The 57,017-nt window shown below is 62.5% G+C and carries 52 protein-coding genes (2 of these 52 only partly in view); 15 read left to right on the top strand and 37 right to left on the bottom strand.

Annotation, left to right across the window (positions count from 1 at the left end; all coding sequences use genetic code 11):
* From OKW20_RS22590 to OKW20_RS22525, 14 genes are all read right to left on the bottom strand, one after another.
* A protein-coding gene (locus OKW20_RS22590) for an MFS transporter (RefSeq protein WP_429175544.1) crosses the window boundary here: on the bottom strand, nucleotides 1-15 show its 5' end (the start). 1,182 nt of this gene lie to the left of the window's left edge; only the first 15 of its 1,197 coding nucleotides appear in the window; it begins with the start codon at nucleotides 13-15; the stop codon falls past the left edge of the window.
* Nucleotides 16-173: 158 nt separating this feature from the next.
* Nucleotides 174-743 (bottom strand): helix-turn-helix domain-containing protein, encoded by a 570-nt coding sequence (locus OKW20_RS22585; RefSeq protein WP_429175542.1) that lies wholly within the window; start codon nucleotides 741-743, stop codon nucleotides 174-176.
* A 288-nt stretch (nucleotides 744-1,031) separates the two neighbouring features.
* Complete coding sequence (locus tag OKW20_RS22580; RefSeq protein WP_192448553.1) at nucleotides 1,032-1,169, bottom strand: hypothetical protein; 138 nt, start codon at nucleotides 1,167-1,169, stop codon at nucleotides 1,032-1,034.
* Nucleotides 1,170-1,542: 373 nt separating this feature from the next.
* Nucleotides 1,543-2,886: an enoyl ACP reductase FabMG family protein gene (locus OKW20_RS22575; RefSeq protein WP_429115003.1), complete on the bottom strand. Its 1,344-nt coding sequence runs from the start codon at nucleotides 2,884-2,886 to the stop codon at nucleotides 1,543-1,545.
* A gap of 529 nt (nucleotides 2,887-3,415) precedes the next feature.
* Nucleotides 3,416-4,036 (bottom strand): pentapeptide repeat-containing protein, encoded by a 621-nt coding sequence (locus tag OKW20_RS22570; RefSeq protein WP_043619463.1) that lies wholly within the window; start codon nucleotides 4,034-4,036, stop codon nucleotides 3,416-3,418.
* A gap of 247 nt (nucleotides 4,037-4,283) precedes the next feature.
* Entirely contained in the window at nucleotides 4,284-5,594 is a 1,311-nt protein-coding gene (locus OKW20_RS22565) for an HlyD family type I secretion periplasmic adaptor subunit (protein ID WP_043619325.1), read from the bottom strand.
* Nucleotides 5,591-7,303: a type I secretion system permease/ATPase gene (locus OKW20_RS22560; RefSeq protein ID WP_245281658.1), complete on the bottom strand. Its 1,713-nt coding sequence runs from the start codon at nucleotides 7,301-7,303 to the stop codon at nucleotides 5,591-5,593. Before OKW20_RS22560 ends, OKW20_RS22565 begins: the two co-directional genes overlap by 4 nt.
* Nucleotides 7,304-7,469: 166 nt before the next feature.
* On the bottom strand, nucleotides 7,470-8,747 hold the full coding sequence (locus OKW20_RS22555; RefSeq protein ID WP_043619327.1) for a pilus assembly protein TadG-related protein: 1,278 nt from the start codon (nucleotides 8,745-8,747) through the stop codon (nucleotides 7,470-7,472).
* 850 nt (nucleotides 8,748-9,597) lie between these two features.
* Nucleotides 9,598-10,230, bottom strand: a complete 633-nt coding sequence (locus OKW20_RS22550; RefSeq protein ID WP_052201868.1) for a dual specificity protein phosphatase family protein — start codon at nucleotides 10,228-10,230, stop codon at nucleotides 9,598-9,600.
* 17 nt (nucleotides 10,231-10,247) lie between these two features.
* Nucleotides 10,248-11,090, bottom strand: coding sequence for an inositol monophosphatase family protein (locus tag OKW20_RS22545; protein WP_371258887.1), 843 nt, complete (start codon nucleotides 11,088-11,090; stop codon nucleotides 10,248-10,250).
* Nucleotides 11,091-11,210: 120 nt separating this feature from the next.
* The gene (locus OKW20_RS22540) at nucleotides 11,211-12,314 is read right to left on the bottom strand and encodes an ABC transporter substrate-binding protein (protein ID WP_429175823.1); all 1,104 of its coding nucleotides are present in this window, start codon (nucleotides 12,312-12,314) and stop codon (nucleotides 11,211-11,213) included.
* A 65-nt stretch (nucleotides 12,315-12,379) separates the two neighbouring features.
* A complete protein-coding gene (locus tag OKW20_RS22535; RefSeq protein ID WP_429175537.1) occupies nucleotides 12,380-13,516 on the bottom strand; it encodes an ABC transporter substrate-binding protein in 1,137 nt (378 codons plus the stop codon).
* Nucleotides 13,517-13,570: 54 nt separating this feature from the next.
* Entirely contained in the window at nucleotides 13,571-14,704 is a 1,134-nt protein-coding gene (locus OKW20_RS22530; protein WP_429114999.1) for an ABC transporter ATP-binding protein, read from the bottom strand.
* Complete coding sequence (locus OKW20_RS22525) at nucleotides 14,704-16,554, bottom strand: ABC transporter permease (RefSeq protein WP_429175535.1); 1,851 nt, start codon at nucleotides 16,552-16,554, stop codon at nucleotides 14,704-14,706. The genes OKW20_RS22530 and OKW20_RS22525 overlap by 1 nt, the downstream gene beginning before the upstream one ends.
* A 584-nt stretch (nucleotides 16,555-17,138) precedes the next feature.
* Between OKW20_RS22525 and OKW20_RS22520 the strand changes: the two genes are divergently transcribed.
* On the top strand, nucleotides 17,139-18,128 hold the full coding sequence (locus OKW20_RS22520; protein ID WP_429175533.1) for a LacI family DNA-binding transcriptional regulator: 990 nt from the start codon (nucleotides 17,139-17,141) through the stop codon (nucleotides 18,126-18,128).
* Between the two features lie 10 nt (nucleotides 18,129-18,138).
* On the opposite strand, the gene OKW20_RS22515 is transcribed toward OKW20_RS22520, so the two are convergent.
* From OKW20_RS22515 to OKW20_RS22495, 5 genes are read right to left on the bottom strand one after another with little or no spacing between them, the layout of a single operon-like run.
* Nucleotides 18,139-19,785, bottom strand: a complete 1,647-nt coding sequence (locus OKW20_RS22515) for a Na/Pi cotransporter family protein (RefSeq protein ID WP_429175530.1) — start codon at nucleotides 19,783-19,785, stop codon at nucleotides 18,139-18,141.
* 20 nt (nucleotides 19,786-19,805) lie between these two features.
* Nucleotides 19,806-20,096: a MurR/RpiR family transcriptional regulator gene (locus tag OKW20_RS22510; RefSeq protein ID WP_429175527.1), complete on the bottom strand. Its 291-nt coding sequence runs from the start codon at nucleotides 20,094-20,096 to the stop codon at nucleotides 19,806-19,808.
* Between the two features lie 2 nt (nucleotides 20,097-20,098).
* Nucleotides 20,099-21,799, bottom strand: coding sequence for a metallophosphoesterase family protein (locus OKW20_RS22505; RefSeq protein WP_429175525.1), 1,701 nt, complete (start codon nucleotides 21,797-21,799; stop codon nucleotides 20,099-20,101).
* Entirely contained in the window at nucleotides 21,792-22,412 is a 621-nt protein-coding gene (locus tag OKW20_RS22500; RefSeq protein WP_429175523.1) for a dual specificity protein phosphatase family protein, read from the bottom strand. The genes OKW20_RS22505 and OKW20_RS22500 overlap by 8 nt, the downstream gene beginning before the upstream one ends.
* Before the next feature lie 56 nt (nucleotides 22,413-22,468).
* Nucleotides 22,469-23,308, bottom strand: a complete 840-nt coding sequence (locus tag OKW20_RS22495; protein WP_429175521.1) for an inositol monophosphatase family protein — start codon at nucleotides 23,306-23,308, stop codon at nucleotides 22,469-22,471.
* Between the two features lie 202 nt (nucleotides 23,309-23,510).
* Here OKW20_RS22495 and OKW20_RS22490 point away from each other — a divergent pair, with 202 nt between their 5' ends.
* The 3 genes from OKW20_RS22490 (at nucleotide 23,511) to OKW20_RS22480 (ending at nucleotide 27,673) form a co-directional block, all read left to right on the top strand.
* On the top strand, nucleotides 23,511-24,824 hold the full coding sequence (locus tag OKW20_RS22490; protein ID WP_429175518.1) for an MFS transporter: 1,314 nt from the start codon (nucleotides 23,511-23,513) through the stop codon (nucleotides 24,822-24,824).
* 666 nt (nucleotides 24,825-25,490) lie between these two features.
* Complete coding sequence (locus OKW20_RS22485) at nucleotides 25,491-27,074, top strand: Na+/H+ antiporter (RefSeq protein ID WP_043619353.1); 1,584 nt, start codon at nucleotides 25,491-25,493, stop codon at nucleotides 27,072-27,074.
* Nucleotides 27,075-27,166: 92 nt separating this feature from the next.
* Entirely contained in the window at nucleotides 27,167-27,673 is a 507-nt protein-coding gene (locus OKW20_RS22480; RefSeq protein ID WP_429175516.1) for an NUDIX hydrolase, read from the top strand.
* Between the two features lie 18 nt (nucleotides 27,674-27,691).
* On the opposite strand, the gene OKW20_RS22475 is transcribed toward OKW20_RS22480, so the two are convergent.
* The 12 genes from OKW20_RS22475 to OKW20_RS22420 form a co-directional block, all read right to left on the bottom strand.
* Complete coding sequence (locus tag OKW20_RS22475; RefSeq protein ID WP_043619473.1) at nucleotides 27,692-27,940, bottom strand: WGR domain-containing protein; 249 nt, start codon at nucleotides 27,938-27,940, stop codon at nucleotides 27,692-27,694.
* A 201-nt stretch (nucleotides 27,941-28,141) separates the two neighbouring features.
* A complete protein-coding gene (locus tag OKW20_RS22470) occupies nucleotides 28,142-29,419 on the bottom strand; it encodes an L-fuconate dehydratase (protein WP_429175513.1) in 1,278 nt (425 codons plus the stop codon).
* A gap of 19 nt (nucleotides 29,420-29,438) precedes the next feature.
* Entirely contained in the window at nucleotides 29,439-30,284 is an 846-nt protein-coding gene (locus OKW20_RS22465; RefSeq protein ID WP_427345990.1) for a fumarylacetoacetate hydrolase family protein, read from the bottom strand.
* Nucleotides 30,285-30,311: 27 nt separating this feature from the next.
* Entirely contained in the window at nucleotides 30,312-31,046 is a 735-nt protein-coding gene (locus OKW20_RS22460; RefSeq protein ID WP_429175510.1) for an SDR family oxidoreductase, read from the bottom strand.
* A 10-nt stretch (nucleotides 31,047-31,056) separates the two neighbouring features.
* Complete coding sequence (locus OKW20_RS22455) at nucleotides 31,057-31,503, bottom strand: MaoC/PaaZ C-terminal domain-containing protein (protein ID WP_043619367.1); 447 nt, start codon at nucleotides 31,501-31,503, stop codon at nucleotides 31,057-31,059.
* Between the two features lies 1 nt (nucleotide 31,504).
* Complete coding sequence (locus tag OKW20_RS22450) at nucleotides 31,505-32,584, bottom strand: Gfo/Idh/MocA family protein (protein WP_429175507.1); 1,080 nt, start codon at nucleotides 32,582-32,584, stop codon at nucleotides 31,505-31,507.
* A complete protein-coding gene (locus OKW20_RS22445; RefSeq protein WP_043619371.1) occupies nucleotides 32,577-32,927 on the bottom strand; it encodes an L-rhamnose mutarotase in 351 nt (116 codons plus the stop codon). Before OKW20_RS22445 ends, OKW20_RS22450 begins: the two co-directional genes overlap by 8 nt.
* 12 nt (nucleotides 32,928-32,939) lie before the next feature.
* Entirely contained in the window at nucleotides 32,940-34,052 is a 1,113-nt protein-coding gene (locus tag OKW20_RS22440) for a mandelate racemase/muconate lactonizing enzyme family protein (RefSeq protein WP_429175504.1), read from the bottom strand.
* Between the two features lies 1 nt (nucleotide 34,053).
* Nucleotides 34,054-35,151 (bottom strand): ABC transporter ATP-binding protein, encoded by a 1,098-nt coding sequence (locus OKW20_RS22435; protein WP_429175501.1) that lies wholly within the window; start codon nucleotides 35,149-35,151, stop codon nucleotides 34,054-34,056.
* A 6-nt stretch (nucleotides 35,152-35,157) separates the two neighbouring features.
* The gene (locus OKW20_RS22430; protein ID WP_043619379.1) at nucleotides 35,158-36,024 is read right to left on the bottom strand and encodes a carbohydrate ABC transporter permease; all 867 of its coding nucleotides are present in this window, start codon (nucleotides 36,022-36,024) and stop codon (nucleotides 35,158-35,160) included.
* Complete coding sequence (locus OKW20_RS22425) at nucleotides 36,024-36,920, bottom strand: carbohydrate ABC transporter permease (protein WP_034796432.1); 897 nt, start codon at nucleotides 36,918-36,920, stop codon at nucleotides 36,024-36,026. Before OKW20_RS22425 ends, OKW20_RS22430 begins: the two co-directional genes overlap by 1 nt.
* 81 nt (nucleotides 36,921-37,001) lie before the next feature.
* On the bottom strand, nucleotides 37,002-38,321 hold the full coding sequence (locus OKW20_RS22420) for an ABC transporter substrate-binding protein (RefSeq protein WP_429175497.1): 1,320 nt from the start codon (nucleotides 38,319-38,321) through the stop codon (nucleotides 37,002-37,004).
* 164 nt (nucleotides 38,322-38,485) lie between these two features.
* Between OKW20_RS22420 and OKW20_RS22415 the strand changes: the two genes are divergently transcribed.
* Complete coding sequence (locus tag OKW20_RS22415; RefSeq protein WP_429114979.1) at nucleotides 38,486-39,274, top strand: IclR family transcriptional regulator; 789 nt, start codon at nucleotides 38,486-38,488, stop codon at nucleotides 39,272-39,274.
* 76 nt (nucleotides 39,275-39,350) lie between these two features.
* Nucleotides 39,351-40,187, top strand: coding sequence for an amidohydrolase family protein (locus OKW20_RS22410; RefSeq protein ID WP_429175492.1), 837 nt, complete (start codon nucleotides 39,351-39,353; stop codon nucleotides 40,185-40,187).
* Nucleotides 40,188-40,241: 54 nt separating this feature from the next.
* On the opposite strand, the gene OKW20_RS22405 is transcribed toward OKW20_RS22410, so the two are convergent.
* Genes OKW20_RS22405 through OKW20_RS22395 form a run of 3 tightly spaced genes read right to left on the bottom strand, consistent with a single transcriptional unit; the run spans nucleotide 40,242 to nucleotide 43,094 of the window.
* On the bottom strand, nucleotides 40,242-41,378 hold the full coding sequence (locus OKW20_RS22405) for an extracellular solute-binding protein (RefSeq protein WP_429175490.1): 1,137 nt from the start codon (nucleotides 41,376-41,378) through the stop codon (nucleotides 40,242-40,244).
* The gene (locus tag OKW20_RS22400; RefSeq protein WP_429175487.1) at nucleotides 41,375-42,535 is read right to left on the bottom strand and encodes a CaiB/BaiF CoA transferase family protein; all 1,161 of its coding nucleotides are present in this window, start codon (nucleotides 42,533-42,535) and stop codon (nucleotides 41,375-41,377) included. The genes OKW20_RS22405 and OKW20_RS22400 overlap by 4 nt, the downstream gene beginning before the upstream one ends.
* 7 nt (nucleotides 42,536-42,542) lie before the next feature.
* Nucleotides 42,543-43,094: a MaoC family dehydratase gene (locus OKW20_RS22395; RefSeq protein WP_043619395.1), complete on the bottom strand. Its 552-nt coding sequence runs from the start codon at nucleotides 43,092-43,094 to the stop codon at nucleotides 42,543-42,545.
* Nucleotides 43,095-43,392: 298 nt separating this feature from the next.
* Here OKW20_RS22395 and OKW20_RS22390 point away from each other — a divergent pair, with 298 nt between their 5' ends.
* The 3 genes from OKW20_RS22390 to OKW20_RS22380 all read left to right on the top strand — a co-directional run bounded on the left by OKW20_RS22390 (nucleotide 43,393) and on the right by OKW20_RS22380 (nucleotide 46,774).
* Nucleotides 43,393-44,373, top strand: coding sequence for a sugar-binding transcriptional regulator (locus OKW20_RS22390; RefSeq protein ID WP_429175483.1), 981 nt, complete (start codon nucleotides 43,393-43,395; stop codon nucleotides 44,371-44,373).
* 57 nt (nucleotides 44,374-44,430) lie between these two features.
* Nucleotides 44,431-46,485 (top strand): bifunctional aldolase/short-chain dehydrogenase, encoded by a 2,055-nt coding sequence (locus tag OKW20_RS22385; RefSeq protein ID WP_429175481.1) that lies wholly within the window; start codon nucleotides 44,431-44,433, stop codon nucleotides 46,483-46,485.
* Between the two features lie 70 nt (nucleotides 46,486-46,555).
* Nucleotides 46,556-46,774, top strand: coding sequence for a hypothetical protein (locus OKW20_RS22380; protein ID WP_429175478.1), 219 nt, complete (start codon nucleotides 46,556-46,558; stop codon nucleotides 46,772-46,774).
* A gap of 68 nt (nucleotides 46,775-46,842) precedes the next feature.
* Here OKW20_RS22380 and OKW20_RS22375 read toward each other — a convergent pair whose 3' ends face one another.
* The 3 genes from OKW20_RS22375 to OKW20_RS22365 are packed head-to-tail and all read right to left on the bottom strand — an operon-like array spanning nucleotide 46,843 to nucleotide 50,501.
* Nucleotides 46,843-47,886, bottom strand: a complete 1,044-nt coding sequence (locus OKW20_RS22375; RefSeq protein WP_429175475.1) for a substrate-binding domain-containing protein — start codon at nucleotides 47,884-47,886, stop codon at nucleotides 46,843-46,845.
* Between the two features lie 51 nt (nucleotides 47,887-47,937).
* A complete protein-coding gene (locus tag OKW20_RS22370) occupies nucleotides 47,938-48,987 on the bottom strand; it encodes an ABC transporter permease (protein WP_052201864.1) in 1,050 nt (349 codons plus the stop codon).
* The gene (locus OKW20_RS22365) at nucleotides 48,984-50,501 is read right to left on the bottom strand and encodes a sugar ABC transporter ATP-binding protein (protein WP_429175472.1); all 1,518 of its coding nucleotides are present in this window, start codon (nucleotides 50,499-50,501) and stop codon (nucleotides 48,984-48,986) included. The genes OKW20_RS22370 and OKW20_RS22365 overlap by 4 nt, the downstream gene beginning before the upstream one ends.
* Before the next feature lie 147 nt (nucleotides 50,502-50,648).
* On the opposite strand from OKW20_RS22365, the gene mtnK reads away from it, so the two are divergent.
* From mtnK to OKW20_RS22335, 6 genes are all read left to right on the top strand, one after another.
* Nucleotides 50,649-51,920 carry an S-methyl-5-thioribose kinase gene (gene mtnK / locus OKW20_RS22360; protein WP_429175469.1) on the top strand — a complete coding sequence of 424 codons (1,272 nt, stop codon included), beginning with the start codon at nucleotides 50,649-50,651 and terminating at the stop codon, nucleotides 51,918-51,920.
* Nucleotides 51,917-53,011, top strand: coding sequence for an S-methyl-5-thioribose-1-phosphate isomerase (gene mtnA / locus OKW20_RS22355; RefSeq protein WP_205239726.1), 1,095 nt, complete (start codon nucleotides 51,917-51,919; stop codon nucleotides 53,009-53,011). Before mtnK ends, mtnA begins: the two co-directional genes overlap by 4 nt.
* Before the next feature lie 4 nt (nucleotides 53,012-53,015).
* On the top strand, nucleotides 53,016-53,951 hold the full coding sequence (locus OKW20_RS22350; RefSeq protein ID WP_429175466.1) for a transketolase: 936 nt from the start codon (nucleotides 53,016-53,018) through the stop codon (nucleotides 53,949-53,951).
* Between the two features lie 2 nt (nucleotides 53,952-53,953).
* Entirely contained in the window at nucleotides 53,954-54,955 is a 1,002-nt protein-coding gene (locus OKW20_RS22345) for a transketolase family protein (protein WP_429175463.1), read from the top strand.
* Nucleotides 54,955-56,073, top strand: coding sequence for a RuBisCO large subunit C-terminal-like domain-containing protein (locus tag OKW20_RS22340; RefSeq protein ID WP_429175460.1), 1,119 nt, complete (start codon nucleotides 54,955-54,957; stop codon nucleotides 56,071-56,073). Before OKW20_RS22345 ends, OKW20_RS22340 begins: the two co-directional genes overlap by 1 nt.
* A gap of 693 nt (nucleotides 56,074-56,766) precedes the next feature.
* Nucleotides 56,767-57,017, top strand: partial view of a COG4705 family protein gene (locus OKW20_RS22335; RefSeq protein WP_429175458.1) — the beginning only. 550 nt of this gene lie beyond the right edge of the window; 251 of the gene's 801 nt are visible here — the first part of the coding sequence; the start codon lies at nucleotides 56,767-56,769; the stop codon falls past the right edge of the window.

Here is a 57,017-nt window from a genome sequence, read left to right as displayed (position 1 = left end):
ACGCGAATTTGTCATTGTCCGGGGTGCTCTTGGCCATCTGATCGTGACCGATGGGTGTGGAGTGCAGGTGCCCTGCCCGCCGGGTTTTGCGGGACGGTGATTCAGGGCAACTCGGTGTCACGTCAGGCTAACAAGGGCTGCACAGCTTGGACAACGAATGAAATATTCGCGTCTCAGACAGGGTCGACGCTGGTTACGAGGCGACCGACGCGTCCGTCGGAAATCCCTACTCGTTCCCATCGGATGATGCTTGGGGGGATCGGCATGTCGGGGTCGTCGCTGCCATCGGTCGTGAACTGGATGGCGCCCGACCAGACGTCTTCAAACCAGCCGAGTTCCTGCAGTTGAAGCTCTCTCTCGATGATTTCCGCCGTCGCGTATCGCCAGAGCGAGACGCCGAAGAAAGACGCGGCGGAGATGCGCCACTGCGCTTGTCTCGCCGGTGACGCGCTCAAAAGCGCGTGGGTGTCGTCGCAGACAAGATGGATCGGAAACGGCGCTGTTTCGATGAGCCGCCGCAAGGTCAGGTCTATCCCGACGCTCTCGTGCCGCTCCAGCAGCTTTTCGACCCGAGCCCGGGCCTTTGCCGAAGGCTCATGCCGGCCCGCTTCCCACCGCGACAGCAGACCCTGCGACACGCCAAGATCCGCCGCCAGAGTTTCCTGTTTGATCTGCCTCAGCCTGCGGAAGCGTCGAAGCCGGCATCCGAGCGGCAAGGCGCAAACCTTCAGATCGAGCTCCATATTTTCCTCGCGACGATGGTCCCCTCGCCTCTCGAATAGCAAGGACGCTTGGTCGGATGTCAACAGCGACCGGAGGCTCTGAAGGACGGAGCGCTGACTTAACGGAAAGGACGGCGTGCCAACGGGGTCTCCAGCGGGTGTTAAGCTGGATCTCGATCGATTTTCTTGGCGGCCCGGAGATGTTCGGCGCCACTACGGCTGAAGATCAGGCGATGCTTCATGCTAGGCAAATCGCCTGATCGGCCGTCATCTGCTGTCAAAGGTCAGACAGCTACCGTCAGCGCTGCTTCAGCGCGGTGCAACCGCGCCCGCATAAAAGCCGCCGTCGCCACCGTAGTAATCCTGTCTGACACTGCTCGCACCGCCGCCGGTCTGGGAGCATCCGGCAAGCGCGGAGAGTACGAGCAAGACTGTGGCGATACGCATTGGGTTTGATCCTTTCTTGGTTGTCACACACATAGTCACAGGCAAACGCCCGGACAACCCGGCGACGACACGACTTTCAACCAAACCCTGTATCCGAACGATCACGATACTGAGAAGAGGCGCACATTCTGGCTCTCGGCGCACCCTACTTCTTGACTAGCAACATTTACGAGAGAAGCGGCCGCAGCCGGCACGACGAAGACCGAAGTGCTCGCTAAATTGGATCGGCTGGCACGTAAGACGCTGGTTGCCCCGGACGCCGAGGGGCGCACCAAGGCGCTGGCCAAGCGGCTGCAATCGTCGCGCGCCGGATCAGACGCGCAACCGAATACGACTTAAGAAGACAGACAGTTGGCCGCCCGCTTCGTCGCGCTCAGGCCGCTTCGAGAGCGTCGTTAGCTGACCCTTTGTTCTGGATAAGCGTGCGCGCGACGATGTCGTGGTTGAGCCACAGAACAGGAGCCGATGGCGCCGAGCTCTCACCAAAGATGAGCTGCCCAACAGCTTCGACGACCAGACGGCTCAAGAGATCGGAGATCAGCGTCTTGCCATCCCTGTGCATCGCCGTGATCTCGCTCGACGTCCCGATCGTCAGGTCCGACTGACCCGGGTTGTTGGGCATCGGCCAGGACGAAAAGTCGTAGAACGGCCGCATCACGTCGCTCGTCTGCATATCGGAAATCTTCTGCAAGACGTCCTCGACGGTGAAGCCATCTGCCAGGAGATCCTGGCAGGCCTGCCATTGCTTGGCGACCCATTCGCCCCCGCCCTCTTTTTTCAGCGCGAGCAGAAGCGGAATGAGGGGCAGCTCGATCCCGGCAAACACGTCGGACGAATTGGTGCGGATTTCAGGGCAATTGTAGACCGTCGCCTTGATGCCGTTGTTCCAGGCTTCTTCTGCGATGCGCTCAAGGCGCATCTTGGCGTAGCCTTGGGTGTAGTTGGTATAGGTCTGCCAGCGATATTCGTTGGCGACCAGAATGCCCGTGCCGTGATAGCCAAAGGCCGAGTAGCGAACCTGGCCGCCGGAGGCCTCGATGCGTGCCCGGATAGCTGCACTCAGGTCGATCAGGTGTCGGAATGTGTTGGCCGAGACTTCGTCGAAATTCTGCAGGATGAGCTTGCCCAAATCGCTGTCGAGCAGCGTTTGCGACGACATGTGCCGCGCGCCACGTCCCTTGTAGACGCGATTCGCGATGACCATGAACACCTTGGCCTTCGGGATGCCGCCGGCCATGGTATGTGCGAAGAAGACATTCTTGCCATCAGCGATCATGCCGTCGAGGACACTCATGACCTCAGAAAGGGCGTTCTTGAAGCGCTCGACGCCGGCGTCACGGCATTTCTCGATGTGCGACCAGTCGAGCTTCTCGTCTTCCCAGGTCTCGAGCGTCATCTTCGCGAGAAGGTCGGTTGGAGTGGGCTCGCCTTCAGGCGCGTCAAGATCGAAGCCGGCCATGATCGGCACGTTGATGATCTTGCCGCCGAGCCGCGCTTCAGCCGCCGCAAGTTCCTCGGCGTTCAGGGGCCGCAGGACATTGGCTTCGTCTCGTCTGCCAACCGTGATGCCGACAATTTCCATGCCGGCCTTCTTGGCTTGGTCGACCAGATGCGTGGCATAGCCCCGATCGAACAGCTCACCAAACAGGACGAAAACATCGCCTGGACGGAAAATGTTCGTCCGCGGGAAGTGCGTCAGAGGGGTCGGTTTTTTCATATTGCCGGTTCTCACAAGGCTGGGTCGCGGAGCAACCAAACAAACTACGTGATGAACCACTGCACTGATTGGCGGCAAGTGGGAAGTGACATTAAGTGTCGTTACAATTCAAACCGTGAGCGGAGCGGAACGGCAGCGGCTTCCATTCCAGCCCCTGAGCAGCCTGGAACGGACGATCCGTCCGCTTGGCTTTTCAGCGTTTTGACGCGATTTCTGCAGGTTGTTGGAGCAGCTTTCTTGCCTCAAAAACGAGGCAAGCGGACCGGGTATTCCACCTCGCTTGGCCGAGGCGGCAGGGGCTCAGAGCCGCTAGCACCACAGATCGTTTTGCCGAACCCCGACCTTGCGGCCGGAGTGATTCTCATCGTGCCGACACCCTCGACCCGATCTTGCCCTTGCGCCACCGTGACCAGCTTGTTGTCGCCGTTGACAGTACGATGGCATTTACGTTCAAGCCGAGATGGAAGGCGGAAGGCCGCCGAAGCGAAGCCGCAACCGGTGAGCAGGTGGTCACACACAGGTGCGACTCTCACTTTCGCCTGACGTCGAGACCCAATGCTTCGGCGATGACGATCGTCTGGTCGATCGTGATGATGGCGTCCTTGAGGAGGACGTTTTCGGGATCGAAGGCGGTGAGGTCGCTGCCCCTGAGGTCACATGTGGTGAAATCGGCCCCATGCAGCCAGGCGCCGGAGAGATCGACGTCCCTGAGCGAGCCGCCTTTGCAGGAGGCGCCGGTCAGGTCCGCTTCCCGCAGGCGCGTTTCCTTGAAGGACGCCCGGCCGAGAGCAGCACCTGGCAGGCCTGTAAAGGACCAGTCGCCGCCCGTCACTTGCATATGGTCGAATTCGCAGGCGTCGAACATGCTGCCGACGAACTTGCACTCCTTAAAGCGGCTGTCGAAGAACTTGCAGGAGACGAACGTGCAATTCACGAAGGCGCTCGCCTGATGTGATGAGGCATTGAACCGGGCGCGCCGGAAGGTGCATTCGTGAAACACCACGCCGACGGTATTCGCCTCGGTCAGGTCGAGATCGACGAACAGCGTGTTGTCGTACCGCTCCCGCTCGATCTGGCGACCATACCAGTCGGCGCTCGCGATCGTGCTGTCGGTCTTGGGCGGCGCTTCGCCATATCGTCGTTCAGCCATATCCATCCATCTGCGGCCCTGCACGAAGCGAGCCGCCTTTCGTTGCGTCGCCGCGGAGCATTTCGATCTTCGCCATGTTTGGCAATGCGAAAGAAGCGGGGATGAGGAGCGATCAGAAATCTCACTGCTATCGTTTAAGTGCGATAGAAGCTGATTTGCTACTCGCCTAGATGGAGTTCTACAGAAGCCTGAGGAAGGCAGACGCTACCTTTGCGTTTAGCAGTGACATCGTCTTTTCGAAGCGTGTCTACTCCTCGCGCATCGCTCTGGTGATCTGGTCTGCCAGGGGCTTGATGAAGTAGGAGAGCGCTGTGCGCTCACCGGTTTGGATGAACGCCTCGACCGGCATGCCGGCGTGAAGGGCCAATCCTCCGAGCCGTTCGAACTCGGGTTTGGGGAACTTGATCCGTGCGCTGTACCAAGCTTCGCCGGTCTGTGGGTTGTTGCTGAGGCTTGCCGCGATCGTCGTGATGTTGCCGTTGATTTCCGGTGTCGTGCGTTGGTTGAACGCCGAAAAGCGCAAGACCACGCCCTGGCCGATATGCAACTGGTCGATATCCGCTGGCTGCACCTTGGCGTCGATAACAAGGCTTTCATGGATAGGAACAATCTGCATGATCGTCTCGCCGGGAGAGATCACGCCGCCGACAGTGTGCACGGCCAGTTCGTGAACAATTCCGTCCTGCGGCGCCAACAGTTCCACGCGCCTCAACTGGTCTTTCGCGGTTACCTGTTGTTCTGTGAGCCCGGTTAGTTTGTTTTCGACGTCGCGCAGTTCTGTCAAAACCTCGGAACGGCGGTCCTGGTCGAGCTGCAGGATCTGCAGTTCCGTTTCGGTGCGGCGTGTTGCAGCGCGAGCGATCTCGGCCGTAAGCTGTCCGCGTTCACCCGACAATTGTGCCTGTATGCGCTGGAGTTCGGCCAGACGCGAAAACGGCATCAATCCCTTTTCGTGGAGGACGGAGACGCCGGAGAGCTCCTGCTGAATCAAGCGCAATTCATCGTCCTTGGCCAACCGGCGCGCTGTCACCCCGTCGGCCTCCTGCTGCAACTGGCTGATGCGCTGCTGCAGTTGTGCCTTCTGACCTTGGATGGTTTCCCTTCGGGCGACAAACAGCGCGCGCTCCGACTGGACATAGTCGGCGATCTCAGGATGATCGAGACGCGCTTTAAGTTCTTCGGGAATGGTGACAAACGGGGCATTGTCGCGCTCGGCCGTCAATCGCATGGCTCGCGCTGTAAGCTGGTCGATCTGTTTGCTGACCATCGCGAGGTTGGCTCGGGTGAGCGTATCGTCGAGACGAAGCAGAAGCTCGCCCGCCTTCACCTGGCTGCCGTCACGAACCCGGATTTCTCCGACTATGCCACCTTCCCGGTGCTGAATGCGTTTGACATTCCCCTCGATGGCTACGGTTCCCATGCCGACGACGGCACCTGAAAGCTTGCTCGTCGCCGCCCAGCCACCGACGCCGACTAGAAGCGCCGCCGTCGATGCACCTGCGATCAGCATATAGCGGCGGATCGCACGCGAAGCCTTGCTGGTCGGACCGCTCATCATGCACTCTCCGGAACTGCTCGCACGGTTGTCTTGCGCAAGACTTCATCACGCGGTCCGAAGGCGACCATGCTGCCCTTCGCCATGACCAGAACCTGATCGACCGCAGCAAGCGCATTCGGGCGATGGGCAATGACGACTACGATCGATCCGGCTCGTCGAGCTGCGACAATCGCGTTGGTCAGCCCCACTTCGCCCTCGGCATCGAGACTGGCGTTTGGCTCATCTAGCACGATTAGAAACGGCTTGCCGTAAAGAGCGCGCGCAAGGCCGATGCGCTGGCGCTGTCCGGCCGAGAGGGCGGCTCCTGCCGCGCCGATGCGGGTGTCGTAGCCATCAGGCATCGAGAGCACGAGCTCATGCACGCCCGCCTGCGTGGCCGCCTCGATGATGGCCGCAGGATCGGCGTCGGCTCTCAAGCGGCCGATGTTCTCGGCAATCGTGCCATCGAACAGTTCGACGCCCTGCGGCAGGTAGCCGATGGAAGTGCCGAGAACCTCAGGGTCCCAATTGTCGAGTTCGGCACCATCAAGCCGAATTGCGCCGCGCGCAGCTGGCCAGATGCCGACCAAGGCGCGTGCAAGCGTCGACTTGCCCGATCCGCTCGGACCGATGACGCCTAGTCCCTGCCCCGCTGTAAGCGCAAAGTTGACTTCGCGCACGAGCGGCGTGGTTGTCCCGGGAGCAAGAACGGCGAGATCGGCAACGTTGATCGAGCGTTTCGGGCTTGGTAGCGGCATTGGTTTGCGGTCCGCGGCAAGCCCACCGAGTATGTTTTCGAGCCGGCGACGGGCCTGGCGCGCATTCACGAACCCACGCCATTGGCCAATGGCCTGCTCGATCGGTGCGAGGGCCCGTGAAGTGAGGATTGATGCGGCAATCATCGCCCCGGGCGAGGCCAACTGATAGATCGCCAACCAGGCGCCGAGCGCCAGCACCGCCGACTGCAAAGCCAAGCGGAAGATTTTAGACGTCGTCGCAAAGCTGTTCGTCGAATCGTTCGTGCGGCGCTGCTCCTCCACATAGTCGTTGTTGGCAGCGTGCCATTTGGCCGAATATGCCCCCGTCATGCCCATTGCGCGGAGCGCTTCTGCATTGCGGCGGCCAGCCTCGATAAGCTCAACGCGAGACGAGGTTAGCTGAGCAAGACGTTGCAACGGCGCGCGTAGGACAAACTCGCTGGCAAGTGTCAGCACGATCAAAGCGACGGCGCCGGCAACGGCTAGCCAGCCCAGATAGGAGTGGAACAGGAAAAGGATCGCGAGGTAGACCGGCAGCCACGGCATGTCACAAATGGCAATTGGGCCCTGCCCGCTCATGAACTGGCGGATCTGATCCAAATCGCGCAGAGGCTGAGAAACCAATTCCTTCCGTGACAAACGAAGCGGGAGTTTGAGCACGGCATCGAAGCTAGGAGCACCCAGCTGTTCTTCGAGCTTCTGGCCAATCTGCGTCAGGATCCGCGCGCGAAGCACCTCCAGCAATCCCAGGAAAAGGTAAAGGCCGACGGCGAGCACCGACAATGCCACCAGCGTCGGTACACTTCGGCTTACCAGAACCCGGTCATAGACCTGCATCATGAAAAGTGGGCCGGTTAGCATCAGCAGGTTCGTAACGGCGCTTAAGGCCGCCACGCCGACGAAGGTGCGTCGGGTAGAGCGCAAGGCGGCCGAAACAAGGGACTGCCGCCGATCAGCTGTAATGAGTGCCACGCGTCATACCTACGCCACGAGCTTAAAAACTAGGCACATTCGCGCCTTCATATCTGTCAAGGGCTGTTCATATCTCCTCACCACGGAGAGCGCAACGGACGTCGAAATTGCTTTCGTGTAAGTTGCAGTCGATCCTGATTTCCGTGGAGATCGGTCCTGGACAATATCATTCCACCAGCCGCACGCCGCCTCCTCTGCCGAAGCCGTTCGGAACGAAATCCTTGCCATCTTCCGCCGGCTTCTTGAAGAAGGCTGTTCCTGACACGTAGAGGTTCAGAACCCTGGTAATCAGTGCGGTGAATTTCGATTCCGAATTGAGGCTGCCGCTGACGTTCCAGTCGATCACCGCATGGGGCAAGTAGATCGCCCCGTTGTAGAAGCTTCCGGCAGACGTGTTGATGCGGAACTGGATGTTGCTGTCCTTCGCCTGCCGGCCCTGGAACATCAGGATGCCGGCATGCGTGCCGCTGGTCGGTGCCGATACTTGCAGGATCGCCGCGCCGTTCAGAAAGAACGGCGATTGCGCGTCTTCGAAGTAGAGAAGCACGTCCTTGCCGATGACCTTGGCCGATGTGTTCAAGGTCAGGGCGCCGCGGCGGAACGTGTAGATGCCGGGCTTCAGCGTTAACTCGTCCGTGGAGTTCACGGTCAACCCACCGCAATAGACGCCAGGTTCGAGCGACGACTTGCCCTGGCTGTTGATCGTCTTCAGGCTTTGGGAGGTACAGGGGGCGTTCGGCGACACCGGTTCGGGCATGCCGGCCAGGGGGTCCGGCACGACGGGAGATCCGTCGACAGGCGGCGGCGAAATCAACCGGCCGGAGAGTTTCGACTGGCCGGTGACGGCGATCAGCGGTGCTGCGAATTTACCCTGGTTTTCGGCGTAGAATGCACGTTGCGAATGGGACGAATTCACCTGGAAGCCGCACTCGCTGGTGACCGAGTTCGAATTGATGATCTTGAGCGCATCGGCCCTGCTCGGATCGAGGATCAGGATGCAGGCCGAGCTGCCGGACCCCCGGGCAGCTTTTGCGACGACCGAGATCGGAACGGTCCGGAAGCCGAACATATGCATGATGGCGGTTTCGTAGTCCTCATTGACGGCCACCGCCACCGTGTCACGCTCGACGGTGACCTGATGGTCCCAGCTGGCGGGCTCCTTCAGATCCTGCTTTTCGTTGCTGCTTAGATGGGCGCCGAGAAACCCTGCGGCGATCTCCTGTTCCGAACCGACGCTTGCTGCTGCTCCCGCCAATGCCGCGGCATCGGCAGCGCTTTGCATCGCGGCCCTGCGGTTAACTGCCGCTGCGAAATCGATCGCAACGCCAAGGGCGGCAATGAGGGGAATGGCGACAAGCGCTGCCAAGAGGCCGAAGTTCCCGGACCGACATTTCAGCAGGGCCGAGGCGCAACGCCTGATCAGTGGCAGGTTCAGTATGTTCATGGCAGTTTCTTTGCAATTAGATGGAGAGTACCTGCCTCATCGTGCAGGGAGCCTTGCCAATCCTTTAATTTCGAGCCGAGTTAACGGTATGCAGCCTCTCAGGCACTCGTCAGGGCGCTGATACAGGTACGAGGCGAGGGTTTTCGACGAGATTTTGCACTTTGCGCGTCGTGCGCCGGCAAAACCGGCCATCTGCCGCGATCGTCGGTTCAGAGCGACTTGCGTGGGATTGACGGGCAGCGCGCTCGCCATCTTCACTCACAGGTTGTCGATCTTTTGATATGGGCGCTCAGCACTAACCCCTTTTGCGCATCTGCCTAATCCTTGACTGGACCGTGCGCTGTGCGACGCTTGCGGCTTCATGGTTGTACTGCGTAAGGGGCGGACGATGAAATTCTCAAAAGCAAAGAGGAAACATCCCGGTAAAGCATTCAAAATGGGCGGGGCCGACAGAAGCGCTTATGACGGCTTCGTCGGGGCGGCGCGCGCAGCACCCGGCTTTTCGTATCGGGGACGATGGACCAGCGAAGGATGCCCCGGCACCTTCGAAACGTGGCTCGCAAACAAGGGTGTGATGCCCAAGCAATAGAGCCTTTCATTCCACGCAGTCACGATCTGCCGGCGTCGGCGATGGCGCCGGCTGCACGCGTCACGGCGCCCGATGACGCAGCTTTGGCTTCGCTTGGGCTTCGATCGCGTCAGCTCGCGCAAGAGTCGATTGGCCGCAACCAGGCACCGCCGAGAATGCAGCGGCGGCCGGTTTGCGTCGACAGGTTGACATCCTTGTCGGCTGTGAGCACCGGTTTCCGTTGGCCTATGTTGTGGATGGTCTCCGAACTGCCTTCCCGGCTCAGGCCTTCCCGCTGTCAATCACACGTGCCCATTCTGCGGCTCGCTCGGCCGAGGCCGCGAGGACCGGCTTCGGCGCCTTGTACCACTCGTCATTGGGGATCTCGCGTTTCTCGCGGACGAACACGATGGCGCGCTCCAATGTCGGGAACTGGTCAGGCAGCGTCAAATGCAGAAACAGCGACACAACGACGACGGAGCGCGAGCGGCCGCCGCGGCAGTTGACGAGCACACCGCCACGCTCGCGCCTGGGATAGGAGGGCTTTTCGGGCAGGATCTGCTCCAGGGCCGCTCGCAGGATGTAGTGCGCGGCCAGCATTTGCGTGTCCGGGTTCCCGTCGCCGTCGATCAGTCCGATCTTGTAGTAGCGGATTTCCCCCGGTCCGTGGATGCTGTTGCGGTGATCCGAGACGAGCTTCGGTTGGTCGACGAAATTGAAGTCCAGATTGACCGCGCAATTGACGACCGTCGTGATCCCACTCTTGCGCAGGAGATCGAGGTCGCTCGCACCTTCCTTCCCGGAAATGAAGATGTCGACACCATAGGTCGGATGCTTCGGATAGACGAGACTGAGCCTTGGCAACTCGCTGCTGGTCTGGCCGGTAGCGGGGGCGTCTGTGAGATTGTCGAGCATGGTTTCCTCGTGTGCTTTCATGGCGACGGCGCTTTCGCGCTGCGCCCGGCAGAGATCGCGGCGGCGACGCGGTTCAAGGTCGGATAATCGCCGCCGCGGCCATAGGCGACATAGCCCGGGCAAAGGTAGTCGGCGGATCCTTCCGGAACTTTGCCAAGCGACAGCGGCGCATAACGCCCGCCTGCGTTCTTCAGGATTAAGGTCGCTGCTGCCACATCCCAGGCGTTGACACCGAAACCGGCGGCGGCATCAACGAAACCGGCCGCCACATGGGCTATGCTCAAAGCGGCACTTCCGGGGCGACGCACGGTCGAGAAGGTCTCGACCAGATCGCCGAGGCGGGCAAGTGCCTCGTGGCGGCCATCGAGGCGAAAGTCGCGCGAAACCGGGTAGCCGGTGATCAGTGTTGCTCGGCTTTCGTCACCGATGGCTTTCGAGGCAATCACCTTTCCATTGAGATAGGCGCGCTCAAGGTCGCTCGAAAACAGCAGATCGGCCACCGGGTCGTAGACGACCCCAGCCACGACCGATGCGCCTTCGACCGCCGCGATCGATATGCACCAGAAGGCAAGTCCTCGGGCGAAGTTGGCGGTCCCGTCGATCGGATCGACATACCATTGGATCTCGCCCTCGCCGACCTGGCCGCCCTCTTCGCCAAGCATGGCCGAGTTCGGCTCTTGTGCGAAGATGTAGTCGCGGATGCATGCCTCGGCTTGCCTGTCGTAGATCGTCACGACGTCGTGGAGATCGCGCTTGTAGTCGACGGCTATTTCCGAGCGAAAGGCGGCAAGCAAGGGGCCGGCGGCCGAACGGGCCGCCCCTTCGGCGATCGTCATCAGTCGCCGCGAGTGCTTGCGCATGGCGTCTCTATCGGAATGGCTACGGCTCGTGGCGGGATTGGCGTCGGTCATGCTTTCTTCCTGTTCATAGCGAAACGGCCGGCGCGACCTGTCCCTCGTGAGGTCGCGCCGGCCGGGCTTTTACTTGCTGTAGTTCACACGCCAGAAATCCTGCCACTCCTCGCGCCGGTCGAAATCGTCAAGCCCGGTGGCGGCGTCATAGGGAAAGAGGCGGTCCGCTACCTCCATGATCCCCGACGGCTCGTCTTCAGGCATCTTGATGTCGACATTGGTCGGCAGCTTGCCGTCCTTCATCTGCGGTGCGATGCCCTCTTCCGTCAGCACGTAATGGATGAAGAGCTTCGCGGCATTCGGGCTCGCCGATTTCGAGGCGATCAGGCCGAGCTTGGTGTAGGTCCAGCCGACCCAAGGGGTAAGCTCCGTGCAGAGCCCGAGCTTGTAGCCCTTGCCTTCGTTGTCGCGGAACTTGGCGGAGCTCAGGAGCCCGAAGAAGGGCTCCTTCTGGCCGGCCGCGCCGACCGCTTCGGCAACCGGATCGTCGCCGTCCGTCACAAGCGGGCCGTTTTGCGCCAGGGCCTTGATCCAGGCGGCCGCCGCACTTTTTTCAGTGGTTTCGAGATCCTTGCCGAAGTGGACCTTGTAAGCCTCCTTCACCGCGCTGTCGGCATGCTTTTCCAGCTGGTTGAACCAGTCGGTGTAGGTGCTCTTGGTCAGGGGATCGACGAGCGCGATCTTGCCTTTCCACTTTGCGTCGGTCAGCTCCCAGATGTTGCGGACCGGGCATTTGTCATAGGCCTCGGTGTTGTAGGCCCAGACGTTGGCATTGGTCGAAATCGCCAGCGGGTTCTGGAAGGCCGCCGGTATCTTCTCTTTCATATCGCCGGGCAGATAGCTTTCGACGAAACCCTGCGGCAGAAGCTGGGCGAGTGCTGCCGGCGCGTCGGTGATCAGGGCGACATCGCCCTGGACGTTGCCTGCCTGGGCTTCGCGGATGATCATCTCCAGCTGGCTGTTGGCCGAGACTTTGACACCGGTCGCCTTCACGCCGTATTTGGCGGTGAAGGCCTCGGCCATCTCGACGATCTTGCCGGTGCTGTCATAGACATTGATCGGCTTTTCTTTCTTGGCCGCCTCCACCAGCGTATTGAGATCGAACGCCTCTTCGGCGCTGGCCTCGACCGTGAATGCGGCCGCAAGGGCGGCAAACGCCGCCCCCATGATCATAACCTTGTTCTTAACGTTGCTCATGGTTTCCCCTCCCAAGGAGACCGTTTCACATCTTCAGGCGATTACTTCTGGTAGCTCAGCCGCCAGAGGTCCTGCCAGGTCTCGCGTGCGTCCCAGTCGTCGAGGCTCGTTGCCATCTGGTAGGGCATGACCTGATCGAGAACGGCGCCGATGCCCGACGGCTCGTCGGCGGGCAGCGAAACGTCCTTGTTCGTCGACATTTTTCCGTCTTCTGCCTGCGGCGCGATGCCTTCGGCGGTCATCACATAGTGGATGAAGAGCTTCGAGGCGTTCGGGCTGTTGGTGCCCTTGGTGATCAGTCCGACGCCCGGATACATCCAGCCGAGCCAGGGTTTCAGGTCCTTGCAAAGACCGAGCTTCATACCTTTTTCGGCATTGTCGCGGAACTTCGCCGAACTCATCAATCCCATGAAGGGTTGCGACTGGCCCGGCGCGCCAACGGCATCGGCGGCTGCCGCATCGGCGTCCGTCAGCAAGGGAGCGTTGGCGGCGAGCGCCTTGACCCAGGCGGCCGTCGCGCTGCCGTCGTCGGTCTCAAGGTCCTTGCCGTAGAGCTCTTTGTAGGCGGCGGCTACCTGGGCGTCTCCGTGCTTGGCCATCTGGTTGAACCAGTCGACATAGGACGGCTTGCCAAGCGGATCCTGCATTGCGACCTTGCCCTTCCACTCAGGGCCCGTCAGCTGCCAGATGTTGTTGACGGGGCACTTGTCGAAGAGCTCGGTGTTGTAGGCCCACACGTTGGCGCTGGTAACGACGGTCAGCGGGTCCTGATACTCGGTGGGGATGTTGGCTGCGAGATCCGGTGGCAGCCAGCTTTCGGCAAAGCCCTGCGGGATCAGCTGCGCCATCGCGGCCGGCGCGTCGCTGATGATCGAGACATCGCCCTGGATGTTGTTGGCGCGGGCCTCGCGAATGATCATCTCGAGCTGGGCCGTCGCCTTGACCTTGGAGCCCTCGGCGCCGACGCCATATTTCTCCGCGAAGGCCTTGGCCATTTCGACGATCTTGCCGGTGCTGTCATAGACGGTGATCGGCGGTTCCTTGCGCGCAGCCTCGATCAGCGCGTTCAGGTCGAACGCATCTTGCGCCAGCGCCGGCCCAGCGAAAGCGACGATAGTCGTTGCCAGCAGCGCGCGCCTGATTGCCCGGTGCGTCCTTTCACTCCTTAGAAATTCCATCGTCTGTTCCTCCCTCAGATTATGTTTCGGTTTGTCGTGTCGCACTAAAGCGCCTCAGTTCAGCGTGTTCTTGCGCAGCAGCGCGTCCGCTTCGGCGATCCGCTGGCCGTCCTTGTTAAAGACGTGCAGCGCCTCAGGCGGCGCAAAGAACGAAACCCTCGCGCCGGTCTCGACGCGCGGCAGGGCGTTGGTCGTCAAGAACAGCGTGTCGCTCTCGTTCCTGAGCTCCAGGATCCAGCTGCCGCCGGTCGGCAGGACGCCTGTCACCGTCATTTCGCCGGAGAAGCTGCCGGCGGGCACGTCGCCCGCCTTGACCGAATAGCCGATCGCTTCCGGCCGGATGCCGATCGAGCCAATGGCGCGCAGCGACGGGTGGCGCGTGCCAAGATAGGCTTCGGCTGCGCGCGACAGGTCGGAGGCCGTGGCCGATCCGAAGGTCAGGATGTTGATCGGCGGGCTGCCGACGAATTCCGCGACGAAGCGATTGGCCGGGCGATCGTAGATATCGTTGGGCGTGCCCATCTGCTGCAGCGTGCCCTCGTTCATGACGGCGATCGTCGTTGCCAGCGTCATTGCTTCCCACTGGTCGTGGGTGACGAAGACGATGGTCGTCTTGAACTCATTGTGGATACGCTTGAGCTCTGCGCGCATTTCAAGCCGCAGCCGGGCGTCGAGGTTCGACAGTGGTTCGTCGAGCAGAAGCACGCCCGGATTGACCGCCAGCATGCGGGCGAGCGCCACGCGCTGCTGCTGGCCGCCCGAGAGCTGCGACGGGTAACGGTCGCGGTACTTGGCGATGTCGAGCGCCTGCATCACCTTCTCGACGCGCTTTTCGCGCTCTTCCTTCGGCAGTTTGCGCAGCCGGAGGCCGAAGTCGGTGTTGCGCTCGATCGTCAGGTGCGGCCAGAGCGCGTAGCTCTGGAACACCAGCCCCATCTCGCGCTTTTCCGGTGGGATGAACACGCCTGCCCTGACCGAGTCGACCACCCGCTCCCCGATCCGGATCTCGCCGTCCGAGAGGTTTTCGAGGCCGGCAATCATGCGCAGCGTGGTGGTCTTGCCGCAGCCGGAGGGTCCGAGAAGGCACATGAACTCGCCGTCGCGGATTTCGAGATCGAGGTTGGAGACGGCATTGGCGGAATTGACGCCGTAGTTCTTCTGGGCACCGCTGAGATTGATGGTGGGCATCAGCTTCCGAGTCCTTCTGCGAGATTGGTCTTGGTCAGCTTCTGGGCTGCCAGGGTTCCGAGATAGGCGATCGCCGCGATGATCAGCACGACCGCGTTTGCCGCCTGGGTGTAGTGGTAGTCGACGAGCCGAAGCGAATAGGTGGTCAGAACATCGGTGCTCGGCACGGCGAGGATGACAAAGAGGCTCAGGCCCTTGATGCCCGAGATGAAGGGCAGCAGCACGCCTGTCACCAGCGAACCCTTCTGGATCGGAATGACGATCAGCATCATCCGGCGGAACCAGCCGGCGCCGGCGATCTGGGCTGCCTCTTCCGGATCCTTGCCCAGCTGCGTCATGGCCGAGATGCCGGCGCGCGAGGCATAGGGCATCTGGTCGGCGATGAGCGCCAGTACGAGGATGGTGACGGTGCCATAGAGGGCCGGCATCGGTCCGCGCGGCACGGCGAAGAGCGACAGATAGGCGGCGGCAAAGGCGATACCCGGCACCAGATAGGGGAGGAAGGTGACCTGACGAAGATAGACCGACAGGGCCTTCACCGGCGTCCGGATAACCACATAGCCGACGAGCAGTCCGAGAATGCCCGAGGTCAAGGACGCAAGGCCGACGATCATCAAGGTGTTTTTCGCAGCCGCCCAGAGATCGGGGCTCAAAAGCACCCCGGTCTGCAGCGCCACCGTGTGGAGGTCACGGCCGATCCAGTAGTCGAGCGTGAAGTTGTCGAGCGTGAACTGCGCCGGCAGCTTCATGATGGTGGAGAGAAACAGGGTCAGCAGCGGCAGGCCGACGCTCAAGAGAAAGATGAGCGCTGCAAAACCCGTCGCCGGCAGACGGTACTTTCCGAGCCGGCTTAGGCGGTTCATCGAACCCTTGGAGCCGACGGTGACAAAGCGCCGGGCTTCGCGCACTAGCCGCGCATCGATCATCAGGGTGATGATACCGATCAGCATGATCGACGCCGCGACGACACCGGCTACGCCGGTCTGGCGCGACGCGATGCTGCGGAAGAGCGAGGTGGACAATACCTCGAATTTGACCGGCAGGCCGAGCACATAGGGTACGCCGAACTCGCCGAGGCACTTGGCGAAGATCAGCACCATCGAGGACAGAAGTGCAGGACGCATCAGCGGCAGGATGATCTGCATCGCCACCTGGTAGCGCTTGGCCCCAAGGATGCGGGCGGAGTCTTCGAGCTGACTGTCGAAGCGGCGGAGCGCCGAGCCGAACAGCAGGATGACGAAGGGCGTATAGTGCAACGCCAGGATGATGATGATCGGGAAACGCCCATAGGCGACCCAGTCGGGCGGCGTCAGCCCCATGGCCTCGAACCAGCCCGGCTGGCCGCCGACTGTGCGGTTCTTGAAGAGCGTCGTCCAGGCCAGTGCAAAGGTCCAGGCCGGTAGCATGTAGGGCACGATCAACGCCGTTGCGAACCAGCGCCGTCCGAACATGTCTGTCCGGCTGATCAACCAAGCGAGCACAGTGCCGATCACCAGCGACAGGCTGATTGCCCCGAGCGCGACCGATAGCGTGTTGAAGAGCGGCCGCCAGAAGAGGTCGACCGAGACCGGCGACAGGAATGCACGATCGAGGTAATAGAGCGTAAGCTCGCCGAAGTCCTTGCCGAGCCGCCGCTCGTGGCCGAATTGGACGCGCACGGAATCAAGCACGATCGAGATGATCGGCACGACGATGAGATAGGTAAAGAGAAGCGCCGTCAGGACGCCAATCAGCGTCGTCGGCTCCCGGGAGGCGACCTTCATCCGATAACGCCAGCGTTGCCATGCCGTGGGCGCCATCGCGCTGTCGGGCAATGTTGCCGCCTTGGTTGTTTCACTCAATAAGGCCATGCTCTTCCCCTTGGAACTAAACATGCGCTGCCTGCCCCGGCATCGATGCCGGCCGGACCTTTCAAACTGCCAACGGGGAACAGAAATCAGCCACCAGGGCATGGCGCTGACATACGCATGAAGCCGCTCGATGACGCGAAAGACAGCGGCTTTCGGGTACTCACTCCTCCCCGTTCGCAGGGCAGGCGCAGGCGCCTGCCAGACGTCAGCGCAAGCTCCTCAACCGCGCCGCCATCACCACGAACATAGACAGAACAAATATTCCAATTCGGCTCCGTCTATGGAATGTATGATCCAATGACGGAGCGCTGTTGTCAACAAAAAAATGCACACGTGAGCAATAGCATAACATGTTGTTTTTGATGTATATTTTGTGACGATAATGCACTATTTTGCGAACGCGTGATCATTGGGGTCGGGCGAATGGTTCCGGCAGGGCTAAAGAGCCGACATGTAGGAGCCAAAGCGCCCGTTCGCAGACCTCGTCGATTGGTTCACTGAGCGTGTAAGCTCGAACTTTTTCGTTGGAATGGGCCTGCTTTTGTGGCCCTGATGGAAAGCATCTGATTCTGCAGGAGAAAGGCATGGCAAGGGGCTTTGTGACGGCCGAAGAGGTTGCAAAACGCGCGGGCGTCTCACGCTCGGCGGTCTCGCGAACCTTTACGCCTGGAGCCAGCGTTTCCCAGGCTGTGCGCCGCAAGGTACTCAAGGCCGCCCGGGAACTCGGCTACCGGGTCAACCGGCTGGCACAGGGGCTGAACAACGATCGCTCCAATCTTATTGGCGTTGTCGGCGCCAACCTCAGTGCGCCCTTTCACGCAAAACAGCTCGATCTCTTGAGCATCGGCCTGTTGCGTCGCGGTCTGCAGTGCCTGTTGTTGAATGCCGCGGATGCGCGAAAGGATATCGCGCCGCTGATCGAGCTGCTGTTCGAGTTCCGGGCTCAGGCGATCATCGTCCTTTCCGGAGAGCCCCCGGAATCGATCGTCGACCAGTGCATTGCCAACGGCGTGCGCCTGATCCTGATCAACCAGAAAATTGATCGCACCGACACCAGCATGGTGTTGAGCGACGATTCCCGCGGTGCGGATCTTGCCGCGCTGCGCCTGATCGAGGCGCGCTGCAAGAAGGTCGCGGTGATTTCGAGTGGCAGCCAAACCCCGGCCCAGGTTCGTCGCACCACTGCCTTCCGAAAGAAGATGGCGACCGCCGGCGTCGAGGTGGTCGCCTGGTCGGGCGGTACGACGAGTTATGAAAGCGGCTACCAGGCTGGTTGCGAAGTGCTCGTCGACGAGGCGATCGACGGCGCGTTTTGCGTTACCGATCTCCTGGCTCTCGGCTTTCTCGACGCGGCCCGCACCGAAATGCACCGTCGCGTGCCGGCCGACCTTTCCGTCGTCGGCTTCGACGATATTCCGCAGGCCGGGTGGAAGAGTTACGAGCTCACCACGGTTGCGCAGTCCTTTTCCGCCCTGACGGAGCATGTTCTCGAAGCGCTGGAAGCAGACGAGTTGGAAACGCGACTTCAGGTCGTTCCCGTCACGATGGTGGAGCGCAAGACCGCCCGACGCTAGGCCGGAACGCTTAGGAGGCCGCCTGCCGGATGCGGCTGTCGATCAACAGCCCGCTCCGATCAAGAATCGGGTGCGCGACGGTTGCGATGTGCGCGTTGATACGCTTGAGGTCGCGCAGCATGTCGAGATGAAGCGAACTGGTTTCGATGCTTTCAGCGCGGCCATCGCGCAGGCGCTGCAGGTGCCGCTCAGCCGACTGCCGCTCCAACCTGCGGACATCTTCCTTGGCTTCCACCAGGCGCCGCGCCATCGCGTTGTCGCCTGTGGCAAACACGGCCTGGGCCATGCGCAGATTGTCAATCGTGACGGCGAAGAGGCGCGACAGCTCCTCGTGCCCATCGGAGGAGAACGTCAGGCCGCGGGCGATCTTCTTTGCAAGTTCGGCAAGAAGCCCCTTCTCGATGATGTCGCCGATATGCTCGAGGTTGATGGCATAGTCGACGATATCCATGGCGCGGCGGCGCTGTTCCTCGGCGATTTCGCACTGGCCGACACGCGAAACATAGACCTTGATCTCGTGTTGCACGCGATCCACGCGTCCTTCGAGCGTGCTGATCGCAGCAAGCCTGGAAGGGTCCGTCTGCTGCAGAGCGTCGTTCGCTTCGACCAGCATGCGCTCGACCAGGTCGCCGACGCCAAGTACTTCGCGGCTTGCGCCGGCAAGCGCTGCGACCGGCGTGCAGAGATCGTTCTGCTCCAGGAAAAGCGGGCCGTCCGTTGCCTTTGGCTCGTCCGGCAGCAGGCGCATGGTCAGCCGGGACAGAGGCCGAGCGAGGGGGGCCGCCAGAAGTGCCAGTGCGAGATTGAAGGCGAGATGCACATCGACCGGCAGATTGCCGCGTGAGACAGGCAACCGGTCGATAAGTGGGGCGACGTATCCGGCGAGCGCCAGAGCAGCCAGGCAGCCGACGGCTCGCACGATCAGGTTGCCGAGCGCAACCCGCCTGGCGCTCGCCGCAGCCTTGAAGGTGGCCAGAACCGGAGGCGCAGCACCGCCGAGATTGGCGCCGAGAACGAGCGCGATGAGCAAGCCTGTCGAAAGGCTGGCAGAGGTCGCAAGCGACAGGATCAGCACAACGACTGCCAGGCTCGATGACGCAAGGGCTGCGAGGCCTGCCGCAATGATCAACGCCACCGGCCAGGCATTGTCGAGCATCCCGAAAAAGGCAGAAAGGGCGGCGGAGGTTCGCAACGGCTCGGTCGCGCCGCCAATCAGATGCAGAGACAGCAACATCAGCCCGATGCCGACGAGGGCGGCGCCTGCTCCCTTGCGCGCGTTTGAGCTGCCGCGCCCGACAACGAAGCCGCAAAGCAGCAAGAGCGGCGAAAGCCAGCCGAGCCCCAGAGCCACGATCCAGGCCGTCATCGCCGTGCCGACGTTCGCGCCGAGAAGCACGATCTGCGCCATGCGCGGCACGACGAGATCACGCTCGACGAAGGACGCGACCATGAGAGCGGTAGCGGTGGAGCTCTGGAGAGCGATGGTTGCAATGAGGCCACTTGAAAACGAACGAAGTCCGTCACGCGTCCCGGCCGCCAGTCCGGCCTTCAGACGCGTGCCAAACGCGCGTTGCATGCCGTCGCGAACCTGGCCAAGGCCGAACAGGAGGAGCGCCACGGCGCCGAAGAGGTTGATGCTGACGATTGCAGTGCCCACGGCCCCCTCCCCAATGCTGATTACTGCCGGCCGCGCAGCAACTCCGCTCGAAAGAGCTGCTGAAAGGAAGCATAGGTGTCAAAGCCGAGGTCGCTGACGAGCCGCATGACCGTCGTCGTCGAAACGCCACTGCGCACCGCCACTTCCCGTGCGCTTGAAAAAGCGACGTCGTACGGATGGGCAAGCACGAATTTGGCCACTTCCAGACGGCCACCCTTCAGGTGGCGCCGGCCCAGGCGGCAAGATTCCCGCAACTCGATGAAGGTCGCTGGCGGCGCGGAGGAAGTGGCCGTGGAGAGCGACTGGTCCATGGTCAGGCAGCCTCTTCCGTGTCGGAATTGTTTTCGGTGCGGATGCGCAGGCTTCCCGCTTCGGCACGATCGAGGAAGGCGTCGAAGGCCCCGAAGAAGACGGCGAGGAAGCCTGATGTCGATCCGTCCCAGCCGGTCGCGGGCGGGCGACCGAAGTGTCTGGCGAGCAGACGATAAAGCGCGCGGCGCGGCTGAGCGATCTTGTCGAGTGCCAGCACGCCGGCCTGGCGCAGGCAGTACCAATCGGCGATCACCTCGATCATGTCGAGGCGGCCGGCGTCCTCAGGGATAGCGATCAATTCTTGCACGGAGGCGTTCGTCGTTTCGCTGGCGTCGAGCATCAACTTGCAGACGGCAGCGACCGAAAGCCCGGATATTTCTTGGACGACCTTGGCGGGCCATTCCTTCGGAAAATAGCGATGCTGGACCAGGGCGCGCTTGTGTGCCTTCAGGAAGGAGCCGTAGTCCGCTGCGGCAAAGGCTGGATCCGCATCATCGCCGGCGCGCGCCGCCTCGCGACGATAGGCGCGCAGCACGCGTTGGTCGACGGTCATGTCTGACAGTTCAACGGTCTCGATGGACGACGCCGATCGAGACGGTTCGACGATCTTGAAGGCTGGTGGAAAGGCCACGAGCGACGGAACGGCGACATTGATGAGCGAGCGGCTGCCGCGCGCGCGACGCGTTACGCCTTCGACATGCAGGTGCCCGCTAAAATGCAGCGTCATGCCGGCGGTGATCAGTGCATCTGCGACCGCCTGCTGCGGCGTCCGGCGGGCGATGTTGGTCTCGCCGAAAAGAACGCTTTCGGCTCCGGTTGCGCCGTCGAAGGGGTCGAGCACCGGATAATGCGAGAACGCGAGCAACGTCTTTCCGAGTTTCGCTGCGCGCGCGGACACGTCGGCAATCCAGTCGATGATGAATGGCTTCAGCCTGATAAGCGCGTTCCAGCCCGCGCCGGTGCTGTCGACGAAAGCGGTTTCATCGCCTTCTTCAAAGTGGCCGTCGCGCGGTTCGAAGATGTTGGCGTCGATCATCAGCAGCCAGAGACCTGGCTCCGGCTCAACGAGATAGGAGGCATCCATCAGCCGGTAGCAATTGCGATCGTCCGGAGACGAGACCGGATAGAGCCGATCCTCGGCGCGATCTGAAGCGCCGAACGGGGTTTCCCAATGGAGATAGTCCGGCCGTCGGAAGTAGCCATGACCAGCCATGGGGGCGAGGCCCGCCGGGTATCCCTCGCAATACATCCGCGGCGTCGCGTAGCTGCCGGGGCCTGCCTTTCCTGCGTCGCTGGTGACGAAGACCCTGGCGTCGTTCCGGTCGAGAAATTGCTTGGTGTGGTGCCGCCCCTTGGGTCCGAAGATGTCGTGGTTGCCCGGAAGCGCATAAAAGCGCGTGCCATAGGTGCTCTCGTGCCCATCGAGAATGGTGCGCAGGCGCGCCGTTGTCTGCCTTTGCCCATCATCGGTGTAGTCGCCCAAAAGGACGACATGACGGATGCCGCGGCGCGCGACCTCCGCAAGCGCCTTGTCCAGGGCCTTGGCGCTTTCGTTGAAGACGCGGGTGGATTCGCGCGTGTCGGTCCAGCTTCTGACGGTCAGTTTCTCGCTGTTGATCTCCATCCGCGGGAATTCGAAGTCGGCCTCAAGATCATGGAAATGGGCGTCGGCGATGACCGCGATCCGCGGCAAATCAGACATTGGCCTTCCCCTCCAGGCGGGAGGCTTCGATGAGGTCGATCCAGGCCGAAGCGCGGCGCGCTGCTTCATAGAGCATCGGCTTCGGCGTCTCGAACCATTCATCCGGCCGCAGTTCTCGATGCTCGCGGATATGGGCGACTGCTGCGTCGAGTGTCGGAAACCGATGCGGCTGCTGCTTGTGCAGGAACAGCGCCACCAGCGATACGGAGCGGCTGCGCCCGCCGCGGCAATTGACGAGGATGTTTCCGCCATCGGCAAAGGGATAGGTTGCGCGCTTCGGCATCGTCTGGCGCAGCGCACCGTCGAGAATGTAGTAGGCGCCGAGCATCATCGTGTCGGGGCTGCCGTCACCATCGATCATGCCGAGCTTGTAATAGCGGATGGCCGCATAGCCGCTTGCGCAAAGGTCATCATTGATGCTGACCTCTTCTTCGCGCACGAGGTTGATGTCCAGGTTGATCGCGCAATTGACGACAATGGAGATCCCGTGACGCTTGAGCAGGTCGAGGTCACGCGCGCCATCACTGCCGCCGATGTAGAGATCGGCGCTGTGCGGTCCAAGCTCGCTGGCGATGAGACTGATAGCGGGCCGGGTATAGACCGGTGCGTCCATTGGATTTCCTCTTTCCTATGCGAACGGGTGGTAGGCGTCGTCAGGCTACCGCGGTTTCAGGCCAGCTGGAGCTCGGCGGCTTGTTCGCTTGCCTGCACCGGGATGCCTGAAGCCACACTCACGCCGCCGGCGATCGCCGGCGTCGATGCAAGCACCGGCCCGCCTTCGAGCAGGCTGCCGATCTCCATGAAGGGACAGACCGTGCCGCCCGCCTCGGCAACGAGCAACAGTCCGGCAAGGCAATCCCACGAGTTCATGTGCAGTTCGACATAGGCATCCGAGCGACCATCGGCGACATAGGCGAGCGCCAGAGCTCCCGAAGCGCCGCGCCGCACATTGGCGCCCTTCTCCAGCATCTGCCGCATCGTCTCCAGATAGGTCTCGTCCGGTACCCGCCGCGACCAGCCCATTTCGACCGAAGCGGCATCGAAGGTCGCCGTCGACGAGACCGTGATCGCTTTATCGTTGAGGGTTGCACCTTCTCCCCGGCGGCAGAAGTAGAGTTCGTCGTGGGCCGGATTGTAGATTGCACCGATCTCCGCCTGCCCGTGCTCGACATAGGTTATGGAGATGCAGAAGTGCGGGATCCCGCGCGCAAAATTCGCCGTTCCGTCGACGGGATCGACGACCCAGACGCGATCGGCGATGATGCCGCCACCCTCCTCGCCGAGGAAGGCATCGGCCGGAAAATGAGTGGCAATCGCGTCGCGAATATGGGCCTCGGAGGCCGCATCGGTTTCCGTCAGGAAATCCTGTGGGCCTTTCAGGGAATAACCACGCTCGGCGCTTGCCTTGAAACCCTCGAGCACCAGGGCGCCGGCAGAGCGGATGACATCCCGACACAACAGGGCCCGTCCGGAAAGGTCGTTCGAATAGCGCGGCTTGTGATCGTTCATCGGCGAAGCTCCATTGCACACGCGTGCATATTTGCACGCGTGTGCATGCCGTGCAAGTCGAAAATGCCGGTCCGTGCCAGGCGCCCGTAAGATTGATCGGTCGTCGCGGCCGCACTCAGGTGGGCATCTGCGGCATTTCTGCAATATCCAAGCAGACGCGGCCGACGTAGTGTCCACGCGTCGAATCTCAAGGCAGGGTCGAATGACGACGATCACGATACAGGAAGCGCTCGACCGGGCGGGCGCGGGCCCCTATCAGCGGCGCCTGATGGGCATATTCGGCCTGGTCTGGACGGCCGATGCCATGCAGGTACTCGCCGTCGGGTTCACCGCCGCCTCCATTGCCGCGACATTCGGCCTGACGGTTCCCCAGGCGCTGCAGACGGGCACGCTGTTTTTCCTGGGCATGCTGATCGGCGCCGTCGGCTTCGGCAAGCTTGCCGACCGGATCGGTCGCCGGCGGGTCCTGATCGTAACCGTTGCCTGCGACGCGGTCTTCGGCATTCTGTCGATCTTTGCTCCGAATTTCGCAGTCCTGCTTGTCCTGCGATTCCTCACTGGCGCTGCTGTCGGCGGCACACTTCCCGTCGATTATGCGATGATGTCGGAGTTCCTGCCCGCGCGCAGCCGCGGGCGATGGCTGGTGATGCTCGAGGGCTTCTGGGCTGTCGGCACGCTGATCGTCGCTTTGGCGGCATGGCTTATCGCTCTTGCCGGCCTTGCGGACGGATGGCGCTATATCTTCGCCGTCACGGCCGTTCCGGCAGTCATTGGCGTGGGGCTTCGCTTCCTCGTGCCGGAATCGCCGCTTTACCTGTTGCGCTCGGGCAAGGCGGAGGCGGCCAGGGCGACCGTCGATCGCATGCTGGCGGTCAACGGTCGGCCCCAACTCGAGCCGACCGTTTCGATCGCCTTGCCCGCGGCGACCGCCGATATCGGCATCTTTTCGAAGGACTTGCGTCGGCGCAGCCTCCTGATCCTTTCGGTCTGGTTCCTCGTCTCGGTCTCCTACTATGGGGTCTTTACCTGGATGCCGCCGCGGCTTGCCGGCGAAGGCTTCGGCTTCGTGCGCGGCTACGGCTTCCTCGTACTCATCGCTCTGGCGCAGATCCCGGGCTATGCCCTTGCCGCCTACGGCGTCGAGACGTGGGGACGGCGCCCGACGCTGGTCGGTTTTTGCTTGCTGTCTGCCCTCAGTTGCCTGTTGTTTGTCGTGGCGGATGCGGCCTTCGTCGTTGCCGCTGCGCTCCTGATCATGAGCTTTGCGCTGCTCGGCACCTGGGGCGCACTCTATGCCTATACGCCGGAACTCTATCCGACCGCCTCGCGCGCGACCGGCATGGGGGCAGCCGGCGGCATGGCCCGGCTCGGCGGCCTGCTTGCGCCATCGCTCATCGGCTTGCTGGTGGCGAAGGGCTTCGGCCTGGCGATCGGCACCTTTGCGGGCTTGCTGCTTGTGGCGGCGATCGCCGCTTCGATGATCGATGCGGAAACCCGCGAGGTGTCGCTGTCCTGATGCGGTGCATTTTTTTCAGGGGCAGTTAGTCACTGTTGGGAAAACGGAACTGCGTTTCAAGGCGTTAGCCCCTCCCTTGCCTGTGAACAACCTGTGGACCGGCTGCGGACAACGCTCGAAGTGCTGCCGTCCGCTGTTCGATCGTAAAAGCGGTCGTAGAATAGCTGTGCGGTCAAGCTCACGACCGTTAGTGTAGCAACTATCTCATCGGGGCCGGCACGTGCCGGTCCCGATTGTCTGCCAGGACGGATGTTCTTGGCGGCGTCCCCTCCCCCCCACACACAGAACGCCTTTTTTGGCGCCGTTTGGCAGTTCAGACTGACGACCGCGCTGCACGTCTTCCGTTTATGCATAGCTGCATTGCACAATAAATGTTTTCCAGCTGGTCAAAAATCAGGCATAAAGCACACAGCTGATGCACATGGCGGGTCTCCTCCCAGTCCGCCGCAGCAGCTGTTCCCCTCTGGAGGTTTTTTGACCTTCACACCTTTATGGGCCGCGGTCTTCCGCTGGCCCTTTTTTCTTGCCCGAACGACGCTGCGCGGCCAGGCACTCCGCGCCCCAAATCTGCTGACGCTTCGTGCGCCATCCGACGCAGCAATTGCGTTTCGGCAAAAAACTGCTCTGTAATAAAGCCGACCGTCATATCGCTGGAGGCTACGGCTGGTGGAACCGACACATTTGTTCGAGTTGGTGATCGGCATGTTCGTGGCGATCATCGCGCTGCATTATGTCGCCGACCGCTTGGCGCTGCCGCCCTCGGTGGCACTTTTGACCGGAGGAGCTCTGCTTGCCTTTGTCCCCGGCCTGCCGACGATCGAGGTCGACCCCGAGCTCGTGCTCGTCATCTTCCTGCCGCCCCTGCTCATGGACGGCGCCTGGACGATCGCTCTCGGTCGCCTGCGGCGCCATTCGATCGGCATCGCTTCGCTTGCGGTTGGGGCCGTGTTTTTCACCTGCGCCATCGTGGCAATGACGACGCATCTGCTCTTCCCAGCGCTGCCGCTTGCGGCCTGCGCCGCACTCGGTGCGATCGTCGCGCCACCGGATGCCGTATCGGCCCGTGCCGTCCTTCAACGCGTGCGGCTGCCGCGGCGGCTACAAATCCTGCTTGAAGGCGAAAGCTTGCTCAACGACGCAAGCGGCCTCGTGCTTTTTCGCTTCGCCGTCGCCGCCGGTGTCACCGGGGCGTTCAGTGCGGGCGAGGCCGTGGGTAACTTCTTCCTGCTGGCGATCGGCGGCGCCCTTGTCGGCATCGTGATCGGTACGGGCTGGGTCCAGCTTGCGCGTCGGCTTGGCGACGAATACCTGATCATCGCCGCGACGGTGCTGCTTTCCTGGACCTCCTATCTCGTCGGGGAGTTCCTGCACGTCTCCGGGGTCATCGCGACCGTAACCACGGGCCTCATCGCAAGCTGGCATCAGCACACGGTGCTGTCCGCCGCGACCCGCATGCGGGGAACATCGTTCTGGGAGGTGATTGTCTTTCTGATGGAAGCCGCCGTCTTCATCCTGATCGGTCTGTCGCTTCGCGGCGTCGTCGAGCGCGGCGGCGGCTTCGAGACGGTCGCGGCAACCCTAGCGTGGCCCATCGTCGTCATCCTCGTCGCGCTCACCCTTGCACGTTTCGTCTGGGTGTTCGGCTCAGATCTCGTGATCCGGCTCGGAAATGCGCTCGGGGTCAAGCGTTACAGGCCGGTGGGCGCGCGTGGCGCGACCGTGCTTTCCTGGGCCGGCGTTCGCGGCGTGGTGACGCTCGCGCTTGCGCTGAGCGTGCCCGAGGGTTTCCCCGGCCGGGACTTCATCCTGGTGACCTCCTTTGCCGTGATCCTTGGAACAGTGTTGATCCAGGGAACGACGCTCGGGCGCGTGATTGCCTGGGCGAGGCTCGTCGAGCCTTCGTCTGAAAAGGCGCCCCTCACCTTGAGCCAGGCCGAGGCGGCGATGGCCCAGGCGCAGCTCGTCACCATTCAAAGCCGCGCCTATGACACGGCGGGCAATCTCATCCATCCGCAATTGCTCGACCGCTATCAGCGCCGCGCGGTTTCGATCGTCGACTATGCCGCACGCACCGAGCATTACACGCCGATCCTCCACGCCCATTTCGATGTCGTGCTTGAAGCGGTCGCGACCGGGCGGCGCGAACTCATCCGGCTTCATCGCGCCGGCGAAATCGACGATGAGACGCTGCACGAACTGGAGCGGGATCTCGACCTTGAGGAGTTGAGCGCAATATCTGCCAAGGCGTGAGCCTCCGGACGACCATTTCTTTCCATTTTCTCCTTTGACCTGCGGGGCGGATGTCCTAGATGTCCGCCAATTGGCGCCAAGTATCGAGGAGCTTGAGAGCGATCAAAAAGTCAAAGGCGCCGAAATCACCGAAACCGAAGACGCTGTTGCAGAAGCTGGCTGCCTCGCCCGAGAAACTGTTCTCGGGTTCGTTTCGCCAGCAATGCGCAGCGCTTTGCTATCGCTTCGCGCCTGACGGCGCGATCGAGATCCTTCTGGTGACGTCGCGCGACAGCGGTCGTTGGCTTATTCCAAAGGGTTGGCCGATGAAACAGAAGGAAGCGCACGAGGCCGCAGCGATCGAAGCTCTGCAGGAGGCCGGTGTTCGCGGGAAAGTGCGCAAGAAGCCGATCGGCAGCTACACCTATTTGAAGATGCTCGACGACGGCGACGTGGTGCCCTGTATCGTCGATATCTTCCAGATCGAAGTGACCAAGCTGGCGGAGAAATACAAGGAGAAAGGCGAGCGTTTGCTCGCCTGGGTGAGCCCCGATGAAGCGGCACGGCGCGTCCGCGAAATCGAGCTCAAATCGCTTCTGGTCGACTTCAAGCCGCGGTGAGGTCGTCCTCGGGCCTGATCATGTCCGCGGACGATAGCCGCGCTGCCGTTTGCTGCGCGTCAGATCGAGGAAGAGTTTGACCGCCTCCTCCTCCCGCGCGAAATGGTGCACCATCATCTGTCCGTGACTTCCGATCCGTCCCCAGCGCCGCGTCAGGCAGGCCTCGCCCAGAAGGGACATGGAGATCTGCATGGAGTAGTAGCGCGCCATGTTTCTGGCCGCATCCCTTCGCTCGACATAGATCTGATAGGGTTGAACGATCGTCATGCGCGAAGATTCGGCGATCGGCGCGCAGAGGTCCAACGAGAGTTTTGAATCGATCAGGGGTGACCGATTCATTTTGGTGATCTGTCACGATCCTCGACGCGATGGGCAAGCGGCTGACGGGCGCGCCGCTAAAGGCCACCCAGACAAGCAAAGGCCGGAGCGGCAGGTACCGTTCCGGCCTTCGAAAATCTGAAGCCTTGGTTAGCCGGCGAACGTGTAGTCCGCGATCGACTGCGGTTTCATCTCGATCGAGAAACCCGGCCGCTGTGGCGGCATATACGCGGCGTTCTCGATGACGCAGGGATCGAGGAAGTGTTCGTGCAGATGGTCGACATATTCGATGACGCGACCATCCTTCGTGCCGGAAACCGCCAGATAGTCGATCATCGACAGATGCTGGACATATTCGCACAAGCCCACGCCACCGGCATGCGGCCAGACCGGCAGTTCGTATTTCGCCGCAACGAGCAGCACCGCCAAAACCTCGTTGAGGCCGCCCATGCGGCACGAGTCGATCTGGACGATGTCGATCGCGCCCTCCGCAATGAACTGCTTGAACATGATGCGGTTCTGGCACATCTCGCCGGTCGCGACCTTCACCGGCCTGATCGCTTCGCGGATCTTGCGGTGACCGGCGACATCGTCGGGGCTGGTCGGCTCTTCGATGAAGAAGGGCTTGGCAAAAGCGAGCTGCTTGACCCAGTCGATCGCCTCGCCGACCTCCCAGACCTGGTTGGCGTCGATCATCAGGTAGCGGTCCGGGCCGATCACCTCGCGCGCGATCGTCAGTCGCCGGATGTCGTCGGCAAGATCGCGGCCGACCTTCATCTTGATATGGTTGAAGCCTTCGTCGATCGCCTCTTGGGCGAGTCGTCGGAGCTTGTCGTCGTCATAACCGAGCCAGCCGGCCGACGTCGTGTAGCAGGCGTAGCCCTCCTTCTCGAGCGTCGCAATGCGCGCGGCCTTGCCGGGTTCGGCCTTCTTGAGGATCGCGACCGCTTCGTCACGGGTCAAAACATCCGTCATGTAGCGGTAGTCGACGATGTCGGCGATCTCTTCCGGCGACATCTCGGCGACAAGCCGCCAGACGGGTTTTCCCGCTTCCTTGGCAAGCAGGTCCCAAACGGCGTTGACGACGGCGCCGGTCGCCAGGTGCATCGCGCCCTTTTCCGGACCGATCCAGCGCAGCTGGCTGTCGCTGGTCAGGTGCCGCCAGAAACGACCGGGATGGGCGAGGATGTCTGCCGTATCCTGGCCAACGATCAGGTGCCGCATGGCCTTGATCGCCATGCAGCAGATGTCGTTGCCGCGGCCGATGGTAAAGGTGAGACCATGGCCAGCAACGCCCTCCCTGTCGGTATCGAGGATGACATAGGCCGCGGAATAGTCCGGGTCCGGGTTCATCGCATCGGAACCGTCGAGGCTCTGCGAAGTGGGAAAGCGCAGGTCGAAGACGCGCAGGTCAGTGATGCGGGTCATGGTCACTCCAGTCTGTGTATCAATCGTCCGCGCGAACGGACTGCTTCTGGCTGCCGAGGCCCTCGATGCCGAGTTCGACGACGTCGCCGGCTTTCAGATAACGCGGCGGTTTCATGCCCATGCCGACGCCGGGCGGGGTGCCGGTGGAGATGATGTCGCCCGGCTGCAACGACATGAACTGCGACAGGTACGAAACGAGGTAGGCGACGCCATAGACCATGGTCTTCGACGAGCCGTTCTGCATGGTCTCGCCATTGACCTTCAGCCACATCGGCAGGTTCTGCGGATCCGGGACCTCGTCCTTGGTCACGAGCCAGGGGCCTGTCGGGCCGAAGGTGTCGCAGGACTTGCCCTTGGTCCACTGGCCCTGGCGCTCGATCTGGAAGGCGCGTTCGGAGACGTCGTGCACGGTGCAATAACCGGCGACGTAGTCGAGGGCTTCGGCCTCGGTGACGTACTTCGCCTTGCGGCCGATGACGACGCCGAGTTCCACTTCCCAGTCGGTCTTCTCCGAGCCACGCGGGATGACCAGATCGTCGTTCGGACCGACGATCGCCGACGTTGCCTTCATGAAGATGATCGGCTCGGAGGGAACCGTGGCGCCGGTCTCGGCGGCATGGTCGGAATAGTTGAGACCGATGCAAATGAACTTGCCGGTGCCGGCGACGCAGGGGCCGAGGCGCTGGTTGCCGTCGACAACAGGCAGGCCGGCGAGATCGAGCGCCTTCAGTTCGGCGAGCTTGTCGGGGTCGAGTGCGGCGCCGGAGAAATCGGCGACGTGGCCCGAGAGGTCGCGCAAGGTGCCGCTCGCATCGAGGATGCCCGGCTTTTCCTGACCCGGGAGGCCGTAACGAAGAAGTTTCATTGGTCTGCTTCCTGCTTCTGTGTGTTGTCAGATGGTCCAGCCGCCATCGATGGCATAGGCTTGGCCGGTCGTATAGGTGGCGCCCGCGAGGTGGACGGCAAGGTCGGCGATCTCTTCCGGCGTGCCGAGGCGGCCCATCGGCTGGCGGGCGATGAAGGCGGCCCGCGCCGTTTCATAGTCGCCCTGGGCGCGCATGCGGTCCTGCAGGGACGGGCTTTCGACTGTACCGGGGCAGATGGCGTTGCAACGGATGCCCTGAGATACGTAATCGGCAGCGACGGCCTTCGTGAGACCGATGACGGCCGCCTTGGTGACGCCATAGGCGAAGCGGTTCGGCACACCCTTGATGCTGGAAGCGACCGAGGCCATGTTGATGATCGCGCCATCCTTGCGCGCAAGCATGCCCGGCAGCACCGCACGGATGGTGCGGATCATCGCCTTGACGTTGAGGTCGAGGGCGAATTCCAGATCGCTGTCCTTCATCTCCAGGATCGAGCCGGCATGGACGAACCCGGCGCAGTTGAAGAGGACATCGACGGCGCCGATCTTGGCGACCAGTGCTTCGACGGCTTGCGTGTCCAGCACGTCCAGCCGGTGCGTCTCGACATCGGCTTCCTTGGCGAGCGCGGCAAGCGCATCCGCATTGATATCCGTCGCATGTACTTTCGCGCCGGCCTTTGCGAAGGCCAAGGCCGAAGCGCGGCCGATGCCTTGGGCAGCAGCCGTAATCAGGACGACCTTGCCTTTAAGATCCGCTGTCATTTTCGATCCCTCATGCTTTGCGTTCGACGACCAGGATATGGTCGGCGGCGAGAACGACCTCGCCACGCTGGTTGATAACTTCACACCGTTCCACGACGCGCCCCGCCTTCGGCCGCTTCGGATCGTCCTCCTTGGCGGAAATCGTGACGCGGGTCCGGATCGTATCGCCGATATGAACCGGACGCACGAAGCGCAGACGATCATAGCCGTAGGAAAAGGCAACCGGATTGATCAGCGATGCCGTGAGCCCGACGCCAATTGAAAAGATCATGGTGCCGTGGGCGATGCGCTGGCCGCCCGGAAGGGTCTTGGCGAACTCGGCGTCCATATGGTGCGGAAAGAAATCACCGGTATGGCCTGCATGGACGACAAAGTCGGTCTCGGTGATCGTCCGGCCCGTCGTCAGCCGCTCATGGCCGAGTTCATAGTCTTCGAAATGGATGATCTGCTCTGACATCTCAGCGTCCCGGGAGCGGTGCGATCGCCGTTGCCGGCGTGGCACTCGATTGATAGGCGGCCTCGACCAGGGCCATCGTCTGCCAGGCGTCCTCGACCGAGCCGATCAATTCCTGGTCCTCGCCTGTCGCAAAGCGCTGCAGGTTGGCCATGCGGTTGACGAAGGCGTCGGGGAACCAGGCGCCTTCGAGCGGAACGGAAACCCACTCGCTGCCATCGGCGGGCCTGATCCAAAGCTCGTCCGGCTCGCCCTTGGGATAGTCGAGATTGACGCCGAGCTTCACATAGGCAGCACCCGACGTACCCGAGATGCGGAACTCGCAGGCCTGGAACTTGCGGCCGAAATCATGGTCGTGATTGACCGAAAGCACGCAGCGCACGCGATCACCATAATCGAGGATCGCAGCCGTGCGGGTCTGGGCGACCTCGTGGTTCGGATGGCCGATCGTCTTGGCATGAACGCCTTGAGGATTGCCGAGCAGGCCGCGCACGAGATCCAGGTAGTGGATCGAGTGCATGGCGATCTCGATGCGCGGCAGGCCCTTCAAGAAAGGCCACAGGCCCCACGGGGTCGCAAGTGCCAACCAGGCGTCGAAATCGACGACCTCGCCGAGGTAGCCCTTGGCGATGGCATCCTTCAGCGCCAGCATCATCGGCGCGAAGCGAAGCTGGAAATTGACGGCAGCCTTGAGCTTGCGCGTGCGGCAGATTTCGAGGATGGCAGTCGCAGCTTTGAGATCCGAGCCCATCGGCTTCTGGATGAGGGCAGCGCCGCCGACCGGAAGCTTCGCAAGAATGCTGGCATGGGCCGCTGGCGGGGTCGCCAGATCGAAGATCGCATCGGCGACGGCAAGCGCATCCTCTTCCCGTTCGAAAGCGGGAATGCCCCAGGCGTCGGCAAGCTTTGCGGCCTTCTCCCGGTCGGGGTCATAGAGGCCCGCAACCGGGAAACCGGCCTGGCGATAGGCCGGCAGATGGGCGTCGCCGACGATGCTGCCGGCGCCGAAGATCACGATTGGCCGGGGCTTTTCCGGTTTCGGCCACCACTGCCTGAGCGTGGCCGGATCGAAGTTGTCAGCCATTGCTGTTGACCTTGCCGTCGTGATGGAAGACTTCTTCCATCATCGCCCACCACTCGCCTTCTTTCCTCGTTTCAAGCGGCTTCTGGCAGGGCATGCAGACCGACCACCATTCCTGGTTCTTCGGGTGTGCCGCCATCTTCGCCATGTCCGCCTTAAAATCCGAACCGACATACTCCCAGTACCCGAAGAGCAGGTTTTCCGGCTCCTTGAGGAAGATCGAATAGTTGGTGACGTTGCACTCGGAAATCAGCGCGAGGATCTCCGGCCAGACGGCGGCGTGCAGGGCCTTGTATTCTGCGATCTTCGAGGCCTCGAGGCCGATCACCATTCCCATCCGTTGCATCTCGAATGCCTCCTAGCCACGAAACTCGCGAGTAAACTCGTCGATCGAGCGGGCGCGCACGGCATCCCAGTCCCAGGAAATCCCGATGCCTGGCTCGGACGGCGCTAGCGCGCGGCCGTCGCGGATCTCCATGCCCTTGGTCGTCAGGTCGTCGAGCTGCGGAATGTACTCGACATATTTGCCGTTGGGCACGGCGCAGACGAGGCTGACATGCAGTTCCATCAGGAAGTGCGGGCAGACCGGAATGTCGAAGGCCTCGGCCGCATGCGCCACCTTCAGCCACGGCGTGATGCCGCCGATGCGGGCAACATCGACCTGCACGATCGAGCAGGCGCCCTTCTGCATGTATTCGCGGAAGTGGCGGATCGAATACATGGATTCACCGACGGCGATCGGCGTCGGCGTCGAGCGCGTCAGCCGGATATGGCCGTCGAGATCGTCGGCCGGAAGCGGCTCCTCGATCCAGGCGAGGTCGAGCTCCTTCAGCCGCGACGCCCGGCGGATCGCTTCGTCGACGGTGAAACCCTGATTGCAATCGGTCATGATCTCGAAGCCGTCGCCGAGCGCCTTTCGCATCGCCGACAGACGCTCGTAATCCTCCGAACCGTGCGGCTTGCCGATCTTCACCTTCGAGCCGGAAAAGCCGTTGGCCTTGGCTTGGAGCGCGTCTTCGACCAGCGCTTCCTTTTCGATGTGTAGCCAGCCGCCCTCGGTGGTGTAGAGGGGGCAGCTTTCCTTGGCGCCGCCGGCGAGCTTCCAGAGCGGCAGCTTCTGCTTTTTGGCCCGCAGGTCCCAGAGCGCCGTATCGACGGCGGCAAGCGCCAGCGCCGTAATCGCACCGATGGTCGTTGCGTGGGTGGCAAACTCCATCTTGTGCCAGATCGCCTCGATGCAATCGGCATCTTCGCCGATCAGGATCGGAACGAGGTGATCGGACAATAGCCGCATCACCGACGAGCCGCCGGTGCCGATCGTGTAGCTGTAACCGGTGCCCGTCGCGCCGTCGCTGTCGGTGATGGTGACGATCGGCGTTTCCTGGCTGACGAAGCTCTGGATCGCATCGGTCCGCTTCACCTTCGGCGGCAGGTCGACCATGCGCAGTTCGATTTTCTCAATTCTTGCCATGTCAGCCTTCCAGAGCCTTGCCGGTATCGATGTCGAAGAGATGGGCGCGGGAGAGATCGAAGCTCATGCGCACCTTTTCACCTGATGTGAGCGGGCGCGGATTGAGCATGCGCGAGACCCAGTCGCGGCCGTTGAACTGGATGAAGACCAGCGTCTCGTTGCCGAGCGGTTCGGTGATCGACACCGGCAACTCGATCTCGTGCACGGCTGACGGATCGCCGGCATGCAGGCCATGGCCGCTCGGATAGATGTCGTCGGGCCTCAAGCCGAACGTGACCTTCTGGCCCGGGCGCAGTGTCTTGGCAAAGCGCGACGGGATCGGCAGCCGCGCGCCGCTCGCAAAGGTGAGCGCGCCATTGTCGACGATCGCCTCGTCCATGTTCATCGGCGGCGAGCCGATGAAGCCGGCGACGAACTTGGTGGCAGGACGCTGGAACACCTCTTCGGGTGAGCCGACCTGTTCGATATAGCCGTCGCGCATGATGACGATGCGGTCCGACAAGGTCATCGCCTCGACCTGGTCGTGGGTGACGTAGATCATCGTCGCCTGCATGCGGGCGTGCAGCTTCTTGATCTCGGTGCGCACCTGCGTCCTGAGCTTGGCGTCGAGATTGGACAGCGGCTCGTCGAACAGGAAGACATCCGGCTGGCGCACGATGGCGCGGCCCATGGCAACACGCTGGCGCTGGCCGCCGGAAAGCTGCGACGGGCGGCGTTCGAGCAGATGGCTGAGATCGAGGATGGCTGCCGCTTCGTCGACACGCGTCTTGATCTCATCGGCCGAGCGCCCGGCGATCTTCAGGGAAAAGCCCATGTTTTCAGCGACCGTCATATGCGGATAGAGCGCATAGGACTGGAAGACCATAGAGATATTGCGCGCCCGCGGCGGCAGGTCGTTGACCTTCTTTCCGCCGATTTCGATCGCGCCGTCGCTGACGTCTTCGAGGCCGGCGATCATGCGCAGCGTCGTCGACTTGCCGCAGCCGGACGGGCCGACGAGCGCGATGAACTCGCGGTCCTTCACTTCGAGGTCGATGCCGTGGACGACCTCGAGCGCGCCGTAGCGCTTGACCAGTTTCCTGAGTGTGACAGGAGCCATGAACGATTATCCTTTCACCGCGCCGAAGGTGAGGCCCGAAACGAGGTGCTTCTGAATGATGAAGGTAAGGGTCAGCGCCGGGATGATCATCACGACGGCGAGCGCACACATGCCGCGCCAGTCGATGGTGAATTCGGCAGTGTAGTCGAGCAGCCCGACCGGGAGGGTCTTGGAATTGACTGAGCGGGTGATCTGCGAGGCAAGCGCATATTCGTTCCAGGACGTCAGGAACGCGAAGATGCCGGCGGATGCGATGCCGGGACCGGCGAGCGGAAACTCCACCTGCCAGAAGGCCTGCCAGGGCGTGCAGCCGTCGATCTGGGCGGCCTCGGCGAGATCCTTCGGCACCTGGCGGAAGAAGCCGTCGATCAGCCAGATGGTGAAGGGCACGTTGAGCGCCACGTAAGTCAGGATCAGCGAGAAGTGGGTGTCGATGATCCCGGTGCGGGCGTAGAGCATGAAGAGCGGGAGCGAGAGCGCGATACCGGGCACCGCGCGCGTGAGCATGAAGCCGAGGAAGATCGCCGACTTCGCCTTGAAGCGATAGCGTGCAAAGGCATAGCCGCCGGCCATGCCGATCGCGAGCGCAATGACCGTCGAGGTCACCGAGATGATCAGCGAGTTGCGGAAATAGTCCCAGACGGGCACGCCACCCTGCCCCGCGCCTGAAAACATGGCGCGATAGGCATCGAGCGAAATGCTCTCGGGGATCCAGACCGGCGGTTTCGCCATGATCTCGACGGTCGGGCGTAGCGACGACAGCACGATCCAGAGGCCGGGGAGGCAGATCACGGCCATTGCGAGGAACAGGCCGATCAGGTGCACCGTCTTCAACAGGCGGCGGCGCAGGCGGTGCGAAGCGTTGATATCCATTACCACTCGGCTCCGATCTGCTGGCGCGCCGCGGCGAGCTTGCGGAAGAAATAGACGGTGAAGACGATCGACAGGAGGATCGCGACATAGGCCATGGCGTTGGCGAGCCCCATGCGAGCATCGGCGTAGGCCGTGCGGCCGACGAGCGTCCAGAGCAACTCCGTGCGCTTGGCCGGGCCGCCATCGGTCATGATCTTGACGATGTCATAGGCGCGGGCGACGTCGAGCGAGCGGATCGTCATGGCGATGAAGGCAAATGGCATGAGATAGGGCCAGGTGACATAGCGGAAGGTCTGCCACGGCGTACAGCCGTCGACATGGGCCGCCTCCACCGGATCCTTCGGCATGGCAAGCAGGCCGGCGAGGATCAGGATGGCAAAGACCGCGGTCGAGGACCAGACTTCGGCGATGATGATCGAAAGCAGCGCCAGATTGCCGTCGATCAACCATGGGATTGCCTGATCCGTCAGTCCCAGCGACTGCAGCGCATTGTTGACGAAGCCGATATTGTCGTTGAACAGGAACTTGAACTGGAAGCCGACGAGCACCGGCGAAAACATCATCGGAAACATCATCATGGTGCGTAGCAGGCGCTGACCATGGGTTGCCTTGTTGACGAGCAGCGCCAGGCCTAGACCGAGCAGCATTTCGGCGTTGAGTGCCACGGTCAGCAACAGCACGGTGCGACCGAACGCGACCCAGAACTCGGCGTTGCCAAGCACGGTTGCGTAATTGCGCAGGCCGACAAAGACCCACAGCGTCTCCGGTTTGGTCAAGCGGAACGGCGTGAAGCTCGAATAGAAGGAAAAGAGGAGCGGCAACACGATCACCGCCGCGAGCACGACAAAGGCCGGAAGCAGAAGCAGGGCCGGTGCTGACAATTTCTTGAGCTTCATCGGGCAGTCCTGAGGATTGCATGAAATGGCTGAGGCGGCGCCGGCGCCTTCAAGGCATCGGCGCCGCCTCGTTGTTATCGATCAGAGCTTGCCCGCGTCTTCGAGGATGCCGGTCGCCTTCTGGGCGGCGGCATCAAGCGCTTCCTTCGACGTCTTGTCGCCGAGGATGGCGGCCTGGAGTTCCGGGTAGACGGCGTTGGAGATTTCGATCCATTCGGCCGTCTTCGGAACCGGGAAGGCATGCTTTGCGGCTTCCTGGAAAGCCTGCAGCACTTCGGTCTTGTAGGCGTCGCCCTCGGCCTGCTTGATATTGTATTCCCAGACGGCAGTCCGGGTCGGCAGCGGGCCGGCAGCCGATTCCAGCTTCTGGCTATCCTCGTTGGTCAGCCACCAGACGAGCGAAGCAGCCGCTTCCTTGTTGGCGCAATCCTCGGTGACCGAGAAGCCATGGTGGCCCGACCAGCCGGTGCGCTTGCCGGAAGAGCCGGCCGGCTGCACCTTCACGCCGACATTGCCGGCAACCTTGGAGGACTTCGGGTCGCTGAAGAAGCTCGCCCAGCCAGGCCAGTCGAGGTTGAGGGCGATCGAGCCCGAGGCAAAGCCCTGGCCGAGGTCGTCCCAGAGATAGTTGGTCGTTCCCGGCGGTACGGCCTTGTCCTTGTATAGCTTGACGAACCAGTCGAGCGCACGGACACCGGCTTCTGAGTTGAAGGCCGGGCGGCCGTCCTTGTCGAGATATTCGCCACCTTCGGCGACCAGCATTTCATAGAAGCGACCGTTGATCGCCTCTTCCTTGCCGGCAAACTGCGTACCGTAGAAATTCGGCGGGGCGGCGAAGAACTCAGCCTGGTCGCTGACCTGGGCCCAGGTATCCGGTGGCGCCAGATCATAGCCGTACTTGGCCTTGAAGGCGGTCTTCTTGGCTTCGTCCTGGTAGAGGCTCTTCTGGTAGTAGAGAGCCGAGACGTCGAACTGGGCGCGCGGCAGCATCACCAGCTTGCCGTCGAGCGTCGAAGCGTCGATCAGCGCCGGCACGAACTTGGCGATCTCCTCCGGCGGCAAAAGCTGCAGCAGGTCGGTGTAGATGTCGGGGTATTGCGGCGCGAAGGAGGAATGGTTGGAGCCGACGCACCAGCTGACGCCGCCGGTCGCGATATCCGACTTGATCTCCTTGTCGAGCTCGAAGTGGTTCTTCTTCGACAGGATGTTGACCTTGGCGCCGGTCGCCTTCTCCCATTCGCCGATCCGCTCATAGAGCTTTTCGTATTGCTGTCCGCCGATCAGCTTGGCGTCGATCGTGACGCCCTCGAACTTGCCGGGCAGATCGGCGGCATTAGCCGCTCCTCCTGCACAGGCAAGCATAACGACGCCGGCGGAGACGCCGGCAAGCAGCCTTTTCATGTCCACTCCTCCCGTGTTCACGCCCTCTTCCTGACGTGACGTTCTCATTCGTGAGAAACTAATTCATATACAAACAACATTTTTATGAGGCGTCAAGGGAGAACTTTCCTTTGTGGGCGCCTTCGTCTGCGTATATGGATATGAGTATTCACCAAGGAGGCTTCATGGACACCGAAGAGTCAGACCGCTACCGCGCACCGGCCCTTGATAAGGGGCTCGACATCCTCGAGCTGCTCGCCAGCGTCGACGGCGGACTGACACAGGCGGAGATTTCCAAGCGCCTGAACCGGAGCCCGAACGAGTTCTACCGCATGCTCGATCGGCTGGTGCGGCGCGGCTATGTCACGCGCATCGACGGAGATCGCTTTTCGCTGACATTGAAGCTCTTTGGGCTCTCGCAGCTGCATGCACCGGTCCGCAGGCTTGCCTCCTACGCCACGCCGTTGATGCGGGATCTGGCCCAGCGCTCGAAGCAGGCAAACCACCTCGCCGTCTTCGATCGCGGCTCCGCCGTCGTCATCGCCCAGCAGGAAGCGCCTGATTATTGGGGCATTTCGATCCGGGTCGGATCGCATATCAGCCTCTTCGACACGGGATCCGGCCATATCCTGCTCGCCTTCCGCTCGACTGAGGAGCGCGAGATGATGATCGCGGAACATGGCAGGAGCAAAGACGAGGTCCCGCGCGGGCCGGAGTTCTATGCGCGCCTCGATCAGATCCGCGAGCGCGGCTATGAAATGATGGCAAGCGCGCAGACAGCCGGCGTCTATAACCTCTCGGCGCCGATCCTGGGGCCTGATGGTCGCGGCATCGCGGCGCTGACCGTGCCCTATATCGCGCTCGTCAACGCGCCCTCGGCGCCTGATATCACCGAAAGCATCGCCCTTTTGCTCAAAACCGCCGAGCAGCTGTCGACATTGGCCGGTTCGGACGTGGCCTCGACAACAGATTGACGCCACTTGAGAACGATCGTACTTCTTATCTGAATAGATCATTCTTATGTGAGAAGCCGTTCGGAGGAGGCGCGCCTTGATCATCGACACCCATCTTCACCTCATCGACAGGTCGAGGCTCGCCTATCCCTGGCTCGCCGGTGTGCCTGCCCTCGACCAGGACTTTCTTTACGCCACCTACGAGCGCGAAGCGCGGCGGCTCGGCATTACCGCCAGCCTGCACATGGAGGTCGATGTCGATCCTTCGGAGATGGAGAAGGAGACATCCGAGGTCGCGTGGCTCGCAGGCCAGGCGGACAGTCTGCTGAAGGGCGCGATTGCCGCCTGCCGGCCCGAAGAGGACGGCTTTGCGGCCTATCTGGAACGCCAGGAAGCAAACGGCCTGGTCAAGGGCTTCCGCCGCGTGCTGCATGTGATGCCGGACGATCTTTCCGAAGGGGCGACGTTCCGCGACAATATCCGCCGGCTCGGCGGCCGCCGCTTCACCTTCGACCTCTGCGTCCTGCCGCACCAGATCGAAAAGGCGATTGCGCTTGCCGATCTCGCGCCCGATGTTCAGTTCATTCTCGACCATTGCGGCGTGCCTGACATTCGCGCCGGCGCCGAGCACCCCTGGCGCGGGCACATGAGCGAGATAGCCCGCCGGCCAAATGTCACGGCAAAAATCTCCGGCGTCGTCGCCTATGCGGACGAAGCCTGGCAGGTCGAGACGCTGCGCCCCTATGTCGAGCACACGATCGGCGTCTTCGGGTGGGACCGGGTGGTTTGGGGAAGCGACTGGCCGGTCTGCACGCTCGGCGGCAATCTTTCGACCTGGGTCGGCGCCACCCACGCGCTTCTCGAAGGCTGCAGCGCAGAGGAAAAGCGCAAGTTGCTCGCCGACAACGCGCGCCGGATCTGGAAACTCGCCTGACCGGACCTTTCTATAATCTGGTCCGGGACGCCTGGGCGTCCCGGAACTCAGAAGTCAGGCTGCAACAAAACTCGCCGCAAACACTCGATTGAGGTCGTCGACGACCTTTCGCGCTGGCTCCTTGCGCAGGAGGCCGTCATTGATGCGATCGGACGCCGCCTGCTGGAAGGCCATGTAGCCATCGTGCCTCGGACGAACCCAGGCGCTCTCCAGTGTCTTGCGCGTCGCACGATAGAAGTCCGAGGTCGCGGCATTGACGACGTCGTCATCCCAGGCGGCCGCATGGCCGGGCTGCCCGCCACCGGCGGCATAAATGCCGCGCTGGACATCGCCGCTCGCAACGAAATAGGCAAAATCGATCGCCGCTTCGCGTGCGTTCGAGAAGGCCGAGACCGCAATGCCGGTCCCACCGAGCGCCGAGCCGACAGGGCCATTGGTTCCGGCAACCGGAATATCGCCGAACGTCACGAGCGACGGCCGGAAGCCCGCAATCGCGTAGCTGACATAGCCGTAAATCAGTGGCGCACAGACAACTTTCGAGGCGGGATCGCTCATGGCCTCCAGCACGGCGATCGGGTCCATCGAGAAACAGCCGGGATCGATCAGATCCGTGAGCTCGCGCAGGCGCTCGAAGGCATCGACGCCGGCGTCGGTTTCGATCAGCGGCCCGGTACCGTCACTTCGGCAGGGAGAGCCGAGGTTGCCGGCAAGCGTGTAGAAGCTCATCAGGGAATGCGGTGGACGCATCGGCAGCGCCACCTTCCCCTGTCGCGCGAGCGCCAGCATGTCGCTCCAGCCTTCCGTGCGTTCCGTCCGGTCCGGGCGCCAGGCCTGGACTTGCGTCGCTGCATCGATCGGGAAGGCCCATTGCCGGCCCTGCCAGGTATAGCTCGGATAGGAGCGCCCGACGCTCGCATCCTCAAGCGCCGCCCTCTCCTCTTGATGGCCTTCCACATCAAGCGGCGCCAGGCACTTTTCCTTGGTGATCTGGCCGACATGGGGATGATCGATGACGATCAGGTCATAGGCCCGCGCCAGCTCTTCGACGGGATAGGTCTCGAAATCCTGCAGCGAGCGCTTGTCCCATTCCACCGTTATGCCGGTGCGTTCCTGCCAAAGCCGGGAACAGGCGATCATCGGATCATAGCCGCGCGGGTGGCTCCAGGTCATGCCCTTCAATTTGGTGCTCACAGGCCGAACTCCTTGCGGATCGAGGTGCTGTGTTCTCCGATGCGTGGTGCTGCGCGGTCCACCTGGGCGCGCTTGCCGTTGACCCTGAGCGGTGACCGTGTCGTCATGATCGAAACGTCATCCTCGCGCTCAACGGTCTGCAACATGTCGAGCACCTGGAAACCTTCGCTTTCGAGCAGTTCGTTCCAGTTGAGGACCCGGGCGCACCAGATGTCAGCGGGCTCAAGGACGCCAAGCCAATGGTCGATGGTGTTTTCAGCGATCCGCTTGGCGATCAGCGCTTTGATTTTGTCCCGTTCGGAGAACCAGGTGGCCGGATCGTCGCGATAGGCGTCGAGTTTGGGCATCTGCAGCAGATCGGCAAGCTTCGGGATCGGCGTCATGGCGATGGCGAGATAGCCATCCTTGGCCGGGTAGACCCCGTAAGGCGCCGACAGATAGGCATGGGCGCTGCGGAAGCCGGACCGGGTCGGCAGCCGCCGGCCGTCATTCAGATGCGTCGTCAGCACTTCGAACTGGAAGTCGACGAGTGCTTCCAGCAGGCTCGTCTCGATCAGGCTGCCCTTGCCGGAAATGCCGCGGCGGACGAGCGCTGCGAGAATGCCTTGCGCTGCCGCTGCACCCGCAAGCATGTCGCCGATCGCAAGGCCAAAGGGCACCGGCCCCTGGCCCTCATCACCGTTCAGCCACATGACGCCAGAGCGCGATTGCGCGAGCAGATCCTGCCCCGGCCGTTTCACCCAGGGGCCCTCCTCCCCATAGCCGCTGATCGAGGCATAAACGATCTTCGGATTGATCGCCTTGACCGCTTCGTAGTCGAGGCCGAGGCGCTGGATGACGCCGGGGCGGAAGTTTTGGATCAGCACGTCAGCCTTGGTCAGCAGCGTCTTGAGGGCCGCAAGGTCGCCCTCGTTCTTGAGGTCGATCGCGAGGCTTTCCTTGGCGCGGTTGATCGCATGGAAGATCGTCGAATCGCCTCCGATCTCGGTGTCGCTCAGATAGAGCCGGCGCGACAGGTCGCCGCCGTCGGGACGCTCGATCTTGATGACCCGCGCGCCGAGATCCATCAGGCGAAGCGAGCAATAGGGTCCGGAGAGAAACTGGCTCATGTCGACGACGACAAGGCCAGAGAGCGGCAATTCGTTGGTTTCGGTCATCGGTATCTTACTTCTCGGTCTTGCCGACGAAGTCGGCGGGGTTCTTGTATTTCACGGTCTGCAGGTGCTCGCAGTAGAGCACCAGCTCCCCTTCGCCCTTGAAGACCTGGTAGCTGGCTCGGATAAGCCCGAGCTCCTTGTAACGGGGCGTTTTGTCCATGTTGGTGCGGATCGTGTAGATCGTGTCGCCGATGAAGACCGGCTTGATGAAGCGCAGCTTGTCGTAGCCGTAGGAAAAGGCGTTGACGCAGTTGGTGGCGACCAGCCCGAGGCCAGCGGAAAAGACGAAAGCGCCGGCAACGAGACGCCTGCCGAAGATGCCCTCGCGCTCGGCAAACATCTGATCCTGCACGTAAGGATGGATGTCGACGACCAGCGTATTGAAGAGGTGGCTGTCACCTTCGGCGATCGTGCGCCGCAAGGACCTTATACGCTGGCCGACCGGCCAATCCTCGTAAAACCAGTTTTCCGCGTTCCACACGGGAAGTGCTGCGTGCTCTTGCGGCATGTCCGCGGGATGGGTCGAGGACACCCCGACGGTGGGCATGAAGTCATCCATTGGTCAGTCCCTGATGCAATCGGTCGGCAATAGCGGGTCCGTTGGCTGGCTTCCGAGCGCAATGTCGCTCGATCTCCATTCAGACCCTTATATGAATAGTATGTTCACATATGGATTCCGTTTGCAACCGGCTGCTGGCGGTAGCCGCGTTCGCGGCTCCGCGTGGCACATTCAGGATCATCATTCAGAAGAGAGATGCAGCCGCTGTCGCGTCAACGGGACACGACAATCGTCAATGACGTTGACTTTTGTCAGTATAGATGAAATATGTCAGATCCATCTTGCGAAGGTTCCGCCAATGCCCATCCGAGCCACAGACCAGATCATTCACAAGGCCGCCTGGCTCTATTATACGCACGGCCTGCGCCAGGACGAAGTGGCGCAGCGGCTGGAGATATCCCGTGCCTCGATCGCCACGTATCTGCGCAAGGCCCGCGAGATGGGCATCGTCACGATCACCACCTCGACAGAGCTGTTTTCGCAGGACGTGCTTGCCCGCGAGCTCGAAGACGCCACCGGGCTGACGACCGCGTGGCTCGTGCCGGAAGACCGGCAGGCCATGGACCCGGCCGCCGAAATGCCCGTCGTCGCGGCGTCCGTCTTTCTCGAACTGATCAACAAGGGCGACCGGATCGGCGTTGCCTGGGGCCGCACCGTCTATCATATCGCCGACGTCATGCCCGTTGCGGACCTGCGCGGCGTTACGGTCGTGCAGCTCTGCGGCAATCTCGGCGCGCCCTATTCCTACCGCCCGGATCAATGCACGACGGAAATCGCCCGCCGTCTGAATGCCGAAGGCATCAATTTCTATGCGCCGCTCGTGCTTTCCTCCGAGCGGCTTGCTGAAGAGCTGCGCGGCGAACCCGTCATCAAGGAGCAGCTCGCAACCATCTCCGACTGCGGTCTGGCGCTCTATTCGGTCGGCGGCATCGAGGATGACAGCCACCTTGTCAAGTGCGGGGCGCTCTCGGCTGCAGACATGCATGCCATGGGTGAAAAGGGCGCGGCCGGCGTCATTGCCGGACAGCTCATCGACCGCGATGGCCAATGGATGGATTGCGAGCACAATCGCCGCTGCATTTCGGCCGATCTTGGATCCATCCGCACGATCAAGAAGCGCATGCTGGTCGTCCAGGAGGACAGCAAGTTCGAGCCGCTGATGGCGGCCTTGAAGGGCGGCTTCGCCTCGCATCTCGTCATCACCGAGTCGATGGCACGCAAGGTCCTGGATCGCTGGAACCGCGAAGGGCTTGGCAAGAGCGGCTCAGGCGCCCCCTGAGCCCCAAATTTGGGTCCGCCGATACCGGCCGGGCCGGTTTATCGGGAGGCTGAACTTATGGAAAATCTCTGGCGCGACGACGAGGCGGAGAAGGTCGTTGCGGGCTATCAGGCGGAGGGCATCGGCCGCGATCTGGCGCTGCGGACCTATACGACGCGGCTGCTTGGCGGCGAGCCGCGGCTCGTGCTGCATGGCGGCGGCAATACTTCAGTGAAAACCGAAATCACCGACCTTGTCGGCGACACGCATGCCGTGCTCTGCGTCAAGGGCAGTGGTTGGGACATGGGCACGATCGAGCCTGCCGGCCTGCCCGCCGTCAAGATCGCGCCGCTGCTGAAGAGCCGCATGCTCGAACGGCTGTCGGACGAGGACATGGTGACTTTGCTGCGCGCCAACCTCATCGATCCGGGCTCGCCGAACCCGTCGGTGGAGGCGCTGCTGCATGCCTTCCTGCCGCACAAGTTCGTCGACCATACTCATTCGACCGCCATTCTTGCCATCGCCGACCAGGCCAAGAGCCGGGAGATGTGCGCCGAACTCTTCGGCAGGAAAATGGGTTTCGTGCCCTACATCATGCCGGGCTTCGCGCTGGCGAAGGCTGCGGCGGACGTGTTCGACCAGGATCCGACGGTCGAGGGGCTGATCCTCGACAAGCACGGGATCTTCACCTTCGCCGACACAGCCAAGGAAGCTTATGCGCGGATGATCCACTATGTCACGCTCGCCGAAGAGTATGTGAAGGCCAACGGGCGCAATCCATTGACGCCGGCCGCCCTGCCCACAGAGCTTGCAAGCCCAGCCGATATCGCGCCGATGCTGCGCGGTGCCGTTGCCGTCGACAAGGGCGAGGGCCATTTTGACCGCATGGTCAGCGTGTTCCGCACCTCGCCCGCTATCCTCGACTTCGTCAACGCGCAACAGGTTGAGGAGATGGCCGCCAGGGGCGTTTCGACGCCCGATCTTTCCATCCGCATCAAGACCGGGCCGATGGTGCTTCCGGCGCCGGCTCACGATGATCTCTCGGGCTACCGGGCCGTGATCGACGCGCGTGTCGCCACCTTTGCTGCAGACTACACCGGGTACTTCCACACCAACGACGCACGCGACGACGTCAAGCGCATCATGCTCGATCCCATGCCGCGCCTGACGCTGGTGCCGGGGCTCGGTATGTTCGGCCACGGCCGCACGTACAAGGACGCGACGATCGCCGTCGATGTCGGCGAGATGTGGATCGAGGCTGCGCGCGACGCCGAATCCGTCGGCCGTTTCGAGCCGGTCAGCCGGCCGGATCTCTTCGACCTCGAATACTGGTCGCTGGAACAGGCGAAGCTCGCCGGCGCCAAGCCGAAGCCGTTTACCGGTCAGGTCGCGCTCGTCACCGGCGGCGCCGGCGCTATCGGTGCGGCGATCGTCAAGGCCTTCGTCGCCGAGGGCGCCCATGCCGTCGTGCTCGATCTCGACGGCGACAAGGCGGCAGCCGTGGCCAAGGCGGTGGGCAACAACGCGATCGGCATCGCCTGCGACATCACCGACCCGGCATCCGTTCGCGCCGCTTTCGACCAGGTGGTCGCGACCTTCGGCGGCGTCGATATCGTCGTTTCCAATGCGGGGGCCGCCTGGGAAAGTCCGATTGCGACCATGGACGACGCCCTGCTGCGCCGCAGCTTCGAACTCAACTTCTTCGCCCATCAGACGGTAGCGCAGAATGCCGTGCGCATCATGAAGGAGCAGAAGACCGGCGGCGTGCTGCTGTTCAACGCCTCCAAGCAGGCTGTCAATCCGGGCGCCAAGTTCGGCGCTTACGGATTGCCGAAGGCAGCGACCTTGTTCCTGTCGCGTCAGTATGCGCTCGAACACGGGGCTGATCATATCCGCGTCAATGCCGTCAACGCCGACCGCATCCGCTCGGGCCTGCTCAACGACGAGATGATCGCCAATCGCGCAGCCGCGCGCGGCCTTTCGGTCAAGGACTATATGGGCGGAAACCTGCTCGGTCTCGAAGTGACGGCCGAGGACGTGGCGCGCGCCTTCGTGCACCACGCGCTTGCTGAACGCACAACCGCTGATGTCACGACCGTCGACGGCGGCAATATCGCAGCGGCGATGCGCTGACCCCTTCCACCCAAGGGTGAAAGCGTGCCACCATGTCGTCTCCCGCTAGAGTTGTTCGGATGGAGACGAAATGGTCGATCCCTGGCCTGCAGATGCCGCTTTTCAAATGGGTGATTATGCCGCCAAGAAAGGCCGCGCCTCCTGGCGCGGCAAGATCGTCGGCTGGTATCGGACAGACCTGACCAGCCTCGGCTACGCGATCGAGAGCTATTTCGAACCCGGCTCCGTGCAGATCTATCCGGAGACGGCGATCGAGGCGTGGGCGCCGCCGGCGTCAAACGCCGACTGAAGCAAAGCCGGAAACAAAAAGGGGCGGCCCGATGGACCGCCCCTTTTCCGAATTTATGGGTCAGGAGATCAGGGCTTCGGCATCCATGCCGGCATGGCGACATCCGCATGGGCGAACTGCGGCAGCTTCACGCCGAGCTCTTCCATGTTCTTGATGTCCTGGTCGTTCAGGTCCTTCTGGGTGATCAGCGTCGGCGGTACGACGACCTGGCGGCCCGGGTCTTCGCCGGCAAGCAGCATGGCGAGCGAGCGGACCGAGACCTGGCCGACGACGGCCGGGTTGGTGGCGGCCGTTGCCGTCCAGGCCGAGCCTGATTCGCGCATGGCGGCGATGTCGGACGTCGAGATGTCCGCCGAGTAGATCTTGACGCTGGACGAAAGGCCGGCCTCGTCGACTGCGATCTTCACGCCCTTGGCGAATTCGTCGTAAGGCGCGAACATCACGGTAATATCGGGTTTGGCCGAAATCACCGCGCGGGCCTGGTTGGCGACCGAGTTGGCGATCGGGTTGTCCATGGTTCCGAACTGGGCGGCTTCCTCGATCCCGGAATACTTGGCCTTGAATTCCTTCCAGGTCTCGTCGCGGCGGTCGAGCGGCGCGATGCCGGCGACATAGACGTAGCCAGCCTTGAAGCTTTCACCATTGTCCTTGACCGCCTGCTCGAGCGCGAGGCGCGCGAGGTCGCGGTCGGACTGCTCGATCTGCGGGATCTTCTCGTTTTCGACGTTGACGTCGAAGGCCACGACCTTGATGCCGGCGTCGACCGCGCGTTGGGCGGCTTCCTTCATCGATTCCGTCAGGCCGTGCTGGATGATGATGCCCTGCACGCCAAGTGCGATCGCCTGGTCGACCATGTCGGCCTGGAGCGCTGCATCCTGGCGGCTATCGAAGACCTGAAGCTGCACGCCGAGCGCCTTGGACTGCGCCTCGACGCCGGCGAGATAGGACTGGAAGAAGTCGCCGGTCGAAAGGTAGCGCACGAGCGCGATCTTGACGTCGCCGGCCTTGTCGAACGGCTTCGGCATGTCGGCGGCAAAGGACGGCACGCCGAAGGCGGCTGCCCCCATCAACCCGAGCGTCAAGCGGCCCAGGCTTCTGCGAGTCATGTTCATGTCAGTCTCCTCCACTGGTGAACTTTTTGTTTTCCGCTGAAGGGAGCCCCGTCAGCGTTTGCCTCTTTTCGAGAGCGCAAAGGTGAAGATCAGGGCAGCGACGAGCACGGCGCCCTTGATGAAATCCTGGGTGTAATAGGGTGCGTTCATCATCGTCAGGCCCTGCAGCAGGATGCCGACGAAGAGCGCGCCGATCGCCGTGCCGAACGCGTTCGGTTTGGCGGCGCCGAGCACGGCAAAGCCGATCAGCGCGGCGGCAACCGCATCGAGCAGCAGGTTGTTGCCCGAAGCGATGTCGCCGCGGCCAAGGCGGGCGGCAAGCAGGATGCCACCGATCGAAGCGAAGACGCCGGAGATGATGTAGGCAGAAATCTTGTAGGCATTGACCGGCGCACCGGCGAGGCCGGCTGCCCGTTCGTTGGAGCCAACGGCATACATCATGCGGCCGAAGCGGGTGTATTCGAGGAAGAACCAGATCAGGATCGCAAGCACGATCAGCACCACCACCGAAACCGGCACGAGATTGGGCAGGATGAAATCGAAGCGGTGGCGGCCAAGTGCGAGGAAGGCCGGGCTGAAGGTGCCTTCGGCTACCGAACCGTCGGGAAGCGTCATGCCTGTCGCAATCGACCGGCCCTCTGTCGGGATGCGCTGGAGGCCGAGCAAGAGGAACATCATGCCGAGCGTCGCCAGCAGATCCGGCACGCGCATATAGACGATGATGACGCCGTTGACGAAACCGACCAGCACGCCGATGGCAAGGCAGACGAGCGTTGCCGTCAGTGCGTCGCCGCCCATCACCACCATCACATAGGACGAGGCCATCATCGCCGTCGTCGCGACCGAGCCGATCGAAAGATCGAAGCCGCCGACGACCAGCGTGGCCGTCACGCCCAGCGCAAGGATGCCGGTAATCGACACCGATTGCAGGATGAAGACGGCGCTCTGCGGCGAGGCGAAGCCGCCGGTCACGAGCGAGAAGTAAAGGACCATCCCGGCGAGGAGCACGAGGAAGCCGTATTTGATCGCCGCCTCGCGAATTCCCGATGCGCTCGAAGGGACCGCGACCGGTGCTGCGGAATTGCTCTGTTCACTGCTCATGACGCATGGACCTGTTGATAGAATTGACCGGCGATTTCCGACAGAAGCCGCTCGACATCGACGTCGGCATTGCGGTGCTCGCCGACGATGGTCTGTTCCGACATCACAAGGATGCGGTCGGCGACTTCGAAGGCTTCGTCGAGTTCGGTCAGGAAGAGGATCGTGGCGCGGCCCGCGGCCGAGGCGCGCAGCTTCTCGCCGATGTCGCGGCGTGCGGCGATGTCGACGCCCTGGAAGGGTTCGTCGAGGATGAGCAGGCGCGACGGCTCGGAAAGCCAGCGCCCGACCATCACCTTCTGCTGGTTCCCGCCCGAAAGTGTCTGCAACTCGTCGCGCTCGCTGCGGCAGACGACGCCAAGCGCCGCGATCTGCTGGCGTGCCTTGGTCTTTTCCGCCCGCCGGCTCGATATGCCGAAGCGCGAGAGCCGGCTAAGGAACGGTAGGCTGATGTTTTCGTAGATGTTGAAGTCGGGAACGATGCCGCTTTCGGCGCGGTCCTTGGCGACAAGAAAGACGCCGCCGGCGATCGCCCGGCCCGTGCTTCCCGGCGCATAGCGCGCGCCGTCGAGCATCATCTCACCGGCGAACGGCGCGCGTGCGCCAAACAGGGTCTCGGCGAGCGCCGTCTTGCCGACGCCCACAAGCCCGGTGACGGCGACGATTTCTCCGTCGCGGAGGGTGAAATCGAAAGGGCGCGCCTGTTCCGAGAGCTTCAGGCCGCGGACGGCAAAGACCGGAGCGCCGCCGTCGCGAAGATCGACGGCCCCTGCCGAGACCTTGCGACCGAGCATGGCGTTGACGGCGCCCTCATAGTTCAGTTCCGGCCCTTCGAAGCGGCCGCTGATGCGGCCATCGCGAAGCGCCACGATGCTGTCGGCCAGCCGCCGGATGTCTGACATGCGGTGGGATATATAGAGAATGGCGACACCGCGCGCCTTCAGCCGGTCGACGAGATCGAAAAGCCGGTCTGCCTCCGCGCTCGACAGCGACGATGTCGGCTCGTCGAGGATTAGCACCTTCGGCTCGTGCGCCATGGCACGGGCGATCGCCACCATCTGCCGGTCGGCAAGCGTCAGGTCATTGATATTGGCGGCAAGATCGATCGCAAGCCCCATGCGCGACGCGACCGCGGCAGCCTCGCGCCGCACCCGGCGCGGGTTGAAGAACAGCCGCGCACCGCGTCCGTTCAAGCGATCGAGCGTCAGATTGGTGGCGACGTCGAGATCGGCAACCACCCCGTCATTGATGTTTTGATGCACGGTGACGACACCGGCGCGGATCGCTTCGGCCGGGGTCGTCGGCTCAAAGGCCATTCCGGCGAGCGTGATCGTGCCGGCGTCGCGCGTGTAGACGCCGCTCAAGATCCGCACGAGCGTGGATTTGCCGGCGCCATTGGCGCCCATCAGAACGGTAACCGCCCCAGCTTTGAGATCGAGATCCACCCCTCGAAGAACCGGTACCGGCCCAAAGGATTTGCGCACGCCCTCAATGCGAAACACTGCCTGTTCGCTCATTCTCTCCTCCCGATGAAGGCAGGTTAGGATAGCCGTCCGTCAAATGTCAAGGCCATTGACATTTGCTAGAATGCCGCCTTAGTTGTGACCACACACGGCATGGCTGCGAGCGGTGGAGGCCCGCGCCATGCGTTGGAGGAGAACGATATGGACAAGCAGGTCTTCGAGGCGCTGAGCGCTGCGACGTTACCGGAAAAACTCGGTGGCAACGCCGTCCTGAGAGAAAAGATCGGGCCGGACTTTTCGCGCTGGAGCGTCAAGGAAGTCGGCGACGGCAACCTGAACCTGGTCTTCATCGTCACCGGTGACAGGGGTTCTGCCATCGTCAAGCAGGCGCTGCCCTATGTGCGCCTTGTCGGCGAAAGCTGGCCGCTGCCACTGAAGCGCTCCTATTTCGAATATCATGCCCTCAAGCGCCAGGCAGCGCGCGATCCCGGGCTCGTGCCCGAAATCTATTTCTTCGACGAATCCCAGGCGCTCATCGTCATGGAGTTCCTGACGCCGCACGTGATTTTGAGGCGCGCGCTGATCGACGGGCGGCAGCTCCCGAAAATCGGGCGTGACCTTGGCCTCTTCGTCGCGCGTACGCTCTTTCGCGGCTCCGACCTCTCCATGGCCACGCGCGAGAAGAAGGCGGACCTTGCGCTTTTCGCCGACAATATCGAGCTTTGCGACATCACCGAAAACCTGGTGTTCTCCGATCCCTATTTCGAGGCAGAGCTCAACCGGCACACCACGCCGCAGCTCGATCCTATTGTGGCCGAGCTTCGCGCCGACCGCGACCTCAAGGTCGAAGCGCAACGGCTGAAGCATCTTTTCTCCGCCAAGGCGGAGACGCTTTGCCATGGCGACCTGCATACCGGGTCAGTGATGGTGACGGACGACGAGACCCGTGTCATCGACCCGGAGTTCGCGTTCTACGGACCGATCAGCTTCGATGTCGGCATGCTGCTTGCCAATTTCTGGATGAGCTATTTTTCGCAGAGCGGCCACGAAAACGCGCCCGGCGCCCGCGACGACATGCGTAGCTATCTGCTCGATACGGTCGAAGTCATCTGGGAAACCTTCCGCACCGAATTCGCCCATCTCTGGCGCACCGAGCGTAACGGCATTCTCTACCAGGCAAGCCTCTTTGAGGCGCGCAACGACCCGTTCGGTGCCGAGCAGGCGCTCGACATCGTCATCGACGAGATCTGGCGCGAGATGCTGGGCTTTGCCGGCGTCGAGATGCACCGCCGTATCCTGGGGCTCGCCCACAACGCCGACTTCGAAACCATCGTCGACCCCGATCGCCGTGCTGCCTGCGAAACCAGGGCGCTGAAGCTCGGGCGTCACCTTGCCGTCAACCGGCATCATATCCACAGCCTCAAGGATATCCGCGCACTCGCGGAGCGCCTTCAGAAGGAGACATCAGCGTGAAAGTCGGAGAACGCCACTACCATACGATCTGGCTCAACGAGGACGGCCGCTCCGTCGACATCATCGACCAGCGCTGGCTGCCGCATGAGTTCCGCGTCGTGACGCTGAAGACGGTCGCCGATGTGGCCGTCGCCATCCGCGACATGTGGGTGCGCGGCGCACCGCTGATCGGCGTCACCGCCGCCTACGGTGTCGCCATTGCGATGGCCAAGGATCCGTCGAACGCCCATCTCGACGCCGTCTGGGAGGAGCTCAACGAAACACGGCCGACCGCCATCAACCTGCGCTGGGCGCTGAACGCCATGCGCGACCATCTGCGCCCCTTGCCGGAAGGCGAGCGTGCCAAGGCGGCCTATGATCGCGCCGCCGAGATCGCGGCCGAAGATGTCGAACTCAATCGCGCCATCGGCGCAAACGGCCTCAAGGTCATCCGCGAAATTGCGGCGAAGAAGGCGCCGGGCGAACCCGTGCGCATCCTCACCCATTGCAACGCCGGCTGGCTTGCGACCGTCGACTACGGCACGGCGACGGCCCCCATCTATATGGCTGTCGAGGAAGGCATTCCGGTGCATGTCTATGTCGACGAGACGCGCCCGCGCAATCAAGGCGCCTATCTCACCGCCTGGGAAATGAACGGCCATGGCGTGCCGCACACGCTGATCGTCGACAATGCCGGCGGGCACCTGATGCAACACGGAGATGTCGATATGGTCATCGTCGGCACGGACCGGACGACGGCCAATGGCGATGTCTGCAACAAGATCGGCACCTATCTGAAAGCGCTTGCTGCGCGCGACAACGGCGTCCCCTTCTATGTCGCCCTCCCCTCGCCGACGATCGACTGGACGGTCCGCGACGGGATCAAGGAAATCCCGATCGAGGAGCGCACCGCCGACGAGGTTAGCTTCGTCCAGGGGCGCGCCAGCGACGGCTCGATTGCCAGCGTGCGCATCTCGCCGGAGGGCAGCCCCGCCGCCAACCCGGCCTTCGACGTCACGCCCGCCCGCCTCATCACCGGCCTGATCACCGAGCGCGGCATCGCAACGCCGTCGCCCGAAGGCCTCAAGGCGCTTTTCCCAGAACGGAGCTGAGACGATGACACTCACGAACCGGGTTTCAACGGAAGAGATCGCGCTCGGCATCCGCCGGCGCGTGTTCTTCCACACGATGAAGAACAATGGCGGTTACCTCAGCCAAGCCTGCTCGGCTGCAGAAAGCCTTGCGCTGCTCTATAACGAGCTCCTGACGCTCGGCCAGCCGACCTTGCCGAAGGTGCCACTGCCGTTTCGTGGCGTCCCTTCGGCGCACAATCCGGACGCCTTTACCGGCGCCGGGTATCACGGACCGGTCGGGCCGGCATTCGACCGCTTTTTCATCTCGCCTGCCCACTATGCGCTCGTCATCTATTCGGCGCTGATCGAGATGGGGCGCATGGACGAGCACGCGCTCGATCATTTCAACAAGGATGGTGGTTCGGTCGAGATGATCGGCGCCGAGCACAGCCCCGGCATGGAAGTGACCACGGGCTCGCTGGCGCAGGGTCTCTCCATGGCCTCCGGCGTCGCCTGGGCGCGGTTGCAGAAGAAGGAGCCGGGCAAGGTCTGGGTCTACATGTCGGATGGCGAGTTCCAGGAAGGCCAGACCTGGGAGTGCCTTGCGGCGATGAGCTACCACGGCATCGACAACATCCGCGTCGTCGTCGACGTGAACCGCCAGCAATGCGACGGTGCCATGTCGTCGGTGCTCGACCTTGGCGATCTTGCAGCCCGCGTCAGCGCCTTCGGCGTCACCTGCCGGTCGGTGGACGGTCATGATCTCGACGCGCTCAGGGCTGCGGCCGGAAGCGCGGAACCCGGCAAGCCGCTGGTGATCCTCGCCAACACCTCGCCCTACCAGGGCATGGACTTCCTCAAGAAACGTTTCCCGCGGCTTCACTACGTGCGCTTCAAGAGCGCGGAGGAGCGGCTTGAAATGCAGGCGGCACTTGCGGCCGAACTCGGCGTCGACGCCGACGCAATGAAAGGGGCCTGAACATGGTCGAGATCGTCAATCGTCCCTACGCCAAGGCATTCGAAACCTTCGCCACGGCGCGACCCGAAGTCCTCTGCCTTTCCGCCGACCTGACCTCGTCCTGCGAGGTCGACGGTTTCCGTGACCGGCATCCGCAGCAATTCCTCTCGCTCGGCATGGCCGAGCAGAACATGCTGTCCTTTGCCGGCGGGCTGGCGATGGAAGGCTACCGGCCGTTCATTCACACCTTCTCGGTCTTCCTCTATCGCCGCCCCTATGATCAGTTGATCAACTCCATCGCCTATTCCAATCGCAAGGTGCGACTGATGGGCTTCCTGCCCGGTATCACCACGCCCGGCGGCATCACCCACCAGGCGATCGAGGACATTGCCGTACTGCGCGCTGTACCGAACATGACGATCCTCGAGACCGGTGATGCGACCGAGGTGGAGACCGTGCTCGAAGTGGCCGACAGCATCGATGGGCCCGTCTATGTGCGCGTGCTTCGCGGCGAGGTCCCGCGTCTCTTCTCGACGCCTTTCGCGTTCAACAAGCTGCGGGTCCTGTCCGAAGGCGACGACATTCTCGTCGTTTCCTCAGGCGTCTGCACCGAGGAAGCACTGCGCGCCACCCAACCGCTTCAGGCACGCGGCATCGGCATCACGCACCTGCACGCCTCGACCCTGAAACCCTTCGATCGCGAAGGCCTTTTGAAGGCCGCGCGTGGCAAGAAGGGTGTCGTCACGCTGGAAAACCACACCATCGTCGGTGGCCTCGGCTCGCTCGTTGCGGAAATCCTGGTGGAAGAGGGGCTCGGCGTCCGCCTGAAGCGGCTCGGCCTTAACGACACCTTTGCCCATGGCGCGTCCAAGCCCTACCTCATGAAGAAGTATGGCCTGGACGCCGGCGCGCTCGTTGGCGCCATCGGAGATCTCGTCGGTAAGCCGCTCGAGATTGGCGAGGACGAATTGACGGAGGTCCGCATCGACCACGTTCATTCGGCCCAGAAGGCGGAGGCGCTCTAGTGGCTCCGCGTTTCACCGTCACCTACTACGTGCAGGCCGCTGACGCCGAGGAGGCTAAGGCGCGCGCGCTCGACATCGCTCTGGAGCAGACCGTCGAAATTCCGCGCAGCGCTGTTCCCAAAGGCTATGTCGAGGATGAGATCCTCGGCAAGCTGGAGGACCTGAAGCCGGATCCGGCCGACCGGCCGGGCTTTCTCGCCACGATCTCCTATTCCGACGACGATGTCGGCGGCGACTTTCTGCAGCTCTTGAACGTCATCTTCGGCAACAGCTCCATCAAGCCCGGCCTGAAGGTCGAGGATATCGGTCTTTCGCCGGGTATCCTCGCGCTTTGCGCAGGACCGAAGCACGGTATTGGCGGGCTTCGGTCCCGCGCAGGCGTAGGCGAAAGCCCTCTTTTGATGTCGGCGATCAAGCCCGTCGGGCTTTCGACATCCGAACTTGCGCGCCGCGCCCATGATTTCGCGCTTGGCGGCATGCACTTCGTCAAGGACGACCACGGTCTCGTCGATCAGGTGACGTCGCCTTTTGCCGAACGCCTAAAGGCCTGCATCGCGGCCGTTGGCGAGGCCAATGCCAAAACCGGTGGCAACACGAGCTTCGTGCCGAATGTCACCGGGCCGGCTTCAGCCGTGCTTGACCGGGCGAAGGAAGCGCAGGCAGCCGGTGCCGGTGCGGTGATGCTGGCCCCGGCTTTGACCGGTTATGATGTCGTCCGCACGCTTGCAGCCGACCCCGATTTCACCTTGCCGATCGTTTCGCACCCGGCCTTCTCGGGCGCAAATGTGGTCTCTTCCGATTGCGGCTTCTCGCACCGGTCCTTCTTCGGCACGCTGCATCGGCTGATGGGGGCAGACGCGGTGATCTATCCGAACTTCGGAGGCCGCTTCGGTTTCACGCGAGAGGAATGCCTGTCGATCGCCCGGGCCTGCGCGGTCGACATGGGCGGGCCGAGGGCTATCGTTGCCGCGCCCGGTGGCGGCATGACCTTCGAGCGGGTTCCCGAGATGCGCGAAGCCTACGGCAACGACGTCATGTACCTGATCGGCGGCGCCCTGCTTCAAGAGCCGAACCTCGTGGACGCTTGCCGCCGCCTGGTCGCCGCGGTCCATAGCTAGGCGAACGCGGCATAGATCGAGCCCGAGAGGTCGCGCGGGGACGGCGCGGCCCAAGATCGCTCACAGCCGAAAGGACCGCCCTCTCTGTTGGGCCACAAGTGGTTAGCGCATGGCCGTGGCCAGGAGCCAGACATCCACCCAGCCTCCATCCGGTGTCTCATAGCTATCGGTATGCGCTTAGTCGCCGAGTGCTGGCGTTTCACGGCCGTATCTCGGTCGAAGTAAGGGATCGCGTGATCTCCTTTGTGATGGATGCGGCGCGGGTGCCACAGGTGGGCGCTGCCGAGCCGCAATTTACCTCGTTGCGCCCGAGTGGCTTTCTCGGTCTGGCCAGCCCGCTGCAGCGGTAGCCCCTGCCCTCTCAATACATGCGCAGCCATCGCAAAGGGTGTTCGGAGGCTGTGGCTCAGACCATCAGGCGATGCGAGGCGCCTATCGGACGGCTGAATGTGATCGGCCTTTTCAGGCGTCGTTCCCTTACGAATCCGTAAGTTCTGCGTAAAGCCACCGTGAGAATCGGTCCTCAATATCCGGCGCGGCAGGCCATCCGCCCGCTTCGGCTCGAGAACCGCGGGGCCCGAGGGTTCAGTCGCATCCAACCCAGATGCGAAGTCCTCGGCGTCCCGGCGATCACTTCTCTCGCCGATCACCTCACTTCGAGACGGTCAACCATTTTTCCCGATAGGAAGCATCATGGTTTCAAAATCCGCATCTGAGCTTTCCGGCAAGACGCCCACGGCCGCGCCACTTACCAAGGTCGCCGCAGTGACGCTGGCCTTTTGGATCATGAAGATCCTCGCCACCACCCTTGGAGAGACCGCAGGCGACTTCATCTCCATGACACTCAATCTCGGCTATTATGTCGGGTTCGGCATCACATTTGCAGCGTTGCTGGTCATCCTCGTCGCGCAGATCTCCGCGCGGAAATTCTATTCGCCGCTGTT

The sequence above is a fragment of the Ensifer sp. LBL genome (genome assembly GCF_050435225.1).
In the GTDB taxonomy this organism is placed as follows: Bacteria; Pseudomonadota; Alphaproteobacteria; order Rhizobiales; family Rhizobiaceae; genus Ensifer.
This window is presented reverse-complemented; position numbering and strand designations above follow the sequence as displayed.

Excerpts from the sequence above, each read along its gene's own strand:
- OKW20_RS22510 (WP_429175527.1), bottom strand. The coding sequence starts at position 20,096 with ATGGACCAGTCGCTCTCCACGGCCACTTCCTCCGCGCCGCCAGCGACC.
- OKW20_RS22465 (WP_427345990.1), bottom strand. The coding sequence starts at position 30,284 with ATGAAACTTCTTCGTTACGGCCTCCCGGGTCAGGAAAAGCCGGGCATC.
- OKW20_RS22430 (WP_043619379.1), bottom strand. The coding sequence starts at position 36,024 with ATGGATATCAACGCTTCGCACCGCCTGCGCCGCCGCCTGTTGAAGACG.
- OKW20_RS22525 (WP_429175535.1), bottom strand. The coding sequence starts at position 16,554 with ATGGCCTTATTGAGTGAAACAACCAAGGCGGCAACATTGCCCGACAGC.
- OKW20_RS22505 (WP_429175525.1), bottom strand. The coding sequence starts at position 21,799 with ATGTCTGATTTGCCGCGGATCGCGGTCATCGCCGACGCCCATTTCCAT.
- mtnK (WP_429175469.1), top strand. The coding sequence starts at position 50,649 with ATGGACAAGCAGGTCTTCGAGGCGCTGAGCGCTGCGACGTTACCGGAA.
- OKW20_RS22460 (WP_429175510.1), bottom strand. The coding sequence starts at position 31,046 with ATGACAGCGGATCTTAAAGGCAAGGTCGTCCTGATTACGGCTGCTGCC.
- OKW20_RS22425 (WP_034796432.1), bottom strand. The coding sequence starts at position 36,920 with ATGAAGCTCAAGAAATTGTCAGCACCGGCCCTGCTTCTGCTTCCGGCC.
- OKW20_RS22375 (WP_429175475.1), bottom strand. The coding sequence starts at position 47,886 with ATGAACATGACTCGCAGAAGCCTGGGCCGCTTGACGCTCGGGTTGATG.
- OKW20_RS22500 (WP_429175523.1), bottom strand. The coding sequence starts at position 22,412 with ATGGACGCACCGGTCTATACCCGGCCCGCTATCAGTCTCATCGCCAGC.
- OKW20_RS22565 (WP_043619325.1), bottom strand. The coding sequence starts at position 5,594 with ATGATGAGCGGTCCGACCAGCAAGGCTTCGCGTGCGATCCGCCGCTAT.
- OKW20_RS22350 (WP_429175466.1), top strand. The coding sequence starts at position 53,016 with ATGACACTCACGAACCGGGTTTCAACGGAAGAGATCGCGCTCGGCATC.
- OKW20_RS22490 (WP_429175518.1), top strand. The coding sequence starts at position 23,511 with ATGACGACGATCACGATACAGGAAGCGCTCGACCGGGCGGGCGCGGGC.
- OKW20_RS22545 (WP_371258887.1), bottom strand. The coding sequence starts at position 11,090 with ATGCGCAAGCACTCGCGGCGACTGATGACGATCGCCGAAGGGGCGGCC.
- OKW20_RS22585 (WP_429175542.1), bottom strand. The coding sequence starts at position 743 with ATGGAGCTCGATCTGAAGGTTTGCGCCTTGCCGCTCGGATGCCGGCTT.
- OKW20_RS22435 (WP_429175501.1), bottom strand. The coding sequence starts at position 35,151 with ATGGCTCCTGTCACACTCAGGAAACTGGTCAAGCGCTACGGCGCGCTC.
- OKW20_RS22420 (WP_429175497.1), bottom strand. The coding sequence starts at position 38,321 with ATGAAAAGGCTGCTTGCCGGCGTCTCCGCCGGCGTCGTTATGCTTGCC.
- OKW20_RS22495 (WP_429175521.1), bottom strand. The coding sequence starts at position 23,308 with ATGAACGATCACAAGCCGCGCTATTCGAACGACCTTTCCGGACGGGCC.
- OKW20_RS22445 (WP_043619371.1), bottom strand. The coding sequence starts at position 32,927 with ATGCAACGGATGGGAATGGTGATCGGCCTCGAGGCCTCGAAGATCGCA.
- OKW20_RS22370 (WP_052201864.1), bottom strand. The coding sequence starts at position 48,987 with ATGAGCAGTGAACAGAGCAATTCCGCAGCACCGGTCGCGGTCCCTTCG.
- OKW20_RS22550 (WP_052201868.1), bottom strand. The coding sequence starts at position 10,230 with ATGCTCGACAATCTCACAGACGCCCCCGCTACCGGCCAGACCAGCAGC.
- OKW20_RS22535 (WP_429175537.1), bottom strand. The coding sequence starts at position 13,516 with ATGGAATTTCTAAGGAGTGAAAGGACGCACCGGGCAATCAGGCGCGCG.
- OKW20_RS22475 (WP_043619473.1), bottom strand. The coding sequence starts at position 27,940 with ATGACGATCGTTCAACCCTATCAGATCTATGTCGAGCGAAGGGATGCG.
- OKW20_RS22345 (WP_429175463.1), top strand. The coding sequence starts at position 53,954 with ATGGTCGAGATCGTCAATCGTCCCTACGCCAAGGCATTCGAAACCTTC.
- OKW20_RS22400 (WP_429175487.1), bottom strand. The coding sequence starts at position 42,535 with ATGACCGAAACCAACGAATTGCCGCTCTCTGGCCTTGTCGTCGTCGAC.
- OKW20_RS22470 (WP_429175513.1), bottom strand. The coding sequence starts at position 29,419 with ATGACCCGCATCACTGACCTGCGCGTCTTCGACCTGCGCTTTCCCACT.
- OKW20_RS22520 (WP_429175533.1), top strand. The coding sequence starts at position 17,139 with ATGGCAAGGGGCTTTGTGACGGCCGAAGAGGTTGCAAAACGCGCGGGC.
- OKW20_RS22415 (WP_429114979.1), top strand. The coding sequence starts at position 38,486 with ATGGACACCGAAGAGTCAGACCGCTACCGCGCACCGGCCCTTGATAAG.
- OKW20_RS22570 (WP_043619463.1), bottom strand. The coding sequence starts at position 4,036 with ATGGCTGAACGACGATATGGCGAAGCGCCGCCCAAGACCGACAGCACG.
- OKW20_RS22450 (WP_429175507.1), bottom strand. The coding sequence starts at position 32,584 with ATGGCTGACAACTTCGATCCGGCCACGCTCAGGCAGTGGTGGCCGAAA.
- OKW20_RS22440 (WP_429175504.1), bottom strand. The coding sequence starts at position 34,052 with ATGGCAAGAATTGAGAAAATCGAACTGCGCATGGTCGACCTGCCGCCG.
- OKW20_RS22575 (WP_429115003.1), bottom strand. The coding sequence starts at position 2,886 with ATGAAAAAACCGACCCCTCTGACGCACTTCCCGCGGACGAACATTTTC.
- OKW20_RS22455 (WP_043619367.1), bottom strand. The coding sequence starts at position 31,503 with ATGTCAGAGCAGATCATCCATTTCGAAGACTATGAACTCGGCCATGAG.
- OKW20_RS22380 (WP_429175478.1), top strand. The coding sequence starts at position 46,556 with ATGGTCGATCCCTGGCCTGCAGATGCCGCTTTTCAAATGGGTGATTAT.
- OKW20_RS22580 (WP_192448553.1), bottom strand. The coding sequence starts at position 1,169 with ATGCGTATCGCCACAGTCTTGCTCGTACTCTCCGCGCTTGCCGGATGC.
- OKW20_RS22540 (WP_429175823.1), bottom strand. The coding sequence starts at position 12,314 with ATGATCATGGGGGCGGCGTTTGCCGCCCTTGCGGCCGCATTCACGGTC.
- OKW20_RS22390 (WP_429175483.1), top strand. The coding sequence starts at position 43,393 with ATGCCCATCCGAGCCACAGACCAGATCATTCACAAGGCCGCCTGGCTC.
- OKW20_RS22385 (WP_429175481.1), top strand. The coding sequence starts at position 44,431 with ATGGAAAATCTCTGGCGCGACGACGAGGCGGAGAAGGTCGTTGCGGGC.
- OKW20_RS22555 (WP_043619327.1), bottom strand. The coding sequence starts at position 8,747 with ATGAACATACTGAACCTGCCACTGATCAGGCGTTGCGCCTCGGCCCTG.
- OKW20_RS22530 (WP_429114999.1), bottom strand. The coding sequence starts at position 14,704 with ATGCCCACCATCAATCTCAGCGGTGCCCAGAAGAACTACGGCGTCAAT.
- OKW20_RS22365 (WP_429175472.1), bottom strand. The coding sequence starts at position 50,501 with ATGAGCGAACAGGCAGTGTTTCGCATTGAGGGCGTGCGCAAATCCTTT.
- OKW20_RS22395 (WP_043619395.1), bottom strand. The coding sequence starts at position 43,094 with ATGGATGACTTCATGCCCACCGTCGGGGTGTCCTCGACCCATCCCGCG.